At 51.1% G+C, this 51,177-nt stretch carries 44 protein-coding genes and 1 other annotated feature (1 of these 45 running past the window's edge); of the genes, 30 read left to right on the top strand and 14 right to left on the bottom strand.

The window, feature by feature from the left end; translation table 11 throughout:
• Positions 1 to 80: 80 nt before the first annotated feature.
• The 11 genes from GW590_RS18725 to idi all read left to right on the top strand — a co-directional run bounded on the left by GW590_RS18725 (position 81) and on the right by idi (position 13,930).
• Complete coding sequence (locus tag GW590_RS18725; RefSeq protein WP_169404596.1) at positions 81 to 341, top strand: PAAR domain-containing protein; 261 nt, start codon at positions 81 to 83, stop codon at positions 339 to 341.
• A 2-nt stretch (positions 342 to 343) separates the two neighbouring features.
• Complete coding sequence (locus tag GW590_RS18720; RefSeq protein WP_169404595.1) at positions 344 to 1,495, top strand: hypothetical protein; 1,152 nt, start codon at positions 344 to 346, stop codon at positions 1,493 to 1,495.
• Between the two features lie 185 nt (positions 1,496 to 1,680).
• Positions 1,681 to 4,656, top strand: coding sequence for an ImcF-related family protein (locus tag GW590_RS18715; protein WP_169404594.1), 2,976 nt, complete (start codon positions 1,681 to 1,683; stop codon positions 4,654 to 4,656).
• On the top strand, positions 4,653 to 6,455 hold the full coding sequence (tssF, locus tag GW590_RS18710; protein WP_169404593.1) for a type VI secretion system baseplate subunit TssF: 1,803 nt from the start codon (positions 4,653 to 4,655) through the stop codon (positions 6,453 to 6,455). Before GW590_RS18715 ends, tssF begins: the two co-directional genes overlap by 4 nt.
• Positions 6,455 to 7,471, top strand: a complete 1,017-nt coding sequence (tssG, locus tag GW590_RS18705) for a type VI secretion system baseplate subunit TssG (RefSeq protein ID WP_169404592.1) — start codon at positions 6,455 to 6,457, stop codon at positions 7,469 to 7,471. Before tssF ends, tssG begins: the two co-directional genes overlap by 1 nt.
• Before the next feature lie 154 nt (positions 7,472 to 7,625).
• The gene (locus GW590_RS18700) at positions 7,626 to 11,183 is read left to right on the top strand and encodes a papain-like cysteine protease family protein (protein ID WP_169404591.1); all 3,558 of its coding nucleotides are present in this window, start codon (positions 7,626 to 7,628) and stop codon (positions 11,181 to 11,183) included.
• 80 nt (positions 11,184 to 11,263) lie between these two features.
• Complete coding sequence (locus tag GW590_RS18695; RefSeq protein ID WP_169404590.1) at positions 11,264 to 11,689, top strand: DUF4186 domain-containing protein; 426 nt, start codon at positions 11,264 to 11,266, stop codon at positions 11,687 to 11,689.
• 351 nt (positions 11,690 to 12,040) lie between these two features.
• Positions 12,041 to 12,247 (top strand): hypothetical protein, encoded by a 207-nt coding sequence (locus GW590_RS18690; RefSeq protein WP_169404589.1) that lies wholly within the window; start codon positions 12,041 to 12,043, stop codon positions 12,245 to 12,247.
• Between the two features lie 263 nt (positions 12,248 to 12,510).
• Complete coding sequence (locus tag GW590_RS18685) at positions 12,511 to 12,780, top strand: hypothetical protein (RefSeq protein ID WP_169404588.1); 270 nt, start codon at positions 12,511 to 12,513, stop codon at positions 12,778 to 12,780.
• 199 nt (positions 12,781 to 12,979) lie between these two features.
• A complete protein-coding gene (locus GW590_RS18680; RefSeq protein ID WP_328803085.1) occupies positions 12,980 to 13,375 on the top strand; it encodes a hypothetical protein in 396 nt (131 codons plus the stop codon).
• 3 nt (positions 13,376 to 13,378) lie between these two features.
• Positions 13,379 to 13,930: an isopentenyl-diphosphate Delta-isomerase gene (gene idi / locus GW590_RS18675; protein WP_169404586.1), complete on the top strand. Its 552-nt coding sequence runs from the start codon at positions 13,379 to 13,381 to the stop codon at positions 13,928 to 13,930.
• Here idi and GW590_RS18670 read toward each other — a convergent pair.
• Positions 13,899 to 14,615, bottom strand: a complete 717-nt coding sequence (locus GW590_RS18670) for a Type 1 glutamine amidotransferase-like domain-containing protein (RefSeq protein ID WP_169404585.1) — start codon at positions 14,613 to 14,615, stop codon at positions 13,899 to 13,901. The genes idi and GW590_RS18670 overlap by 32 nt on opposite strands.
• Before the next feature lie 84 nt (positions 14,616 to 14,699).
• Between GW590_RS18670 and GW590_RS18665 the strand changes: the two genes are divergently transcribed.
• Positions 14,700 to 15,398 carry an extensin-like domain-containing protein gene (locus tag GW590_RS18665; RefSeq protein WP_169404584.1) on the top strand — a complete coding sequence of 233 codons (699 nt, stop codon included), beginning with the start codon at positions 14,700 to 14,702 and terminating at the stop codon, positions 15,396 to 15,398.
• 68 nt (positions 15,399 to 15,466) lie between these two features.
• Here the strand turns inward: GW590_RS18665 and GW590_RS18660 are convergent, their stop codons facing one another.
• Positions 15,467 to 16,651, bottom strand: a complete 1,185-nt coding sequence (locus tag GW590_RS18660) for a M20 aminoacylase family protein (RefSeq protein ID WP_169404583.1) — start codon at positions 16,649 to 16,651, stop codon at positions 15,467 to 15,469.
• 197 nt (positions 16,652 to 16,848) lie between these two features.
• Positions 16,849 to 17,106 (bottom strand): hypothetical protein, encoded by a 258-nt coding sequence (locus GW590_RS18655; protein ID WP_169404582.1) that lies wholly within the window; start codon positions 17,104 to 17,106, stop codon positions 16,849 to 16,851.
• 497 nt (positions 17,107 to 17,603) lie between these two features.
• Between GW590_RS18655 and GW590_RS18650 the strand changes: the two genes are divergently transcribed.
• From GW590_RS18650 to GW590_RS18635, 4 genes are all read left to right on the top strand, one after another.
• Positions 17,604 to 20,381, top strand: coding sequence for a WG repeat-containing protein (locus tag GW590_RS18650; protein WP_169404581.1), 2,778 nt, complete (start codon positions 17,604 to 17,606; stop codon positions 20,379 to 20,381).
• Entirely contained in the window at positions 20,378 to 23,266 is a 2,889-nt protein-coding gene (locus tag GW590_RS18645; protein WP_169404580.1) for a WG repeat-containing protein, read from the top strand. The genes GW590_RS18650 and GW590_RS18645 overlap by 4 nt, the downstream gene beginning before the upstream one ends.
• Positions 23,267 to 23,418: 152 nt before the next feature.
• Positions 23,419 to 23,811, top strand: coding sequence for an ASCH domain-containing protein (locus GW590_RS18640; protein ID WP_169404579.1), 393 nt, complete (start codon positions 23,419 to 23,421; stop codon positions 23,809 to 23,811).
• 79 nt (positions 23,812 to 23,890) lie between these two features.
• Complete coding sequence (locus tag GW590_RS18635; protein WP_169404578.1) at positions 23,891 to 24,577, top strand: hypothetical protein; 687 nt, start codon at positions 23,891 to 23,893, stop codon at positions 24,575 to 24,577.
• Positions 24,578 to 24,625: 48 nt separating this feature from the next.
• On the opposite strand, the gene GW590_RS18630 is transcribed toward GW590_RS18635, so the two are convergent.
• From GW590_RS18630 to yebS, 4 genes are all read right to left on the bottom strand, one after another.
• The gene (locus GW590_RS18630) at positions 24,626 to 24,868 is read right to left on the bottom strand and encodes a DUF1480 family protein (protein ID WP_169404577.1); all 243 of its coding nucleotides are present in this window, start codon (positions 24,866 to 24,868) and stop codon (positions 24,626 to 24,628) included.
• 120 nt (positions 24,869 to 24,988) lie between these two features.
• Complete coding sequence (locus GW590_RS18625; RefSeq protein WP_169404576.1) at positions 24,989 to 26,710, bottom strand: sensor domain-containing diguanylate cyclase; 1,722 nt, start codon at positions 26,708 to 26,710, stop codon at positions 24,989 to 24,991.
• 695 nt (positions 26,711 to 27,405) lie between these two features.
• Positions 27,406 to 30,036, bottom strand: a complete 2,631-nt coding sequence (locus tag GW590_RS18620) for a PqiB family protein (protein WP_169404575.1) — start codon at positions 30,034 to 30,036, stop codon at positions 27,406 to 27,408.
• On the bottom strand, positions 30,005 to 31,252 hold the full coding sequence (gene yebS, locus GW590_RS18615; protein ID WP_169404574.1) for a membrane integrity lipid transport subunit YebS: 1,248 nt from the start codon (positions 31,250 to 31,252) through the stop codon (positions 30,005 to 30,007). Before yebS ends, GW590_RS18620 begins: the two co-directional genes overlap by 32 nt.
• Before the next feature lie 268 nt (positions 31,253 to 31,520).
• Between yebS and GW590_RS18610 the strand changes: the two genes are divergently transcribed.
• The 4 genes from GW590_RS18610 (at position 31,521) to htpX (ending at position 36,022) form a co-directional block, all read left to right on the top strand.
• Positions 31,521 to 32,018 (top strand): GAF domain-containing protein, encoded by a 498-nt coding sequence (locus GW590_RS18610; RefSeq protein ID WP_169404604.1) that lies wholly within the window; start codon positions 31,521 to 31,523, stop codon positions 32,016 to 32,018.
• A 95-nt stretch (positions 32,019 to 32,113) separates the two neighbouring features.
• The gene (gene proQ, locus GW590_RS18605) at positions 32,114 to 32,803 is read left to right on the top strand and encodes an RNA chaperone ProQ (RefSeq protein ID WP_169404573.1); all 690 of its coding nucleotides are present in this window, start codon (positions 32,114 to 32,116) and stop codon (positions 32,801 to 32,803) included.
• Between the two features lie 19 nt (positions 32,804 to 32,822).
• On the top strand, positions 32,823 to 34,874 hold the full coding sequence (gene prc / locus GW590_RS18600) for a carboxy terminal-processing peptidase (RefSeq protein WP_169404572.1): 2,052 nt from the start codon (positions 32,823 to 32,825) through the stop codon (positions 34,872 to 34,874).
• 266 nt (positions 34,875 to 35,140) lie between these two features.
• Positions 35,141 to 36,022, top strand: a complete 882-nt coding sequence (gene htpX / locus GW590_RS18595; RefSeq protein ID WP_169404571.1) for a protease HtpX — start codon at positions 35,141 to 35,143, stop codon at positions 36,020 to 36,022.
• Between the two features lie 76 nt (positions 36,023 to 36,098).
• On the opposite strand, the gene GW590_RS18590 is transcribed toward htpX, so the two are convergent.
• Positions 36,099 to 37,499: an MFS transporter gene (locus GW590_RS18590; protein ID WP_169404570.1), complete on the bottom strand. Its 1,401-nt coding sequence runs from the start codon at positions 37,497 to 37,499 to the stop codon at positions 36,099 to 36,101.
• Between the two features lie 246 nt (positions 37,500 to 37,745).
• Between GW590_RS18590 and kdgR the strand changes: the two genes are divergently transcribed.
• Positions 37,746 to 38,537 carry a DNA-binding transcriptional regulator KdgR gene (gene kdgR, locus GW590_RS18585; RefSeq protein WP_169404569.1) on the top strand — a complete coding sequence of 264 codons (792 nt, stop codon included), beginning with the start codon at positions 37,746 to 37,748 and terminating at the stop codon, positions 38,535 to 38,537.
• Positions 38,538 to 38,618: 81 nt separating this feature from the next.
• Here kdgR and GW590_RS18580 read toward each other — a convergent pair whose 3' ends face one another.
• From GW590_RS18580 to hxpB, 5 genes are all read right to left on the bottom strand, one after another.
• Positions 38,619 to 40,010 carry an L-cystine transporter gene (locus GW590_RS18580; protein WP_169404568.1) on the bottom strand — a complete coding sequence of 464 codons (1,392 nt, stop codon included), beginning with the start codon at positions 40,008 to 40,010 and terminating at the stop codon, positions 38,619 to 38,621.
• Positions 40,011 to 40,198: 188 nt separating this feature from the next.
• Positions 40,199 to 40,756, bottom strand: coding sequence for a metal-dependent hydrolase (locus tag GW590_RS18575; protein WP_169404567.1), 558 nt, complete (start codon positions 40,754 to 40,756; stop codon positions 40,199 to 40,201).
• A 147-nt stretch (positions 40,757 to 40,903) separates the two neighbouring features.
• Positions 40,904 to 41,665 (bottom strand): 2-dehydro-3-deoxy-D-gluconate 5-dehydrogenase KduD, encoded by a 762-nt coding sequence (gene kduD, locus GW590_RS18570; RefSeq protein WP_169404603.1) that lies wholly within the window; start codon positions 41,663 to 41,665, stop codon positions 40,904 to 40,906.
• Between the two features lie 71 nt (positions 41,666 to 41,736).
• Positions 41,737 to 42,573 (bottom strand): 5-dehydro-4-deoxy-D-glucuronate isomerase, encoded by an 837-nt coding sequence (gene kduI, locus GW590_RS18565; protein ID WP_169404566.1) that lies wholly within the window; start codon positions 42,571 to 42,573, stop codon positions 41,737 to 41,739.
• A gap of 242 nt (positions 42,574 to 42,815) precedes the next feature.
• Positions 42,816 to 43,481, bottom strand: a complete 666-nt coding sequence (gene hxpB, locus GW590_RS18560) for a hexitol phosphatase HxpB (protein WP_169404565.1) — start codon at positions 43,479 to 43,481, stop codon at positions 42,816 to 42,818.
• 218 nt (positions 43,482 to 43,699) lie between these two features.
• Here hxpB and GW590_RS18555 point away from each other — a divergent pair, with 218 nt between their 5' ends.
• Complete coding sequence (locus tag GW590_RS18555) at positions 43,700 to 44,248, top strand: YniB family protein (RefSeq protein WP_169404564.1); 549 nt, start codon at positions 43,700 to 43,702, stop codon at positions 44,246 to 44,248.
• Between the two features lie 65 nt (positions 44,249 to 44,313).
• Here GW590_RS18555 and GW590_RS18550 read toward each other — a convergent pair whose 3' ends face one another.
• Positions 44,314 to 45,177: a fructosamine kinase family protein gene (locus GW590_RS18550; protein WP_169404563.1), complete on the bottom strand. Its 864-nt coding sequence runs from the start codon at positions 45,175 to 45,177 to the stop codon at positions 44,314 to 44,316.
• 322 nt (positions 45,178 to 45,499) lie between these two features.
• Here GW590_RS18550 and GW590_RS18545 point away from each other — a divergent pair, with 322 nt between their 5' ends.
• The 8 genes from GW590_RS18545 to pheT all read left to right on the top strand — a co-directional run.
• Positions 45,500 to 46,132 carry a transglycosylase SLT domain-containing protein gene (locus GW590_RS18545; RefSeq protein WP_408014949.1) on the top strand — a complete coding sequence of 211 codons (633 nt, stop codon included), beginning with the start codon at positions 45,500 to 45,502 and terminating at the stop codon, positions 46,130 to 46,132.
• Positions 46,133 to 46,485: 353 nt separating this feature from the next.
• Positions 46,486 to 48,414, top strand: a complete 1,929-nt coding sequence (thrS, locus tag GW590_RS18540; protein ID WP_169404562.1) for a threonine--tRNA ligase — start codon at positions 46,486 to 46,488, stop codon at positions 48,412 to 48,414.
• Positions 48,415 to 48,417: 3 nt separating this feature from the next.
• The gene (gene infC, locus GW590_RS18535; RefSeq protein ID WP_071882841.1) at positions 48,418 to 48,969 is read left to right on the top strand and encodes a translation initiation factor IF-3; all 552 of its coding nucleotides are present in this window, start codon (positions 48,418 to 48,420) and stop codon (positions 48,967 to 48,969) included.
• 96 nt (positions 48,970 to 49,065) lie between these two features.
• Positions 49,066 to 49,263, top strand: a complete 198-nt coding sequence (gene rpmI / locus GW590_RS18530) for a 50S ribosomal protein L35 (RefSeq protein ID WP_169404561.1) — start codon at positions 49,066 to 49,068, stop codon at positions 49,261 to 49,263.
• A 59-nt stretch (positions 49,264 to 49,322) separates the two neighbouring features.
• Positions 49,323 to 49,679, top strand: coding sequence for a 50S ribosomal protein L20 (gene rplT / locus GW590_RS18525; protein ID WP_169404560.1), 357 nt, complete (start codon positions 49,323 to 49,325; stop codon positions 49,677 to 49,679).
• A 114-nt stretch (positions 49,680 to 49,793) separates the two neighbouring features.
• Positions 49,794 to 49,918: a sequence feature (Phe leader region), on the top strand.
• Positions 49,799 to 49,843 carry a pheST operon leader peptide PheM gene (pheM, locus tag GW590_RS18520; RefSeq protein WP_106120997.1) on the top strand — a complete coding sequence of 15 codons (45 nt, stop codon included), beginning with the start codon at positions 49,799 to 49,801 and terminating at the stop codon, positions 49,841 to 49,843. Its footprint overlaps the feature before it by 45 nt.
• 146 nt (positions 49,919 to 50,064) lie before the next feature.
• Complete coding sequence (pheS, locus tag GW590_RS18515; protein ID WP_169404559.1) at positions 50,065 to 51,048, top strand: phenylalanine--tRNA ligase subunit alpha; 984 nt, start codon at positions 50,065 to 50,067, stop codon at positions 51,046 to 51,048.
• 14 nt (positions 51,049 to 51,062) lie between these two features.
• Positions 51,063 to 51,177, top strand: partial view of a phenylalanine--tRNA ligase subunit beta gene (gene pheT / locus GW590_RS18510; RefSeq protein ID WP_169404558.1) — the 5' end (the start) only. Its footprint extends 2,273 nt past the window's final position; the window shows 115 of its 2,388 coding nt (coding positions 1–115); its start codon is at positions 51,063 to 51,065; its stop codon lies beyond the right edge, outside the window.

Below are 51,177 nucleotides of genomic sequence, written 5' to 3'. Positions count from 1 at the left end.
GGGTGGCAGTGTATGTAGGAATTACTTTATATGCGGTTTGGGACCTCTTTTTTTAAACGCCAATAAGAAAAGGAAATTTAATGCGTGCATTCATTTGCCTCGGTGATAAAACGGACCATGGAGGGGAGGTGGTTACCGCTTCTGGACCGCAAGTCTACGGTAAAAAAGTGGCTTTGGTCGGTGACAAGGTGAAGTGTCCCAAGAGAGATCACGGTGTGAATGCTATTTTGCCAGGACAAACCCGTATTCAAATAAATGGCAAATTGGCGGCACTGGATGGATTTAACTCTGAGTGTGGTTGCACGCTTATTGCCAGCCTGCAAAATGCTGGTGAGGGTTAGCAATGAACTGGTCGATCCCCACTTTATTTATGGCTACTTATCCTTCCCGGCCACGCTGGTTGTGGTGGGGAGTCGCGTTACTGATAATGCTAGTTGGCGGTTTTTTCCTTGCCATTAGCTTGCTGCCAGATGACGAGTTGCAAGACAGAACACATCTGTTACTGGTGGCTGTTGCCGGCCCATTCCTGCTCTGGACTCTGGCCATTGGGGGGCGTCTAATGGCATATGACGTAATGGTAACCAGAATTGATGCACGTAATGAAACCGTGCTGGTACGGCAGCAACAATGGCATAACTGGGCGTGCCAATCGCTGGAATTACTGGCGTGGGGACGACAGACTGGGTTAGGTGAGTCTGAATTAGCCCAGATAGTGGGGGATAAACCACCTGTTAATTCTGGCAATTGCCTGCCTCTGCCTACCCTTAATGGTATAAGTGAATGGCAAGGTCGCGCTCAGCTTATCAACTCTCTCCTTCAGCCTGTTAGCCAATACTGGCAGACTCATTCACTCTCGGCATCGCTAACCTTGTTATGGCAGGTTTCGGCGGAGTCTCAAAATGCAGCTGACTGGCAAACTTTAATCACCCGCGCTGCGGAAACACTCTCTTTGCCGCTTAATAGCATTGAGTCTTTTCCCCATACTGATTTTAGTGAATGGCTATCTGCTGCCTGGACTTCACCTTTTGCCGGGGTGCAATGTCTGATTTTTATCGATACCGCAGACAATCCTGGTTCCAGCGAAGAAGCCGTTTCTTTATTACTTGCACCCGCTGATTTATGTAAGCAATGGAAATTGACTTCGAAAGCCAGTTTGTTACGACCACTACTGACTCCGGCAGCAACGTTATCGCAGGCGCTAAAATTACAGTGTGAACAACAAATATCCGCGGAAAAACTTACCACCGGTTGGTATTGCCGCCTGACAGAAGTGCAGGCTGAAAAAGTTCCATTGGCTTGTATTGAGCAGGAGACAGGTTTTACCAGCGGACAGCTTTACGCTACAGATAGTGTGCTGGGTTTGCCCGGACTTTCCCGACATGCCGTTATGATAACCCTGGCTGCAGAATGTCGCGGTGATCATTTACTGTTCACTCGGCATCAAGAGCAGTTCCTGTTACAACAGCTAAGTTGTAAATCAGAAGGAACAACCTGATGGGTATTCTTGTTGCTTTGTTCTCTGCCTGCCTGTTGTATTTTTTCGCCGGGTATTTATTGCCTCAGTCGTTGATAAATGAGATCGGCAAGCCTTCAGAACTGCTTTGCATGGTGGCTTTCGTACTTATACTGGTTATTTACTTCTGCTTACAAAGGTGGCAATACAGGCGTGCACCGGGGCTTTTGGATAAAGAAGGTATTCTCGCACCACCCTATATCAATACTGGCGATCTGCCGAAACCTGAACCCACCATCAATTTACCCGCTATACAACAAACACTAATGCAGCATTCCCGCTGGCGCTGGAAGCGCGCTATGCCCTGGTTGCTGGTGACCGGTGATGCCGCAGATATTGAACAGGTCGCGCCGGGACTGACTACGCAAGGTTGGCAACTGGTGGGGTCTGCTCTGTTATTAGCGGGGGGGAATGCCGTACACGGTGGTCATTTGCCGGACCTGTTGGCGCTCCGGCAGTTTCGTCGCCGTCGCCCCGTGGATGCGCTAATCCTGGTGGGACGGGGATCTTACTGGCTGCAGAATGATTATATCGATTCCCTGCGTCGTGGAGTGCAGCAGTTGCAGCGCAGCCTGAAGTGGTGCGCCCCCTGTTATTTGCTGGATATCAGTGAAGAGGGCGAGAAACCACAACTTAGCCCCGAGCATCTGGCGCTGGTGCTATCCGGCCAACCCTTTACGCCACAAACATTGACTGCCGCCCTGCAACAGTTGCGCGCAGAATTAACCCACCAGGCGATGCCGCAGGTGCTGGCCAACCCTCGGCATGATTTCCTGTTACGCCTGTCTGCCATGCTTATGCGCGGGGGCCGGACGGCGCTGACAGCAGCGGTGACGCCGCTGCTCACCGGCGGATTAAGCCTGCCGCTGCTCACCGGCGGATTAAGCCTGCCGCTGCACGGCCTGGTGTTTACCCCTCGGCAAGCGGGCGGTTTAACCTATGCCCCGCAGCAGTTCAGTGCCACGCCACTATGGGAAAAACTGGCGGATCATGCACACTCTCAGCCAGGTAAAGCCCGTGGCTTAACCATGGCGATGGCACTACGTGCCGGGCTAATGGCGCTTATGTTGTTCTGGTCGGTAGGTTCGTTGTATGCCTGGTTTGCCAACGTCCGCCTGTTGTCACACACTCAAACGGCCAGGCAACTGGCTCAACAGACGACCGGGAAGGATTTACTCCCTACGCTGCAGCAACAACTAATCGCTCTGCTGTATCAGCAACAGCAGGGTACGCCCTGGTATCATCGCTTTGGTATGGATATAACGCACTTGCTGCTCCCTGGCGTGCAGGCGACTTATGGGCAGGTGAACCAGGCTGAAATAGTGCTTCCGGCGCAACGTGCGCTGACTGCTCGCTTACAGGCTCTGACACAACCCAATGCTGCCATTGATAGCCGGCAAGGCTATAACCTGTTGAAAGCCTATCTGATGCTGGTGGTACCAGAGCGTACCAGGGGCACTGAGGCACAAACTTTTCTTAGCCAACAGCTGCAGCCACTGTTGCCGGGCGTTTCCGCGTCGGCCATTACCTTCTTTACCCGCGAGCTGGGATCTCACTCTGAATGGCGCATTGTCGCCGACAAGTCACTGGTAATCCAGGTGCGTCGCGCATTATTGCAGCAGATAAGCGGCCCGAATGCAGAGGAGCAGCTTTATCAGTCCCTGCTGGCTCGCGCCGACCGAAGCTATGGCAGCCTGTCGCTGGTTCAGTTACTTGATGGTCGTGATGCCGAGGGTGCGTTCCGTCTTGACGCCAGGATCCCTGCGCGTTTTACCCGTCAGGCGTATGACGGCGATATTCGTGCCCACATTGCGGCGCTGGTGGCGGAACGTCAGGAGCAGACCAGTTGGGTGCTGGCTGATGGCGACGAGCCGCTGGCTGGACCCCTCTCACCACAGGCGATGGGGGCACGGCTGACGGCGAGGTATTTGGCGGATTTTGGCCAGGCGTGGCAGAAGACGCTGAACCAAATACAGCCCATTCCTACCCAAGACCCTCTGCAACAATTACAGCTAATGGCCGATACCTACCGCTCCCCGCAGGCGGCGCTGATTAAACAACTGGCCTGGCAGGCTCTGGTCGCCAGCCCCAATGAATCTCTGCGTGAACTGAACCCGACACTGGTGCCTTTTTTTAATGGCATTGTCAGCCTGGTTTATGCCAGCGATAACAGCGATCTGTCGCTGTCCAGCTTGCAGATGCAGGTCAGAAGCTTGCGTGATCGGATACATGGTCTGTCATCCGTTAGTGGCGGTATCGCCGCATTATCTCAGTCCGTATTGCAGGGAACACAGATCGACAACCATATTACACAGTTGCCGCAGCGACTGACCTCTCAGTTGGGTCGCGGCTGGCAACCTATGACGCAGGCACTGTTTATTGCCCCCATCAGCCAGACCTGGCAAGGGATGATGCAACCCGCGATGGCCGGGATAAATAGTGCCTGGCAGCGGGAGATTGTTCAGCCGTGGCAGCAGGCATTTGCCAACAAGTTTCCGTTTACCAATAGCCGACAGGAAGCGTCATTTCCTGGCCTTGGTGATTTTATTGCCCCGGATACCGGCAAGATCCCGCGATTTATCTCGTCATATCTGCAGGGTGTGGTGACCTATCACAATGGCAGTTGGCAGGCTGTCGACCCACTGCCGCCGGGACTGGCAGTCAGTCCGCAGTTTTTACAGCAGCTTAATCATCTTGATCGCCTGGGGAGTACATTATTTGGTCGTTACTGGGGCCTGCGTTTTCAGTTGCAGCCCGAAACGGCAAAAGACGTTGTGCAGACTGAGCTGATTATTGACGGCCAACAACTGATCTACTTCAACCAGCAGCCCTTCTGGCAGGAAATTCAATGGCCTGCAGACACCTCTTACCACAACGCGACACTGATGTGGAGCAGCGTGCGGGCCAGCACCCGCACCTATTTAGATGCGCCAGGTACCTGGGGGTTTTATCGATTACTGGCGCAGGCAAAAATCACCCCGCTCGACGGCACACATTACCAACTCACCTGGATAGCTTCTGACGGTCTGCCCCTTAAATACCGACTGGCCTTCACTCCCGGTAATGACCCGGTAAGTGTGTTGAGTTTGCAGGGTTTTGTACTGCCATCTTTAATATTCGGTAAGCAAAGGAGCAGGCAATGACCGACGACGTTTTTATGCGTTATTTCGATGGTGAGATGCGTTATCTCAAAGAAGCCGGTAGCGAATTTGCCAGTCAATTCCAGGATATTGCCCGTGAACTTGGCCTCGACAGCAGTGCGGGACCGCGAGATGGATCCGTGGAGCGGCTGTTTCAGGGCTTTGCCTTTCTAATGGCGCGTATTCGCCAGAAAATTGATGACGATATTCCTGAGCTAACCGAACCGCTACTGGCCCATCTATTACCGATTGTGAACCGTACACTGCCATCCACTGCCGTTGTGGAAATGACCCCTGGCAATGCCAACCATCATACTCGCGATCAACGACTGGAAGCGGGCAGTGAAATTCTGACTACGCCGATTATCACCACGCAAGAGGGCCGGGGCGAGCGTTGCCCCTATCGCACTACGCGACCGCTGGTGATCCATCCCTTTACTCTGGACAATATTACCCATTTTACCCGCCGGCAGGGTCAGCATGCACTGCGGCTGCGTTTTGTTATTTCCCCCCTGGCCGATCGCCAGCAGATTGACTGGCAAAATCTGCCGCTGTTTATCAATGGTGATCGGGTTTTGCAGTCAGCCCTCTATCTGGCGCTAAGTCGCCAGGTGCACTCTATCTGGGTTCGCTATCAAGGTGATACTGAGCAGTATCCATTCAGTGGCAATATCAGCCCACAGTGGCACGCAACGGAAGCCTCAATCTGGCCGCACAGTGACAGTCCGCTAATGTGCGGTGAGGTGCGTCCGTGGCTGGAGTATTTCACCGGCCCGGCGCGTTATTTCTTTATCAATCTGCAGGGGTTGGAAACCCTGCACCTGGCAGCAGATTGTTATGGGTTTGAACTTGAAGTGGTACTGGACAAGCCACTGCCCCCTAACCTGGCTATACCCCCGGACGCGCTGCGTATGCACTGTGTGCCGCTAATTAACCTGTTTCACCATTTGGGGGAGCCGCTGAGTATTGATCCCGCCGTGCTTGACTACCGGCTGCGGCCGCATCGTTTACATGATGGCCATACGGAAATCTATTCGGTCGATAGTGTCAGTCAGAAGCTGGATAACCACCAGACGTACCAATATGTGCCCTACAGCCAGTTTCGGGGTAAAGGCGGGATGCTGAAATACCAGAATCAGTGGCCGGAACGTTTTTACCACACGCGCATGTGGCGCGGGCCGTCGGGATTGAACGAAACGCTGCTGATGCTCGGTGGCCGCAGCCATGAAAAGCAGCGGCAGATACAAGAAGAGGCGCGCCTGCGGTTGAATATGACCTGCACCAACGGTGCCTACCCACGAATGGCGCTGCAACAGGCAATATTTGATCAGCAGGTCGCCACCGGCAATTTGCTATTACAGGTGACAACGCGCGGCAGGGCGGAGTTACCGGCTTATCCTCCCAACACACCCCGCTACCAATGGCAGGTGATGTCGTTGTTGCATCCGCAAGCGCTGGATAATTTGCTGTCCCCGGCGGTGCTGAAAAAGGCACTCGCTTTGTTTGAATGGAGCCACACCGCCGAAAACCAGCGGCGTATTGCCGGCATAAGCGATCTGCAGGCGCAGGAAACGCAACGGGTGATCAACGGTCAGTATTGCCATGGCGTCAATATTCATATCACCCTCGATGAAAACTGCTATAGCGGGCCGGGGGATGCGCTGTTGTTCAGCGAAATTCTGGAGCAATTTTTTACCCAGTACGCCGACATTCGTTGTTTTACGCAATTTAATGTCACGCTAATGCCCTCTGCGACGCCACTGGCATGGCCGGAACGTCACCCGCAAAGGATACTGATGTAATGGATAAGCAAGCTGAAAATAAACTGTCATTCTGGCGTGATGCTCAGGGGGGCGATCAGACGCCAATGTTTAACTTTTATCGTTTCTGTCAATTAATTGAGCACTTCTCCGCTGGCGGCAAGGCACCTGGCAGCAGTTTCTCGCTAAGAGACGACGCTGTGCGCTTTCGCCCGCATCCGGGAATGGGGTTTCCGGTCAGCGAACTAAAATGTACGCAAGAGAATGCGCCACATCCCCCGACGGTAAGAACCACTTTCCTGGGACTGTACGGCACCGATTCTCCTTTGCCGACCAGCTATATTGACGATATTGCCCAGCATCGCGAAGGGCATGAGCATCTGGAAGCCTTTCTGGATATTTTTAATCACCGCATCATGACCCAGTACTATCGCATCTGGCGCAAATACTCCTATCCGGCCACCTTTAAAGCTGGCGGTACAGACAGTATTTCGCAAAACCTGATGGCGCTGACCGGTATTACTGCTTTCCCAGGGCTGCCAGCCTCTCGTTTGCTGGCGCTGTTGCAGCCACTGGTACGCACCACGCGCACCGCCGAAGGCATTGCCGGTGTGATACGTATCCAGGCACCGGCCACCAGAGTGACCGTGGAGCCTCATCTGCCGGTGTCTATCCCGGTGCGTGAAGCTGCGAGACTTTCAGCCAATACCCGAGTTACGCTCGGCGATCGTCCGATAATAGGACAGATGACTGGCATTAATCATCGCTGCATCGGTGTAACGCTGTACACGGAGGATGCACAAGAGGCCAAAGGCTGGTTACCGGGCGGTCAGCTGCGGGAAGATGTATTTGCGTTGTTACGAGTCTATCTGGGCAATAAATACGATGCCAGGCTGCAACTTACCCTGCCGATCGATCTTGTTCCCTTGCCGAAGATCGACAATAAAAGCGTACAACTGGGCTACAACGTTATTCTTGGACTGCGGGCAGATAACCGGCAGAAAATACCGCCAATTATCACCATTAATATTGGCAGGCTTAAAAGGGAGATCGACTAACGGTAGCTAAACAGGCAGGGAAATATTCTGCCGCAAAGCGTTGTGACTAAGCGAATAATGGAACTGTTTCTATTAAAATGTGACATAAGATAATGATAAATATAAATTTATAATAATTTATTATTAATGACACAGCAAATGTCGCTGGAGGATTATGTCTTTAATTTCTCGCCAATCTGAAAATCGCCCCTCATTTTTAAATGTTTCGCCAGGCAATAATGAGCCGCAGGTAAACAGCCCGCAATCACCTTCTGCTTCCTTGACGTCAGCATCTCAGCCGCTGCAGCACCGCCACGCCGACACCCGGCAGGATACTGTCACCCCTCACACCCTAACCCGTCAGGCCGATGGCCGTTTACATCTTGAGCATATCGATAATATCGTGCTGTCTGCATATGCCCTGCAGTCCGGGGAAAGGGAGTCGCGTGGGGTGCAGGATCGGCCGCTGGACAATAACCAGCGAGAGTCGGTGTTTAACGTTTCCAGTAAGAAGACCGATCCGGTGACCGGCCATCGGGTTGAGGCATCGCGGCGTTACCTGGTGCAGTGGCGCGAGTTTCCCATCCAGCAAACCTGGGAAAAGGCCTTAACGCAACCGGGATATCCGCCGCTGAAAGTCGTGGCTAACCCGCTGGACGGCGGCTGGACGGTAGAGCCTAACGATTTTCTGCGTACCATGGCGCAAAGCATCTACTTTTATCGCGCTGGGCCGGAGGCACCGCCTGTCGATAAAGAGACCGGCTTGCGTCGGAGAGATCAGTTGATTTGGGTGGATATCGATGGTCAGCTGTTTCCGGTTGCCGAACAGAAGAAAACAGTCCTGGTTCCGTTATCACCCAGTCTCGGCAGTTTTGCGCCGACCATTATTCCCCGGCAATCACCGGTAACCCGGGAGGTAACTGAATACTTTATTAAAACGCCGGCAGATAAACTTATCGCCGACTGGCCGCCATTGCCTGTCGTCAGGGACAAGGCTACCGGTAAATGGACACCGCGGCTGACCCCTACCCATATTAATAGTCTGCTCGGTTTGCTGGGCGACGCCGGGTTATATGGCATTGCCAAACATGCCATCACCGTTCAGCTCGGTCTCGCGCCGGGTTATACGCACCTGCAGGTGGGCAAAAATCACCTGCGGGTGGCCAATAATATTAGTGTCGATCTACCTGGTGTCACCCTGCCGGCGGTCGTTCATCATCGCGGACGACTGCCGCCGGTCCCACTGGCGTGGGATCCGCTACATAAAAGATATTATATCCTTTCAGACCCACAGGCTTTTACCCCGCCAACCTTTACTGAACGCGAGACTTGGGGAATACGCTTAATGGTGCTCGGTATTATGATGCGCGATCCGATCAACAGTTCCGTTGACCTGATCAAGGCCGCCGTGGGGGATGCGGCATCCCAGGAGAGGCTGGCACAACTGATCAACAGCGGGGTCTATAGCGGGGATAACAGCACCGGCGGAAAATTTGCCAAAATGGCTGATAGTGTCTTGAGCATGACTTTTTTTGCCCGCTCACCGAAAGCGACGGCGAATATGGATCTTATCAGCTGGATAGCCACTGCCATTGGCAAAGCTTTGCTAAAGCAGGAGTTTACCGTCGATGAAATACTGAGTGCCTATCAGTCACTGCTAAATTTGCGTTATAACGCGGAGATACCGCTACAGGGGCAAGGACAGGTAACAGCAGGCAAACAGCCGATCCCCGGCCTGCACTGGCTGGAGTCAAAAGTGGTGGCAGCACCGGCGCTGCAACAGGATCGGCGCTACAGTAATTTGTGGCGACATCCAGAGGGTAAAATCTACCTGAAAGAGCCCGAACAACAGTTACAGTATCTGCCGTTAATTGAAGAAAACAGCCAGACCTTTAGCGAGCTGCGTCCGGTTGATAAAGGTGACGGCCGACACTTCACCGCTGGCAGTGACGGACAGTTACGAGAAATGACACCCGCAGAACTACAGGCCTACCGGGCAGAACAGCCTACGGCGCAAGAGTTATCGCAGCGGAATTTTCAGGTAATTACCTTTACCCATCGTGACGGCAGTCTTGGTCGAGGCTACGTAGCCGCAGGCAATCACCCCATCAAAGAGGTATATCTGTTTGATGCCACGACGCGAAGTTTTCGGCCCAGCGGGAAATCAGTGGCTGCTGACGGGCGGGTTATTGGCCTGGCGGGAGGCGGTAAGACAGTGGCTGCCGGGAATGTAAAATCCGAAGAAAAAGGGGTAAAAAACCTGCTGAATATTTCTTCCGAGGTGAATATCAATTATATATTAACCCATGAAACGCAAGGAGAAATGGTGCCATTGAGTGATATGCCGGGACTCTATCTGGAGTCTCGCCGCAGCAGTGATGGGCAGATAATGAAACGTTATTTGCTGAAATGGGATCAAAATAGTGCCGGAGAAACAGTCTGGTTAAATTTGATACCAACGGCAACCAACGGGGTATATCGCTCTTTGCCTTTGTCTGTGCGGTCGCCAATGGAAGAACAGGCGGTAGCCGCTTCGCTTGAAACCTGGCCTCATATCTTGATCAGTCATGATGTTAAAAGCGGTAGATGGACTACCCATACCCTCAATTCAGACACTTTTATGACCTTGGATCCGTCGCGGTTTAAGGTGATCCTCCCGGCACCCGATCGTCATCGGGCACTAAAAAATAACGAGTACCTACTTTCTGGGATGTTTAGCGATAAACAGGGAAGGGTCAATAACGGACGTGATCTGGTCTGGGCCGAGGCAGGCAAACGCAACGGCGAAAAGGTCTATGTAGAGCTGGAAAGAGATGGTGCCGATAACCGCGTTTTTTGGCTGAAAACCGCCGAGGGTTACAACAAATACCGCTATAGCGCGGCGACAGGACGATTAGAGAACTGCCAACAGTCAGCTAAACCCAGAGCCAAAGGTTATCCCGCACAGCTCGATTTCCAGCAGCAAGGCCAGGCAGAGGTTTATTTTAATGACGGCAGTGTAGTAAAGATTGACGTCAGTGCAGATAAAACATTAACCGAAAATTTGCTGCAGCACTTTGATGCCATTGATGATGGTATCTATTTTGATCGTAAAAAATTCACCCCCGGCAAGCGGAATCTGTTTTCGATTAATAAAATAAATCTGCAGGAAGAGGGGGAAAGCAAAACGGTTTATTTCCCCAAAGAGAAGTACGGCAAATTTGATTACAATTCTATCTTATATGATTCAGTACCCATTAATTTTGACGAAAAAAGCACCATTCTGCTGACGCCGGATAAATTCAATGCCGAAGGCGTCGGTGTCACGCATAATATGCATGTTATGCGACAGGGAACCATGGACTCTTGCGGTCACACCAGTGGTGCCATGTTACTCCGGGATTTTAAGGTGTCGAAAGGCATCAGTGACAATGAAATCAAACATTTTATATTTCGCAGTGAAAATGTAAAACGATCAATGAGTTCAAAAATTCTTTCTGAAGAGTTAAGTGAAAGCGGTTTAACGAACAACTACCATATGATCAGCGGCTCACCTTATCAATATCTGCGAGAGCGTTTAAAATCGCCCTCCTGGAATGGCATCGTCAATATTAATGGCCATTTTGCGGTTATCACCTCGGCCGGAGAAGGTCATTACTACCTACGGGATCCCTATCAGGGTATATTATCGTTGGAAAAAGTCGAACGACTAAATGAATATATATTGGGTGATGATATTATTGAGGTTATATAATAAAGCTCTATTGCACCGCTCACGGTTGTGCGGTAGGGGGGCTTTGTCGACAGTTTTACGATCAATAAGTCAGGAACGCCATGTTTTCAATTGATGAAGTTTTTGTACGTCTGGCGGGTTCGCCTTTTCGCCAGCGTTTTCATTTAGGTCATGATGAGTATCTCTATTGTCAAAACCGCAGTAGCGAAGTGGTCAGTCAGCATGCTGTGGATTTTATCGCCCGGCGTCTTGCGCCAGCGGAGCCGGAAAATGACGGTAAACAAACACCAATGCGTGGCCATCCGGTGTTTATTGCCCAACATGCTACCGCAACCTGTTGTCGCGGCTGTCTGGAGAAATGGCATGGCATTGCTCAACATATACCGATCTCCCAGGAACAGCAGGAGTATATTGTGGCGGTGATACTACAGTGGATTAATCAGGAAATGCAGCGCTCGCTGCCACCGGTATCACGGCGAGCGACCAAAAAGAAAGCCGATGGTCGTCAACAGCTAGACTTATTTTAACCCCCTTAAGTTGTGTTAATTTATTGTAATTTAATGCGGTGGTATTTGTTAAGGCGAGGGTGTTTAATAAGATTTGTCCGAATGTAAATAAATGAGAATCAAGGGTTGTTTAAATTAATTAACTAAATGATAATTAGGCGTTTTCTGTTATCTTCGTTCGCCGAGTTAATCACCCCATATTTTATGGTTATACCTGGTGTCAGCGCTAATAACGCACAGTCTTGCTCCAAAAGAATGCCAGGATATTTTAAATTTTACGTTAATAATGCGTAAATTACGCTCAAAAAGCAGGCGTATTAATTAACTTGCTGCTAAATATTCAAACCAATCCAGTGACAGTGGGAGGATAAAATGGCAGATAAAGAAGCACTCACAATTTTACTCAATGCATCCCGCGGACGGCTTGATTCCAACGATACTTACCGTGGCAAAAAAATTGGATCGCTTATCGAGATTGCAATAGATGAGATACAGTTTTTACAGGTGGAAGTAAAAAGACTTAACTACCTGATTAAATATGGAAAAACGGATAGAAAAAAAATCCCCAGACTGGGGTGATCCCCGCAGTGTTATCTCTTAAAGAATCTCTCTCCCATGCCGATAATTACAGTAACAGCAGGTATGGGAGATTATTAACCGCCTCCCTTCGTTATACTTTTTTAGCTGTAAGCTGCGATTTTTTTCAGATTGTGGCCGTCTTCGCAAAAAAAAGTCAATTCCTGCTCTATTCTAGGATTATTCCTAGTGACAATTTCTGAGTGATTTTTTTCAAAAAGTTAACGTATTCAGGCAACATTCTCATACACAAATGGAGCAGAAAAATGAGCCAAGTCATGTTTGAGCAAGCACCATTACCTTTGTTCCGGCGTTTTACACCGGGTGATAATGTAACACTGAAAACTTTTCCTGTTGGTAATCCGCCAGTTAGTTATCGCCTTGAAGCAAAAATTATCGATATGGGCGATGATAACTTTGAAGCAGAGATCATCAGGGTACTGCCTTTGGGCCGTGAAAATTTTACCCAGCAGCACTTTCATCCTGGCGGTCACGTCGAGTTTCAGAAAGGAAATATTTTAGGAAACGCACCTTAAGAATATATTAAGGTTTTAACTTCCGTTAGATTACAGGGCTGCTATGCACTGGGCTAAGCCTTCGCTTCCCTGCGTGGTCAGGAATCAGATATCGCCGATTCAAGCGTCATAAGTGCTCTGTCATGGTTTAGCTCAGTGAAACTTTATGTCGTGTTATCGGCGACAGGATTTTTCTTTGTAAACTCGCGGAGACTTAATCGTGCGGAAGTTAACTATGCTTGCTGTGGCCCTGGTGTTGGCGGCATGCTCAAGTGGCCCTTATGCGCCAAGCCAGCAGATCCTTCAGGCGTATACCGTCAATAAGCCTGGTACCACCAAAATTCGTGTCCATCGTCTGCCGCAGCTTTCCGGCTCTCTTTTGGATGAAAGTTGTCCGTTGATTGTTTATATCGACAATAAAGAAGCTGCTGGATTGCAGAAAAACCAATATGCCGATCTGTATGTGCCTAACGGCATACACAGTCTTAAAGTGAAGTTCTCCTGTGCTATCACACCGATGGACAAAGCCTTGACCATCAATCTGGAGGGGACTGCGCAAAGTTATGAAACGGCGTTGAATACCACCGAGCGCTACAGTCTGACCAGAGTGAAGTAATCTATGTCCCTGATGATGCAAGAAGAACGTCTGATCCTGGTTGATGAACAGGATAATAAAGTCGGTATTGGCGAAAAAATGCAGGTTCACCGGCAGGGGGCGCTGCATCGCGCTTTCTCGATCTTTATTTTTGACCGTCAGGGACGTCTGATGCTACAGCAGCGTGCTGCTGAAAAGTATCATTCCGGCAGCTTATGGACCAACTCATGCTGTGGCCATCCGCGGCCAGAAGAGAGCAATCTTGCTGCCGCTACCCGCAGGCTGCATGAAGAGATGGGCTTTAACTGCCCGCTGACTGAAGTGGATCAAATCCTCTATCGGGTCGATGTGTCCAACAGCCTGGTGGAGAATGAGTTTAATCACACCTTTGTTGGCGTATTTGATCAGCCACCGGCCATTAACCCCGATGAAGCGGAAGGATGGCAGTGGATGACGGTGCCAGCGATTTTTGCCGCCATTGAGCAGCAACCGGCACAGTTTACCGAGTGGTTCAAAGTGATCCTCGGCCATTTTGGCCAAGGGGTTATTCAGCAGTGGGCCGATGGCTTGCGCTAAGGGAGATTAAGGTTTTTCCTTCCTGTGCGGCCTCTGTTCTGACCACATTATGCAGTTTGCCCTCGCGAAAATGCAGGGCAACGCCATCTTCTGCCGCATAGGCAGGGAAGATATTTTGTTCTGCCAACAGCGCAGTGAATGACGCTTCCCGTCCTGGCTCTGAGCCAAAATGCGGGCACATCACCCCGGTAAGCAATCCCAGCCCAGGGATCAGCGAAAATCCGCCGTCCGAGTCAGAATGTCCCAGGTCAAACCAGCAAATGGCCCCTGCACTGACGCCGCAAAGCACGGTGCCGTGGCGCAGCGCCGTTTTAAGCAATTTATCGACAGAAAATTCACGCCATACGGCCAACATCGCCCGGGTGTTCCCTCCGGCGACAAATATAATATTGGCCTGTGAGATTAGCGCTTCACACTGCTTTGCCGTTGAGTAGGGCGGATGAAAAAATGCCAGGCTATCGACCTGATAACCGGCGCTGCGAAATTTATGGGTAAACTGTTGCATCCGCTCCGGGCTGTCGCCGTTGGCGGTGGGCAGAAAAAGTATCTTTGGGGCGTCGCTGGCACTGAGCGACAAGATATAACGGTCGATGGCCGTCAAGGTCTGCCTGTCAGCCTCGGTCTCGCCGCCGATGGCGACAATGTTGGCCTGTATTGCAACAACGCTTTCAGTACTGGCTTCCATTTTTGACCTCTTTGTGAAAAAAACACCCATCCTTCACTATAATCGAAAAGTCACCTTATCACGTTTATCCGCGGAGCACCGGTTATGCGTTACATCCTCTCGGCGTTGATTTTACTGGTGGCTATCTTGGCGATTTCCCCGTGGTTACAGCGTCAGCTTCCTGCGCAATACAACCCCTTTATCCCGCTGGCGGTAACCGATCCCCCCAGTCTGATTACCCAATATAAGCTCAGAAGATTAAGCAAAAATGATACCGCCTGTCTGGCAGTGCTGGAGGCGGCGAAAAGCGCCGGGCTGATCAATTTTCATCGTCTGGGCAATATTACCGGTCAGTGTCCGTTAACTGCCGCCGTGCGTGTAGAAAACTTTGGTGCGGTTTCTCTGAGTTCGAGTTTTCTTGCCAGTTGTCCGCTGGCGGTCAGTAGCCTGATGTTTGTAACGCAGACTGCTGCGCCCGTAGCCCGGCAACAGCTAGGAAAAAAACTGCTGCGTATCGATCATCTTGGCAGCTATGCCTGTCGCAACGTTTATAACCGTGCGCAGGGCCGCTTGAGCGAACACGCCAGCGCCGATGCGCTGGATATCGCTGGTTTCACCATGACGGGGGGCGAGACTGTTACCGTGGCGGCAGGCTGGAGAAAAGCAGGCAAGGAAAGCGACTATTTACATCGGCTGTTCAGTGAAGGTTGCCCTTTTTTCGGCAATATCATTGGGCCGGACTACAATGCTGCCCATGCCAATCATTTCCATCTCGGTATGCATTGGTTCGGCTTTTGCCGCTAGGCGCAGCGGCAACCCGGAAAGAGGATCGGACGTCTATTATGTCCGCCCGATCGGTGCGTTAAGCGAGACTAAGCCTGGTCGACCAGGTAACGTTCCACCAGACGAGTCCAGTAGGCCACGCCAAAGGGCAGACTGGCATCATTAAAGTTATAGCCTGGATTATGCAATACCGCGCTATTGCCATTGCCCAGACGCAGGAAGCACCCCGGTTTGTGTTGCAGGAAATAGGCAAAGTCTTCGCTGCCGGAAATAGGTGCCAAATCGGCAACCACATTGTCGATCCCAAGCAGTTCCTGCGCCACCTGAGTGGCAAATGCCGTTTCATGTTGATGATTAACCAGCACCGGATAACCTGGCACATAGTCAATCTCGGCGCGAGCGCCATATCCTTCGGCATGGTGACTAACCAGGGTGCGAATGCGCTGCTCCAGGGTTTTGCGTACACCGTCATCAAACGAGCGAACACTCATCTCCAGACGCGCAGTATCGGGGATCACGTTAGCGGCATGGCCGGAATGCAGTGAGCCAATGGTGATAACGGCGGTTTCGTTGGGATCGATATTGCGTGAAATAATGGTTTGTAATGCGACAACCAGACTGCTGGCGACTAAAATCGGATCGACAGTCATATGCGGACGGGCGGCATGACCCCCTTTACCGTGGATAGTGATATTCACGGTATCGCAGGCGGCCATAAAGGGGCCAGGTCGAAACATCATTTTACCCACCGGATAGCCAGGATGGTTGTGCAGACCGTAAACTGCATCACAGGGGAAGCGATCGAACAGACCTTCCGCCAGCATGCGTTCTGCACCACTGTTAAAGCCAATCTCTTCTGCCGGCTGGAAGATTAAGTGCACGGTTCCGGAAAAATTGCGGCTGCGTGCCAACTGGGCGGCAGCGCCCAGCAACATGGCGGTATGGCCATCGTGGCCACAGGCGTGCATTTTACCGCTTTGCTGACTGGCATAGGCAACGCCGGTTTGTTCGTGGATCGGCAGGGCATCCATATCGGCACGAATGCCGATGCTGCGGGTGCCATTGCCAATTTTAAGAGAACCGACCACGCCATAACCGCCAATGCCGGTGGCCACCTCAAAACCCAGGTCGTGGAGTTTTTGAGCCACCAGTTCGGCCGTTTTGCTTTCTTCGTTGGAGAGTTCGGGATGTTGATGCAGGTGTTGGCGAATCTGACGCAGGCCCGCTTCCAGGTCGGCGACGTCGGCGATAGTGCAAAGGTTTTTGTTATTCATAGCAGATATTCTGTCTCTTCTTGGCGGGAGAGCCCGGTTGAAACCGAGTCATAACGTGATACAGAACACAGAATGCAGTGTCTGTCTGCCGTTGGCAATGCCTGAGAGAGAGCCGCAATGCAGGACGGATTATCGCCCTGCATCTGCCAGAAAATTAAGAAGAGAATTTTGCGAAACGGCCTGCAAAGCGCAGCCTGTTATGCGGCGTGATAAGTGATGGAGTGCTCAAGCGAGTCTGATGGTGAGTTAATCAGAACGTTCCACACGCCCTTGTAAGGGATACCGACATAGGCGGTTTTTTGGTCTTCAATACTCAAAATATCGGCAAAGCCAATGGTTGAGGTTTTTCTGGCTGCCGGGGTTTCACAGGTCAAAAGGATCTGACAAATTTCTGAGCAGCGAATAACAACAGTATCTCCACCAAAAAGGCTTAGACGAGCTCGAACACTGGGCATGACATTCTCCTTAAAGAATAAAAAACATGAAATGCGTGACGACCCGCCAAAGCGGGGGGAGGGCGCTTATCGACTTTTGTTTCGCAAAAAGTGCTGCGCTCTTTCCTTATAAAAGCACTGTCCGACTGCGCAGATAATGACCTTAATCAAAAGTTGAATGATCTAAACAAATATTATTGCGTCTGGGGTGCCTGCAGAAAATCGTGGGCAAAGAACGTAGAATAGGATCGCAGCGCGGAGTCGTAGCCATTTTCGGGCATAACTCCGTGTAAAATGTCCGTTTTTTAACGGCCGATACCGTTATAACCTGTATTGATTGGCTATCAGCTAATAAAATAGCTGCTTTTTCTTGCACAAGCTGACACCCTAGGGGCAATTGTGGACAGTAATGCATTGAATCTGATTACGCTAAACTTTTCGCTACCTGATGTGCTTTGCGAACCGCCAGTGGGTCCAGCGCTAAACCTTTCATCATTTTTCAGTCATAAGGGAATCGGATGATTTATTCCGAAACACTAAAACATGTCATGAATGTCAGTGCCTTAGCACTTGTCCTCGGGGCGACATTCACCGCACCAGTTCGTGCCGATGAGGCCTGGCTACGCGCCTGTGCCAATCCTAAAACCGCCGAAGGGTGTCAGTTACCTTTCCAGCAGGGGTTGGCGGCCGTGCAAATGGGTTCCAGCCGCGAAGCGCAGGGCCTGTGGGGTTATATCGATACTTCGGGCCATATGGCGATTGAACCGGCCTATCGTCAGGCGCGTGGCTTTGCCAATGACCTGGCAGCGGTCAAAAAAGATGATCTGTTTGGCTATATAGATGCAAAGGGCAATATGGCGATCCCGCCACGCTTTACCCAGGCCAGCGATTTTAACGCTCAGGGTACCGCGCTGGTGGTTACCGATAACCGTCTGGCGCTGATTGACCGTCAGGGCGCGGTGATCAAGACCCTGCCTTTTGCCGCTGCCCTTGATTCTGCCGGTTTTCTGCCAGGGCAGCCATTGGCCAGTGTGCAAATGCAAATTTCTCCGGCGCTATGGAATGCCGACAGCGGACGTTCGCTGGCGCTGCCAGATGATGTAATGAACCTTGATGAGCCTCAATCGGGGCTGATCCCGGCGCAACAGCGCGATACAGCACAAAGCGGCTTTTGGGGATATCTCGACGACAGTGGCCAATGGGCGATTGATCCGATCAAGCTGAAAACGCGCAACGAACCGCTGCTTAATGGCGATGTGCTGGCGGTAAAAGGCAAAAGTGGCTGGGGCTTCCTCGATCGCGACGGGGTGAGCCTGAGCAAAGAACAGTATAAATCGGTAAAAGCATTAAGTTCAGGCAGTTGGCTGGTGGTCGATGCCAATAATGTGCAGCAACTGCTGAACAACAAGCTGGAAAAACTCCAGGATATTCCCGCTGAGCAGGCGGATAATTTCCACCCCTGGGGAACGGGTGTGGTGGGCAGTGGCGATAAAGGCGTAGTGATCATCACCGCCGACAATCGAGTGATTGATATTAAGGTCAACAAGCCACAATTATTAAAACAGAACGATCATTTATGGATAGCCCAGACGCATAGCGCAGAAGATAAAAGCGCACAGCTGGTGCAAATTTATGACCATAACGGTGTCGCGCTGTTAACCCAGGCTACCCTGGCCGCGCTGAATGACTATAAAGTGCAGCCTCTTGATGTGCGTAATCTCGATGACAATACCCCGTCCGCGCAACCTGCGGGCCTGCCGTGGGCGCTGCTAACCCCTGGCGACAGCAAAAAAATGCCGTCTGTTTTAACTGACCAGGGGACGATTTTTTCCGATCCACAATGGTCGGCTATCGTGGCACCGACGCGTCGTGGTCCGCTATTGGTAAAAACCCAAAATGGCCTGATGGGGGCGGTAGACGCCAGCGGCCAGTGGTTGATCCAGCCAAAATTCAAACAAATTACCCCGTTCGACGGTCCTTATACCTGGGCCAGCGTGGTCGACGACAAAAACGTTGAAAGCCGCAAGCTGATTGATACTCAGGGTAATATTGTCGATGTGCCGACGCGTATTCTGCAAACCACCCAGGCATTTTCCGGTTCCAGCCTGCTGTACACCACCGGCGAGGGGGATGCTCGTCGCTGGGGCGTGTGGAATATCGAAACCAACAGTGCTCAGGTAGCCGCGCAGTTTACTCAGCTTGAATCCTTCCGCGACGGTTTTGCGCTGGCAAAAGTTGATGCCGGCTGGGGGGTTATCGACGACAAAGGACGATGGGCGATCGTGCCGGACGCCGGACGTAGCGGCAAACCGCAATACGTGGGCGAGAATATTTATGTCATTGCCGACAGCGATCAGCCTGGTGAGCGTGGTGAGGGTAACAACCGCTATAGCTTGTTCAGCGCAGAAACCGGCCAGCCTCTGGCCAGTGACCTGCTGAATAATCCGCAAAAAGTCGGCGACCGCCATTGGCTGATCCAGCCTGCCGACGGTGGCGTTGCGTTGATCGATGACGCCGGGCGCGCAGTGGTTGGCAAGGATATCGTTCCGGAATCGATAGCCATTGATGGCAGTTGGGTATTGCTGCATTTTGGCCCGCACTTTGGTGCCATCAACAGCCAGGGTGACTGGCAGATTGCGCCAGTTTATTCTGCCGCATTGAATTTTATCGCCCCGCAAAACTGGGCCAGCGCGGTCAGCGACAAACATATCACGCTGATTGACGAAAATGGCCTGGTGCCCTTGCCGGATAAAGCGGCGGCACAACCCTTGGCCTCACTGGATCGTGTGGTGATGAATGATGACCATACCGGCGAAACTGTTCTTTATGATACCCAGGGCAATGAAGTTCAGCGTTATGCCGGTCTTAACAGCATTGCTGCAGAGCAGTCGAGTGAAGGCCAGGTGCCTTTACGCGGCAGCAACGGTCTGTATGGCTTTATTGATGCCAATGGCAAGCCATTGACCGGCAGCTATTTTACCCAGTTGGGCGCGATGAAAAACAGTCGGGCGAAAGCGGTCAAAATGGATACTTACGGTGCGCAAATCGGGTATATCAACAATGAGGGCAGCTTTACACTGTTGCCTAAATTCGATTGGGCGACGGATTTCAGTGAGCAGCGTGCCTGGGTAGCGGCAAAAGGGCTGGTCCAGATGATCACGCCAACTGGAGACGTTCAGGCACAAATACCGCTCAGGTGTAACCAGCGGGTGATCCTGGATGGCAAAGGAAAACAACTGTGGCCAGCCAAGACGGTGAGCTGTGGCAATTCTGCCCAGAATGGAGGTGCACAATGAAACGGCTGACCACCACCCGCCTTAGTTATGCCATTCGCCAGGTGATTACCGCCAGCGCGGCTTGCAGCCTGCTGTCTCTGGCGCTGCCGGTACAAGCGGAAAGCAGCACAGCCTGTTTTACTGCCTCTTCCGTTAGCGATGCCGGCCAGCGGGCGCTGCTGGCCTTGCCGGCGACCCAGAACCTGTGTATCCGTGCGGTACATGAAGGTCGTGCCGCCGTATTGTTACCCGATGCCCGCCAGGCGATCGATGATGTTGCTTTGGCTCCGGCAATGAGTGGCCACCGCTGGGGTTTTCTCGATAACCATGGACAACTGGTGATCAAACCGGTGTTTGAGCAGGTAGGGGATTATCACTATGGCTTGGCTGCGGCAAAACAGCAGGGCAAATGGGGATATATCGATACTACCGGCAACTGGGCAATCCCGCCGACGTTTGACAAGGCCGGTTCCTTTACCCTGGCTGAGCTGGCGGTGGTCACGACCGCCGGTAAAGCCGAAATCATCAACCGCAAAGGCCAGACAGTCGGCAAGCCGCTTGATGAACTGGTTGATGATGTCAGCCTGAGTGACGGTAATCCCGCTCGTCTGGCGCTGAGTTACAAGACAGTGCTGCTGTCTCCCGACGATCATCGTCATGTCGCCAGCGACAAGATGGAAGTGGTACAGCCTTTCGGCCAAAGCGATATGTTTATTGCTCGTGATGTCGATAAAGGATTTGGTATCGCCGATCAAAACCTGGCCTGGCGTTTGACGCCGCAGTTTAGCGCCATCACTCTCAGCGATCGTAATGAGATGCTGGCCATGGCCAAGAGTCAGGACGGGATTCAGCTTATCCGCGCGGATGGTACTCTGGTTGAGCAGATTTACCCGTCGGTCAAGGCACTCAATGGTCAGTTCTGGCTGGCGAAAACGGCGGATAAAAACAGTCTGCTGGACAACAGCGGCAGTGAAGTGGCGTCATTAAGCGAAGCCGCCGTTGCCGGGTTGACGGTTCAGGGCGATTTCTTGCTCGATAACAGCGGCAAAGAGAGTCTAACTGTTTATATCCCCGGTAAAAAACAACCCCAGTCGCTGCCTAAAGACAGCGTGCCTTTCGATCAGCCCACCGGCGGTTTTCTGTTAACCACCAAAGGTGATCAGCATAAGGTCAACGCCATTATCACCCCTGGCGGTAATGTATTGGGGGGATATCAACCGGCAAGTTGGTTGGCACAGGTGAATAACGCCGAGGTGATCAATGGCCGTTTGTGGTTGCATGATGACCAGGGCCAACTGATTAATATCCTCGATAACAGCGGCAAGCTGTTGTTGAGTAATAAAAATGCCTCGCTGCTCAATGATTACCGTATCCAGCCGCTGGCGTCACAGCAGCAGGACAACAGCGCACCGCTGGCGCTGGTGCGCCCGGATCCCGATCAGGCTAAACCTGGTGCCGGATTTATTCGCGCCGATGGCAGCGTGCAACTGGAAAACAAATGGCAGGATATCCAGCCCGCCGACAGCAGTGAAGCGGCGCAAGGCGGGAATGCCCAGCAGTTTATTGTCAAAACTATCCAGGGCACCGGGGTGATAGATGCTCAGGGCAAGATCCTTATCCCACTGACGGAAGATAATATCGCGCCTTTTGTGCATGGCTACGCGTTTGATTATCTCGACGGCAAGCTGACTGTCATTGATGCCAACGGCAAGCACTATGCTTTACCCGATGTATTTACCATGCAGTCGCTGGGCAACGGTTGGTTCCGTTTCCGCGAGACGGCCAAAGAGGGGGCGCTGTGGGGGATCTACGACGTTATCAATCAAAAAGTGATAGCGCCGCCGAGTTATCTCGCGGTGGGGACCTATGCTAACGGCCTGGCCAATGTGCAACTGCCAAACAGCCTGTGGGGCATTATCAATGCCGACGGCAAGCCGCTGGTGGAAGCCAAATATGCCAACGTGCGTCGCATCAACAATGCCCTTTGGCAGCTCGGTATGCCAGTGGCATCGGCAGATCAACCGGCTTCGTCAGCAGCCTCTGAAATTATTGCCAATGACGGCAAGGTGCGTATCGAATTAACGCCGGACCTGAATGTGAACCAGTTTAACGACGGACGTATTCTGGCCACCTCAGGTGAGGGGCAGTCATGGCTGTTGAACGTGCAGGGTGATATCGAGCTGCATGAACAGCAAACCAAAATCAGCGCCGTCGGTGACTGGGTCAAACTGTCCCGCCAGCCGCAGATTGGATACCTGAATGCGCAAGGCAACTGGCAGATTGCCCCGCAGGTATTGCCAGGCACTGCTTTTGTCAATGGACGGGCGTTGCGCATTCAGCCACAGGGCACCGAACTTATCGATGACAAGGGCGTACGTGTTGCCGCAATGCCTGATGGAAACTGGTTATTGCCTGCCAACAGCGATATGTCAGTCTCCTATGATGCGCAGGACGGTAACCCGACTACGCGCTATGTGGATAACAGCGGCAAACTGGCGATCACCTTGCCAGGGGTTGGCAGCCGTATGCTGGCCGGTCAGGCGGTAATGGCGCTGGCCGATGGCAATAAAACCTGGATTGACGCTCAGGGACACCCAACGCCAGAGGTCAACTATCGCGACTTGGGCCTGGTTGTCGGCGGGCTGGCATTTGCCCGCATTGGTCAGGAGTATGGCTATATCGACGCCAAGGGCAGCTTTGTGATACCGCCGGTCTACAATGCGGTTTCTGCTTTTGACAGCGGCGTAGCCATTGTCTCTACAACACAGATGTCGATGATGCTCGACAGCAGCGGCAAACCTTTGGCTCGCGTAGGTCGCGAATGTGGCATCCAGGTGTTGTACGGCAGTGGCAATATACGTCAGTGGCCGCAAACCATGCCGGTAAAATGTACTGCGCAACCTTAGTCGAATTGGCGTTGCAGTTAAAGTCAGCAGAGGGGCGTTTTTAGCGCCTCTTTTTTTTATTTTTGGGCTCTGCTTTTCATAAAATACTTAAGATTTCATGCTAATGTTTATTCAGTAGGCATTGGATCTCGATCAAATAAAAAGGATAAATTATGATTCCTCAAGTCCCGCTAAAATACAGAGCTGCAGAGCGTTGGTCTTTTGGTGACAACGAGGCTCAGGCTGACGATTTGGCGCAAAAGGTTATCGACGGCACTAAAACGGCAACCTGCGCGAATATCGATGATGAAGGTACACCGGTAGTGGGTGAAGTTTATGTTGTGGTAGATGGGAGGAATAATCCGGTTTGCGCAGTACAGCTCACAGAAGTGAAACAGGTACCTTTTGATCTGGTTACCGAACAGCATGCATGGGATGAAGGGGAAGGCGACCGGTCACTCAAATTCTGGCGCGAAGAACATCAACGTTTTTTTGAAGAGTACGAGATGTTTGCCCCGGATATGCCATTATTATTGATAAAATTCATTATGGTTGAAGCATTCTGATAGTTACCGCCGGGCCTGTCTCTCGCGACAGGCCCGCTATCTCTTATTGTTTGCTCTGATGTTGACGAGAAGAAGACCCATGCAGTCAGCTGCCCGTAAAGCGCCTTTGTTATCCCCTCTCGATATTCCGTATTACAGCCAATGGGAATCCCCCGCTTTAGCCGCCAGCATCCTTAGCGGAGAAACTGCGTTGCAGGATATAGCTGACTGGCCTGCATCGGGCGCGGCTAGCCAAGCCGAGTTTATCACCTGGGCCAATCATGTCTGCGGCATGTGCTGCCTTAAAATGGCGTTGGCGGCCACCCGTAATGACGTTATTCCTATACTCACGCTGACCCGACGCAGTTTGCCTTATGGGGCGTATGTACAAGAAGGGGAGTCTATTCGCGGGCTGATCTATGCGCCCTTTGTTGAATTCTTAAAACAGGAGCTGGATATTGCGGCACAGGTCAGAGTGGAACTGACGGCGGCGGATCTTGCTACCGAGCTTGCGCAGCACCAATTTTTTATTGCTTCGGTCCATCCTGGCATTCGCCAGCCGGAGATTTTGCCGCCACGCACCGGTGGACATCTGGTGCTGGTAAGCGCCAGCGAACAGGGGATCATCACCTTTCATAACCCTTCGGGCGACAACACGTCCACGCAGTCCTATGTTCAGTTGCCTGTGGCACAGTTTGAGCGTTTTTTTGCCGGGCGCGGTATCGCGCTAATGCCCTATGGCGAGATGGCGAGTGAAGGCATAAAAAAACCTGCGCGCCTCGGATAGCGGCAGGTTAATTGCGCAGCCAATAATGGCCGCAAAGCGATGCGCCTGCTACTCAAGACGCATAATCCACTCATCCTCCTGAGAGTCATATTTTTCCTTGTATAACACGGAGTGTCTGCCATCCAACACGGCCGGGACACTGACATTTTCATCCCAGGCATCTAGCTGCATACATAAGTCGGGATCGGATTTACAAGGTATGTGCACTTTGCCACCCCCCTTGGCTTCCGGTGAAGACAGCTGGGCATCATCAATTTCAAAACTGCCAATGCGAATACTGGATTTCCCCATAAAAGACTCCTTTGCTAAGTAAATCGGGAGGTATGACCAGTCAGGCCATTTTATGAGGATAGTCGATAGCACAAAAAGTGCCAATTGATGGCGCCGACCAGCGGTCGGCGCGCCGGGGAGTCAATCGTTGTGCAGTCGCGGTGAGACTGGCATGGTATTGATTTGATTACGGCCATTATTTTTAGACAGATAGAGCGCTTCGTCCGCTGCGCTGACAATATCTGAATGATCTTCAATTTCCGGGTCTTCCAGAGGGCAATAGGTTGCCAGCCCCATACTGATAGTGACTTTGTTAAACTCACTAAAATTATGCTTGATGCCCAGCGTCTCAATCGCCCGCATAATATGTTCTGCCACTACCCAGGCACCTGGCTGATCGGTATCGGGCAAAATGGCAGCGAATTCTTCGCCGCCAAAGCGGGTGACAACGTCGGTGTTGCGCTTCAGCGCCTTGCGCAGCGTTCTGGCGACCAGACGCAGACAGGCGTCACCGGATAAATGTCCGTAGTGGTCGTTAAAATTCTTGAAGTAATCGATATCAATCATCACCACCGTCAGCGGCGTCATATTGCGCCGGGAGCGCATAAACTCATGATTGAGCACTTTTTTGAATTCGCGACGGTTGGGCAATTTGGTCAGGGAGTCGGTGCGCGCCTGAATTTCCAGACGACGGTTGGCCTTGAGTAGTTTTAACTCCAGCAATTTACGCTCATGCACGTCTTCGGCGGTGCCGTACCAACGCTGGATGCTGCCTTCCGGGGAATAGCTGGCGGCAGCACGAATACGCATCCAGTTCCACCCGCGGTCAACGTGGCAGAAACGCACCTCAATATCCAGCGGAGCACCGGTTTTCAGACACTGTTCCCAGACTTCAATGGCGCCGCGGCGATCTTCGGCATGAATGCTTTGGATCCATTTATCCGCCAAAATATCCTGACGCGTCATGCCGGTAATACGCTGAAAGCGTGAGCTGACGTCGTTGAGCATCCCCTTGGGATCTGCTGTCCACGGGATCTGCGGATTGAGCTCAACCATATTACGGTAGTGCTCCTGGCTTTCCCGCAGGGCGCGCTCCATGCGTTTCATACTGGTGATATCAATCATGGCCACCGAAAGGCCGCTTACCTGACCCTGGACATCATAGGCAGCTTTAATACGTATAAAGAAAATCTGGCTATGGCCGGGCATATTAAATTCTTTGTCCGGCGTAAGTTCATGCCGCTGCGCCAATTCCAGAGCATTATTTAACAATGGTGACAGGCCGGGAATAAATACTGCAACTTTACGGCCTATCGCCTCATAAGCCTGCAGGCCGATAATCGCCGCCATGGCATCATTGACCGTAACAAAGCGCATATGCAGGTCAATAAAACACAACCCCACGGGCGCGTTGGAATAAATGGTTTCAAGCTGGAACAAACGCTGACCAGGTGCCTGGTCGAGGGTGGTCAAATTCCGATCGATGCCGCGATAACCGCGGAATTCGCCCTCACTGTCAAACAGGGGGACGCCGCTGGTTTCAAGGATCACTTCGCTGCCGTCAGCACGGACATTGCGATTGAGTAAACCACCAAAAGGTGCGCGACGTGCAACAATGGCAGCAAATTGCTCGCCTACACGTTTTGCCTCATCAGGGGGCATAAAATCGAACGGGGTTTTGCCAATCACTTCTTCAGGCGGCACGCCCAGAAATTCTATGCATTTATTGGATGAGAAAACATAGCGGCCTTGTGTATCTACTTCCCAGATCCAGTCTGAATTATTGTCGATAATATCGCGCAGACTGGCCATTTCTCGAAGGAGGTTACCATCCGCTGATTGGGACTTCATTTCATCCGACATGATATTTCTCCAACTGGCAAGACTTTACTCAAAATCACGGGTTAATGTTTCTTATCAGGACAGGATCCATCACCAGCTTGTCACTGATACCCGTCGTACTTAAAGCTGCAGCCATATTTGCTACGCTCGCTCTTCCGAATCATTGACTTGAGAACTGCTATTTGCTGCACACTTGCAGCGCCCATGCACGGGTTTTGTAATGCGCCTCATGATACATGGGCACCTAAGAATATTCCTACTTATAATTTGATGATTTCATCCGGATAATATAAATAAATATCACCTTTTGCTGACCGCCAATTTTTTTTCAGTTCTTTGAGGTTAACACTGACTTCCCGCACGAAAAAACAAACTTTTCAAGCTGATAGATGTACACAACCGGGCCTGTGCAGCAAAACAGGCTAATTAACGCATGAAACTCATCTTTTTGCTCAATAATTTCGCATAATTTTTTGAACCCTTTGGTGTAAATTTTTTAAGTATTCTGCAGGGTAAAGCATTAACACGATGATTATTGGCTAAAATTGATAAGTTTTGCTACTTGGTTGTGTATTTTTTTACCAAACTATTGCCGGAAATATAAACAAAATTTAAACGAAAACTAAAAAAATGGCGAGCCTGCAAGCCAGACTCACCACCGAGTATTGCTGGTCTGGTGCCAACTGCCGCGTGGGCATGGTCACCAGAGCAGACGATTAGTTTTTAGGGATCGCGGTTCCCCAGTCCTGCCAGTTTTTCGGCTCTTCCGACATCAGCAAGAAGTGTCGTCCGCTGGCGGCTTTTGGTGCCACCGGGATGGTTGGCGGCGTGGCAAAGGCAATGCCGCCACGAATAAATTGCTGGAAGGTGCCGCTCTTAAAGCTGCCACCGGTCAGACCAAATTGCAGGTTATAACCGGACGCCAGCCAGAATACCGTATTGTCACGCACCAGATATTGATACTTTTTACTGATACGCAGCGAGACATTGACCCGATCGGCCATCTCACCCAGACGGAAGGCGGTAACGGTACCCACTTCAATCCCGCGGAACAACACCGGTGTGCCTATTTGCAATGAGCCGACTTCCGAGGCATCGACCATAATCGCCAGGCCATCGGTATAGCGTGAATCGGTGATGGTGGCGGTTTGCAAATCGAAGATGCGATTTTCTGGTCCTTTACCCGCCTCAACGTTGATATACGGCTGGAGCAGGGTATCGAGATTTTGCACCCCTGCGGCCGAAATCTCCGGCGAAACTATCGAGAATCGCGTACCTTGACGGGCAAAGGTAACGACATACTCGGGATAGAGCACCGCTTTGGCCGCCACTTGATTAAGCTGCGGATCCAGTTTCAGCGATTCGACCTGCCCAATGGTGATCCCCAGATAGCGGATAGGCATACCCGGCGAAATTTTACTGGCGTCGTAGGTATTGAGTGTGATCTGACTGCCTACGGCGCGAGCGGCGGTTTCGTTATTGTAGAGTACGCGTTTGCTGCCTTTGATATATGACACGCCCTCGATATTGTCGAAACTGATAGCGCCTTTTAATGCCCGATCGAGGGGGGAGGCCTGAACGGTAAGCCCGCTGCCATTGAGCTGTACTTTTGCGCCGCCTTCGGCCCAGAAAATGGTTTTTGGCGTCAGCAGATTGCGATATTCAGGACTGATATAAACATCGACCTCAAACTCATTGGCTTTGGGACGCACATTGACAATCTGTCCCACCTGGAATTTGCGGTACAGCACAATCGAACCGCTCTGTATATCTGGCAGGCTTTTGGCCACCAGCGTCAGGGTCGAAGTGGGCTTGTCGCCTTTAATCCCTTCCGCCGCCTTGTCCGCATTGCTATACAGCGGGTATTGGCCGGAAGCCTCGCCTTTATTGCCAGGCAAGACCTTAATGCCGCCGTCGATCCACTCCTGCGCACTAGCACCCAGCACTTCCATACCGTCGATGCCCAGTTTGACATCAACGCGGCTGTTGACCACAAACTTGCTGTCTTGATGCAGCAGCTGTTTGTACTGCGACTTGACGGCAATGTTAAAGACAATCCCCTGTTCGGTGAGGGTACGATCCAGCACCTGGCCAATAACCATGCCGTTAAGCAGCACCGGTTGACCGGCATCAATGCCATAGCTTTGCGGTGCCATCAGTTGCAGCTTCAGCACCCCGGGGTCCTGTAACAGGCGCAGATTGCTGTCGAGCACGATAAAGTGCTTCTCCGGTGTGCCATCGCCCGGTAACAACTCCAGCGTATTACCGGTTAACAGTTGACTGATTTTGGCATTGTTAAGGCTGATTTTCGGACTGTTCATTTCGATGCGCGTACCGCTGCGCATCATATCGAGCACCGAAGGGTCGACGGTCAATTTGCCGGTAACCTTATTATCGGGTTGTAAAGTAATACGGGTCAGGGTACCGACCTGCAGGCCCTGATACATCAGGGGGGTATGCCCCTCGCTCAGGCCATCGCCGTTTGGTAAATCGAGATCGATTTCCACTCCGCGCTGACTTTGTGCCAAATCGGGATAGAGCTCATAGGATTGCTCGGCGGCGGCCGGGTTGCCATCTTTTGGCGAGTCGATGGCAATGGCACCGTTGACCAGGGCGGCCAGGCTTTCCATCTCGACTTTGACGCCACTAAGGCTAAAGTCGCCTTTAAAGCCGGAGACGTTCCAGAAACGACTATTGTCTTTCACCAGGTGGGCGAAGCGCTTGTCGATCAGTACATCAATGGTCACGCCATTGTTACCGGCTTCAATATCATAGTCATACACTTTGCCGATGGGTATTTTGCGATAATAGACCACCGATCCGGTACTCAGTGAGCCCAAATCGCGGGCATGTAAATGCACCATCAATTCACCGGTGTTCAGCCGGTATTTAGGCTGGGTGTCGAGGGCGGTGAAATGGTCTTTCTCTTTACCGGTGCCTGGCATCATACCGATATAGTTACCGCCAACCAGCGCATCCAGCCCGGAAATCCCCGCCAGTGAGGCTTTGGGCGTCACCAGCCAGAATTGTGTGCCTTCGCGCAACGAATCCTTGAGATCGCTTTTGATGCTGATCTTGACCATGATGGTGCGCAGATCCTGACTGAGGTTTATCGACTGCACGGTGCCAACCTCAACCCCCTGGTAACGTACCGGGGTTCTGCCCGCGACTATGCCGGCCGCCGACTGGAAGTCAATGGTGACGGTGGTGCCGCGCTCCTGATAGTTGCTGTAGATAAGCCAGCCGGCAATCAGCAGGGCGATAAACGGCAAAAGCCAAAAGGGAGAAATCCGACGGCGGTGCTTCACCCGCGCTTCAGTCGGTATATTCGATGTGTCCTGTTGCATGTGCATCCCAAATCAAGCGGCTGTCCAGCCATTCAACGGCCAGAATAGTCAGTATCACGGCAGAGCCAAAGTAAAAAGCGGCCGGACCCATGGTAAAAGAAAGCAATTGGTCGCGATTGACCAATGACATCATTAACGAAATCACAAATAAATCCAGCATCGACCAGCGACCAATCCAGGTGACCAGGCGCAGCAGGCGAATACGGGTTTTCAAGCCCTGATTGGCTTTGAAATGAATGCTTAATAGCAGCGTGAGTAACACCACGACTTTGGTAAAAGGCACCAGCACGCTGGCGACAAAGACCACGCCGGCAATCGGCAGGTTGCCGGAGGTGGCCAGTGATACCACCCCGGAAAAAATGGTGTCGTTCAGTCGTTGTCCATTGGCGTAGATAATGGATATTGGCAGTAAATTGGCCGGGATCAGCAAAATAATGGCCGAAATCAATGCCGCCCAGGTTTTTTGCAAACTGTATTTATAACGGTAGGTCATGGGAACATGGCAACGCGGGCAGCGCCCGTGAGGGTCGGCGTTGCCGGTATATTTGCATGACAGACAGAGCACCAGCGACGACGGCGCGCCTTTCGGCGGGCGCTGCGGGTAGAACTCTTCCCACAGTTGTTCAATATTGAGATTGATTAAGGTCAGCGTGACAAGGATAGTCATGGTGATATAGGCAATCAGTGCGATGCCGACGTCAATATCGGCATACTCCTTGACCTTGATGCAGGCCACGGCCATGCCGATCAGATAAATATCCAGCATCACCCAATCTTTCAGGCGATCGAGCATTAGCAGCACCGGTTTGAGGTTCATCCCCAGCTTGCTGCCAAAATGCAGATAAAGAATTGAGCAGACCAGGGTCAAGGGGGCGCCAATGGTGCAAAAGGCCACCATGCTGGCGGTCAGCGGCGACCCCTGACTCGACATCTGCAAAATACCCTCAAACAGGCTGGCATCAATGCGGGTACCCAACAAACGGATACTGATAAGTGGTTCCGAATAGGCGAACGGCATCAACACCAAAATACTGATGGCGATAACAATCAGACGCGGCAAAGAACAGACCCGACCTTTCTCAACCTTGCTATTGCATCTTGGGCAATGCGCAGTCTGGGTCCTGAGCAATGGCGGCAGGATGAAAAGGTAGTCGCATTCGCTACAGCGCTGGTAGCGCTTTTGCGGCAGCGGGCCTGATAGTGTGCGTATTTTCATAGGACCTGTAAGCAAAATGACCTGCAATAAAAACGGTGGCTGTTTATCTTAAATAGCAGACATTTTTTTTATCTGACACGGTTAGCGCCAAGAAGGTCAGGATTTTTAGTTAAAATAACGTATCATGCGAACGGCAGAACATACATTGTAGGCCAGTCTTTTTGAAGTCACATAGGAATAACCTTGTCGAGATAGGCATTTAATGCTTATTTTATAGTGGCTAAGCATGCAAAATATCGGTCTACCCTTGGGTTTTAATGGTTACAACATGACGAAAGAAGCATTCTACACGGAATTAAAACGTGACCTGAACGCGTTAATCGCTGGGGAAAACAATTTTATTGCCACACTGTCCAACGTCAGTGCCCTGCTGTATGAGCGTCTTGAGGGCGTGAACTGGGCAGGTTTTTACCTGATGGATGGCACCTCGCTGGTTCTGGGTCCGTTCCAGGGCAAAATTGCCTGTGTGCGTATTCCGGTAGGTAAAGGCGTCTGCGGAACAGCGGTGGCTGAGAACGCGGTACAGCGCATTGGCGATGTACATGCGTTTCCCGGACATATTGCCTGCGATGCGTCCAGTAACGCGGAAATTGTCTTGCCGATTACTGTGTCAGGTCAGGTGATAGGTGTTTTAGATATCGATAGCACTATTTATCAACGCTTCGATGAAGCGGATGAAAAAGGGCTAACAGAATTAGTAGCCGGGCTTTGCCAGCACCTGGAAAACAGTGAAGCTGCAAAATATGTCAAGACGATCGCAAGTTGATCGACGGATAACGTAGCATTTACGGACGGGGTCATTATAATGACGCCTGTTCATGCCTGCGCCGGTTGGCAAACCCGTTGTAATCAGGAAATTTCATGGAAAATCAACCTAAGTTGAACAGCAGTAAAGAAGTCATCGCCTTTTTGGCAGAGCGTTTCCCGCTTTGCTTTAGCGCCGAAGGTGAAGCGCGCCCATTAAAGATCGGTATCTTTCAGGATCTGGTAGAGCGCGTTCAAGGCGAAGAGAATTTGAGCAAAACCCAGTTGCGCTCGGCTCTGCGTCTGTATACCTCAAGTTGGCGTTATCTGTATGGCGTTAAAGTTGGCGCTCAGCGCGTTGACCTTGACGGTAATGCTTGTGGTGTTCTCGAAGAACAACACGTTGAGCACGCCCGTAAACAATTGGAAGAAGCGAAAGCCCGAGTTCAGGCACAACGTGCAGAACAACAGGCCAAGCGTCGCGAAGCTAACGGTGAAACTGCCGAGCCGCGTCGCCCACGTCCGGCAGCAAAAAAACCTGCTCCGCGTCGTGAAAATGCGCCTGCCGCTGTTACTGGTCAAGAAAATCGCAAACCGCGCACACCTCGTCCAGTACGTGAGGTGAGCCAACCGCGTCAGGTGCCAGTTACAGATATCACCAAACTGCAAATTGGCCAGGAAATCAAAGTCAGAGCAGGGAAAAGTGCTATGGACGCTACCGTTTTGGAAATTGCAAAAGACGGCGTTCGTGTGCAACTCTCTTCGGGTCTGGCGATGATCGTACGCGCAGAACACTTGCAGTTCTGATACGGAGGCCAACTCAGGCATGAACAAATTTGTCAGATTAAGCGTAATTGCGGGTCTGCTTTTAACGGGAACGGGTCTGGTTAACACCGGCTTTGCGAATGAAAGTGCACCGGTCACTCTCAGTCAACTCCCGCAATTGGCACAAGAACCGCAAGACGCAACGGTAAGTGAGCGTGTTACCGCACGCTTTACCCGTTCTCATTATCGTCAATTCGATCTTAATGCGGATTTTTCAGGGAAGATCTTCGATCGCTACCTGAATATGCTCGATAATAGCCATAACGTGTTTATGGCTGCCGACGTTGCCCAGTTCGCCGACAAACGCGCGACGCTGGGAGAAGAGCTGAAATCCGGCCAATTGGTCACGCCTTATGCCTTGTACAACCTGGCGCAAAAGCGTCGCTTTGAGCGCTATCAATATGCTCTGAGCGTGCTTGAACGTCCGATGGATTTTAACGGCAACGATTCAATCAATCTCAATCGCACCAAGGCGCCATGGCCGAAAGATGCCACGGAGTTGGATCAACTCTGGGATCAGAAAGTCAAATATGACGAGCTGAACCTGAAACTGACCGGTAAAAACGATCAGGAGATCCGCGATATTCTCGGTAAACGTTATCGCTTTGCCATGAAGCGTCTTACGCAAAGTAACAGCGAAGATGTTTTCCAGCAGGTGATGAATGCGTTTGCGCATGAAATTGACCCGCATACCAATTATCTGTCTCCGCGTAATACCGAGCAGTTCAATACCGAAATGAGCCTTTCTCTGGAAGGTATCGGTGCAGTATTGCAAGGTGATGATGACTATACGGTGATCAACTCAATGGTAGCGGGTGGCCCGGCGGCCAAAAGCAAATCCATTGCGGTGGGCGATCGTATTGTCGGCGTTGGTCAGACCGGTAAACCTGTGGTGGATGTTATAGGTTGGCGTCTGGATGACGTTGTTGCGCTGATTAAAGGACCGAAAGGCAGTAAAGTTCGCCTGGAAGTTTTGCCAGCGGGCAAGGGAACCAAAACCCGGACCGTGACGCTGACGCGCGAGAAAATTCGTCTGGAAGATCGTGCTGTCAAGATGACCATCAAAAAAGTCGGCAATGACAAAGTTGCCGTGATGGATATTCCCGGCTTCTACGTTGGCCTGACTGATGATGTAAAAGTTCAGCTGCAAAAAATGGCTAAACAGAACGTCAATAGTCTGGTGATCGATCTGCGTACCAACGGCGGGGGCGCGCTCACTGAGGCGGTTTCTCTGTCGGGACTGTTCTTCCCAAGTGGTCCGGTGGTGCAGGTGCGTGATAACAATGGCCGCATTCGTCAGGATAGCGATACCGATGGCGTTGTCTATTACAAAGGTCCGCTGGTGGTGTTGGTTGACCGCTATAGCGCCTCGGCTTCCGAGATCTTTGCTGCTGCCATGCAGGATTATGGCCGTGCGCTGATTGTTGGTGAACCGACCTTTGGTAAAGGCACTGTTCAGCAATATCGCTCACTGAATCGTATTTACGATCAGATGCTGCGTCCTGAATGGCCGGCTTTGGGTTCTGTGCAATATACCATCCAGAAATTCTATCGAATTAACGGTGGCAGCACGCAGCGCAAAGGCGTAACACCGGATATCGTGATGCCAACCGGGGTCATTGATAATCAGGTCGGTGAAAGGTTTGAAGACAATGCCATGCCTTGGGACAGTATTAATGCTGCCACTTATACCAAGACCGGCGATATCAAACCCTTCCTTCCCGAGCTGCTTAAAGCCCATGAAGAGCGGATTGCCAAGGATCCTGAGTTCCAGTATATCAATCAGGATATTGCCAAGTTTAATGCCAACAAGGACAAGCGCGACATCGTTTCTCTCAATTACGCCCAGCGTGATAAAGAAGACAAAACCGACGATGCCACTCGCTTGACCCGTCTCAATGAGCGCTTTAAACGTGAAGGCAAAAAGCCGATCAAATCTCTCGATGATTTAGCGAAAGATTATGTGGCGCCGGATCCTTATCTTGATGAAGCCGATAACATTGCTATTGATCTGTCCCGACTTGATAAAAGCCAGGATGCTCCTGCCAAATAAGGTTGGCGCGCAATAGTCGTGTAAGCAAAATAAAATAGCGTACTTCGGTGCGCTATTTTTTTTGCCTGACTTAAGCAGGCTGCAGCAGAGCGCAGCAATATTTGCCAGGCTAATGTGAAATAAAACGCGTCAAAATGTAAAGTATTGTGAATTACGCGCTTCGGCCGGCTTGATCACTTGAATCCTGACGGGAAGCCCATAGGATCTAAATGTCCTGCCGTGCTATGACGGTATTATTTTAACAACAATGAGGAAGTAGAAAGTTTATGATGCGTATCGCGTTGTTCCTGTTAACCAACCTGGCCGTTATGGTGGTTTTTGGACTGGTGCTCAGTCTGACAGGCATCCGTTCAAGTAGCGCAATGGGGTTGATGATTATGGCCGGGCTGTTCGGCTTTGGTGGCGCCTTTGTCTCGTTGCTGATGTCTAAATGGATGGCATTACGCTCGGTGGGTGGTGAGGTGATTGAGCAGCCGCGTAATGAGACCGAACGCTGGCTGGTTAATGTGGTGAGCCGCCAGGCGCAGCAGGCAGGTATTGCCATGCCGCAGGTGGCCATTTATCACGCCCCGGATATCAATGCCTTTGCCACCGGTGCCCGTCGTAATGCCTCGCTGGTCGCGGTAAGTACCGGCCTGTTGCAGAGCATGAGCCAGGATGAAGCAGAAGCCGTTATTGCCCATGAAATCAGTCATATTGCCAATGGTGATATGGTCACCATGACGCTGATCCAGGGGATTGTGAACACCTTTGTTATTTTTGTCTCCCGTCTGTTGGCACAAATTGCCGCCGGATTTATGTCCGGTGACCGCGAAGATGGCGAGAGCAGCAATGGCAACCCAATGATCTACTTTTTGGTTTCTATGGTCCTGGAACTGGTATTTGGTATTCTGGCCAGCATCATCACCATGTGGTTCTCGCGTCACCGCGAATTTTATGCCGACGCCGGTTCAGCCAAACTGGTTGGCCGCGAGAAGATGATCGCCGCATTGCAGCGTTTAAAAACCAGCCATGAGCCTCAGGAAGCGGGCAGCATGATGGCGTTTTGTATCAACGGCAAGTCCAAAACCTTTAGCGAACTTTTTATGTCGCATCCGCCGCTGGACAAACGTATTGAAGCCTTACGCACCGGTGAATATCTGAAATAATCTTTTAGTTCATCAAAAAAAGCCCGGCAATCTCTGCAGATGCCGGGCTTTTTTGTTTGTGGCGTTTGGTAAAAACCTAATGCTTAACGGTGGTTTTTGCTGCCGCCTGACTGGCGGTTTTTTGCGTCATACGCAGCAGGCTGATAATGGCACCGCCCACCGCCAGCGTACCTGCGAGGATCAGTGAAGCATGGGTACCGTGGCTGGCAAACAGGTTAAACATCAGGGCGACCATCGCCGCGCCGGTGGTTTGCCCCAAGAGCCGTGCAGTACCCAGCAAACCGCTGGCACCCCCGCTGCGACTGCGCGGTGCCGATGACACTATTGTATGGTTGTTCGGCGACTGGAACAGACCAAAACCGGCACCGCATAACAGCATGCGCCAGATAATATTTAAGTGTGAAGGCTCCGTGGGCAACAGCGCCAGGGAATAGAGGCCACAGGCAAAGATCGCCAGGCCAATACCCCCGAGCATCCCGGCGTGATAACGCTCAACCAGACGTCCGGAGATCGGTGCCATCACCATGGTCGCCAGCGGCCAAGGCGTTAGCAGCAGACCGGTAGAGACGGCATCAAGACCCAGGGTGTTTTGTAAAAAGAACGGCAGTGAGACAAAGGCCAGCATCTGCGCGGCAAACGAACACATTGAAGTGCATAGCGACAGGGTAAAAATAGGAATACGCAGCAAGTCTACCGGCAAAAGTGGGGAAGGGCGCGACAGTTGACGGCGAATAAAGAACCAGCCCACCACCACCATCACCAGCACTTCCAGCAGGATCAGCCGGTGATCCTGCCCTTGCGCATAGCCGCTAATTGCGCTGATCAACAGACCAAAGGTCAGGGCATTCATCAGGCTACTGACGATATCAAAACGCTGACCCGGGACTTTATTGGTGTTAGCAGGCAAAAATTTTAAACCGAGAATAAAAGCCATCATGCCAATGGGCAAATTGATAGCAAACAGCCATTGCCACGAGGCTACCGACAGCACGGCTGCCGCTACAGTCGGTCCGGCAGCGGAAGAGACCGCCACAATAAGGGCATTAATGCCCATTCCTCGCCCCAAAAAACGTTGTGGGTAAATAATGCGCACCATCGCCACGTTGACACTCATGATTGCCGCCGCACCAAAGCCTTGCAACACACGGGCAGTGGTCAGCGTCAGCAGCGAGTCGGAGAGGGCACAAGCCAGAGAGGTGATGCTAAACACCAGCAAACCGATCTGGTAGATACGGCGATAACCAAAGATTTCCCCCAGTGAGGCCAGCGAGAGCAACGAGATGGTAATAGCAAGCTGGTAAGCGTTGACCACCCACACCGATGCCGCAGGGCTGGCATGCAGGTCGGCAGCAATGGTTGGTAAGGCGACGTTGGCAATGGCACCGTCTAAAACAGCAACGGTGATCCCCAGGGCAATGGTCAGGATGGCGCCATAACGTTGTGGTATTGGCAGGCCGTCATTAATTGTGGTTGTCATATCTGATAGTCAGCATTGAGCTAATAAGTTTGGGGAATATTATCATGCTAACTACCGGGGTCAGAATGTACAGCTAATACCACAAGCGCTTTAATTGTAAGCAGAGTTAACAATTTCCTGACGGCAAGGCCTGCGAACAGGTTCAAATCCTCAGAAATGCCGTTCCATTTTTTATGAAACAAACAAAGTATCCGTTGATTAATTATGAAATAATAGTCAAAACAAAATACAAACAGGTAAGAGACTATGGCTATCGCAGATCTTGATAAGCAACCGGATTCCGTTTCCTCAGTATTGAAAGTGTTTGGTATTTTACAGGCTTTGGGTGATGAGCGAGAGATCGGCATCACTGAGCTTTCACAGCGTGTGATGATGTCCAAAAGCACGGTATATCGTTTTTTACAGACGATGAAATCTCTCGGCTATGTTGACCAGGAAGGCGATTCGGAGAAATATTCTTTGACGCTGAAACTGTTTGAGCTGGGGGCCAAGGCGCTGCAAAACGTCGATCTGATCCGCAGCGCGGATATCCAGATGCGTGAGCTGTCCCGTCTGACGCGGGAAACCATTCATTTGGGGGCGCTGGATGAAGACGGTATTGTTTACATCCATAAAATTGACTCGATGTATAACCTGCGCATGCATTCGCGTATTGGTCGTCGTAATCCGTTGCATAGCACGGCGATTGGTAAAGTGCTGCTGGCCTGGAGCGAGTCTAATGAAGTTGAGGCGCTGCTGGCCGAGATGCAGTTTACCCGCAGTACCGAAAACACCTTGCTGGATGCCGCTTCTTTGCGCAAGGCGCTGCAGCAGGTTCATGAGCAGGGTTATGGTGAAGATAACGAAGAGCAGGAACAGGGATTACGCTGTATTGCCGTCCCGGTTTTTGATCGTTTTGGCGTGGTTGTCGCCGGTTTGAGTATCTCTTTTCCGACTATCCGTTTTTCCGAAGAGGCCAAACAAGACTACGTAGCGATGCTGCATACTGCGGCGCGTAATATCTCGCTGCAGCTGGGCTTCCATCAATACCCGTTCTAGAACGCTATCTCGGCCATACAGACCACTCTGTTATCAAAGACAGGCGAAGCCCAAAGCTTCGCCTGTCTTATTGCTGCGCCGTTAGCGGTGTGCCAACTCGGCATGCTGTGCTTCATTCATCACTTGTTTGTCGGTAAGGCCCAGCAATTGGCTGGTAATGGTACCGGCAGTCATTGAGCCACTGACGTTAAGCGCGGTGCGCCCCATATCGATCAAGGGTTCAATCGAGATCAGCAGCGCCACCAGCGTGACGGGCAGGCCCATGGCCGGCAGCACAATCAGTGCAGCAAAGGTCGCGCCACCGCCAACACCGGCGACGCCCGCCGAGCTTAGCGTCACAATACCCACCAGCGTGGCGATCCACATAGGATCAAACGGGTTAATACCGACGGTGGGTGCCACCATTACTGCCAGCATGGTCGGATAAAGACCGGCGCAGCCATTTTGGCCAATCGTGGCCCCAAATGAAGCGGCAAAACTGGCAATTGACTCGGGAATGCCCAAACGAAGGGTTTGTGCCTCGACGCTCAGCGGAATAGTGGCGGCGCTGGAACGGCTGGTAAAGGCAAAAGTCAGCACCGGCCATACCTTGCGGAAGAAGCGGGCAGGATTGACCCCGGTAAATGACAGCAACAACGCGTGGACGGCGAACATAATAGCCAGTCCCAGGTAGGACGCCACCACAAAACTGCCGAGGTTGATGATGTCATGGATATTGGAACCGGCCACCACTTTGGTCATCAGCGCCAACACACCATAGGGGGTCAGTTTCATCACCAGACGTACCAGCTTCATTACCCAGGACTGCAGGATATCGATAAAAGCCAGCACTTTCGGGCCTTTTTCGGCGTCATCTTTTACCAGTTGCAGCGCAGCGACGCCCACAAAGGCGGCAAAAATCACCACGCTGATAATAGAGGTCGGGCTGGCACCGGTCAGATCGGCAAAGGGGTTTTTCGGAATAAATGACAGCAACATCTGCGGGACCGTCAGGTCGGCGACTTTACCGACATAATTGCTCTGAATGGCGGCCAGGCGTGCGGTCTCTTGTGTTCCCTGCACCAACCCAGCGGCGGTCAGGCCAAAGAGTTTGGTAACAAAGACACCAACCAGTGCGGCAATCAAAGTGGTAAACAGCAGGGTGCCGATGGTCAGGAAACTGATTTTACCCAATGACGAGGCATTGTGCAGACGGGCGACCGCGCTGAGAATAGACACAAATACCAGCGGCATAACAATCATTTGCAGTAGCTGGACGTAGCCATTGCCGACAATATTAAACCAGGTGATAGAGGTCTTGAGTACGGCGCTGTCCGGGCCATAAATAAATTGCAAAATCAGACCAAATACCACGCCGACAATTAAGCCAGCCAAAACCTTTTTTGCCAGACTCCATTTTGTATGACGGGTTTGCGCCAATAGCAAAAGGAGAGCAACGAAGACCACTACGTTGAGGACGAGCGGAAGATTCATAGCCAAAACTCCAGAAATAACTCGAAATTAGAGGAAAATGCTACCTTAAACGGGGGGCACCAATGTATTACGCTGCACATAGATTATCAGATCATATCAGCGGGTTATTATAACCAAAAAGAATTGTTTATTACTTTATGCCGCTTAGTGGTGGTGTTTTGTGCGATTCGTCTGATCTTCCAGCATCTTCAAGTTAAATATTTCAAAATAAGGCTTAGGCGGTGCGGATTAATCGCGTCGATGATTGGCGTCCAGTTGGGCCAAAATAGCGTCAGACCAACCAGTAGCAGGCAGAATGTTCTTTCCAACTGATTGCCTTTCTGGCTATTGAGCAGCGGCAGGCGGAAACGCCAGCGGCAGGGCCACAGCAGGGGAACGCCAGCAGGTGTCAGCATATCGGCCAAGATATGGCTAAGATAGCCGATTACCATTCCGTGCAGCGCGTCAACCGGGATCACCCAGTCTGGAGGGATACGGCTACGCAACAGAAACACACCAGCGGCAACCGCCAGTAAACTGTGGGTAAAACCGCGGTGTCCACAAAGACGGGCAATGGGCTGGGAGATCCACTTTAATCGTTGCCCAAGAATAGATTTGGGATGGTCAATATCGGGCAGCAGCGAAGTCAGCAGCGACGCCGGGATAATATGCCACCAGTCGCCGTGAGCCAGCTCAGGTGAAAGTTGTGCTTTTTTGGCAAAGACTGCGCAAGCAATAGAAAAAATGAGGTGACCTTCCGCAGTCATAATGCATCCGAACCGAATAACTGTTATTTTATCCAGTATAGATGAAAGGGCCTTTTTGCGGAAGGTGTTACCCTGTAACTATTTGTCAATGACTTGATAAATAAGTTAATAATTGTATTTTTGTGACAGTGTCATGTCTGTTTTGCCTCAACGGGCTAGCCATCCGCCGTCTACGGCAAGAGTATAGCCATTGACATAATCGGAGGCGGCCGAGGCGAGAAAAACCACCGGCCCCATAATATCTTGCTGTTCGCCCCAGCGACCGGCGGGAATACGGTCCAGAATTTGCTGGCTGCGGTCTTCATCTGCACGCAGTTGTTCAGTATTGTTGGTTACCATATAGCCGGGGGCAATGGCGTTGACGTTGATATTATATTTTGCCCATTCGTTTGCCAACAGGCGAGTCAGACCCATTACAGCGCTTTTCGACGCGGTATAAGAGGGGACGCGGATCCCGCCCTGATAGGAGAGCATGGAGGCGATGTTAATAATCTTGCCACCGGCACCCTGTTTGATAAATTGTTTGGCAACCGCCTGCGCCAGAAAGAACAAGGACTTGCTATTGAGATCCATTACCTCGTCCCAGTCTTTTTCGCTAAAGTTCAGCGCGTCTTCGCGGCGAATAATCCCGGCATTGTTCACCAGAATATCAATATGCCCCAGCTCGCTGACTGCGCTGGCAATCAGTTGCGGGATTGGCTCAATACTGGTCAGATCGGCGCGTAAATCAAGAAAACGACGCCCAAGTGCCTGTATGCGATCGGCGGTTTCATGTGGTGCCGAGCGGTTAACGCCGACAATATCGCAGCCCGCCTGCGCCAACCCGATAGCCATACCTTGACCCAATCCGGTATTACAGCCGGTGACCAGTGCGACTTTCCCTTTTAAATCAAAACTATTCAGCACCATCATTGACTCTCTTATCACCGGCACAACGCCATTGTGGTCGGCGTTGCGCCTGGGTGTATGCAAAAAAACGACTATCTCAGTGCGCTGACGGCCACATGATCCATATCATCGAATACCTGGTTTTCGCCCACCATGCCCCAGATAAAGGTATAGCGTTTGGTACCCACGCCAGCGTGGATTGACCAACTGGGAGAAATCACCGCCTGCTCGTTGTGTACCAGCAGATGGCGGGTTTCCTGCGGTTGCCCCATCATATGAAACACGGCGGTTTCATCATCCATATCAAAATAGAAATAAACCTCCATACGACGTTCGTGGGTATGGCAGGGCATGGTGTTCCACAGGCTACCGGCGTCAAGCTTGGTCAGCCCCATGGTTAACTGGCAGGTTTCCAACACGGCAGGTACGATAAACTTGTTAATGGTGCGACGGTTACTGGTTGCCGCATCACCCAGGGTTTGCGGAGAGGCTTCTGCCAGGGTGATTTTTTTATCCGGGAAGCGCGTGTGTGCCGGCGCACTGTTGTAATAAAACTTGGCCGGGTGTTGACTATCCACGCTGCTAAAGGCCACTTGGCGGGCACCTTTGCCGACATAAAGCGCCTCTTCATTGCCGATTTCATGGGTTTTGCCATCAACGACAATTAACCCTGGTCCGCCAATATTAATGACGCCCAGCTCACGGCGTTCAAGAAAATAACTGACCCCCAACTGCTTGCCGACTTCATCGCCTATGGTAATCACCTGGTTAATCGGCATCACACCGCCGACGATAATACGGTCGATATGGCTGTAGGTCAGGGTATAGGTATCTTCTGCAAAGATTTTTTCGATTAGAAATTCGCGGCGCAGGCCAGCGGTATCAAGTTGTTTGGCGTGATCGCTATGAATACTTTGACGGACTTGCATGTCGTTGCCTCTTTTACATAAACAGCATGGTCGGGGAAATGCCGGGGGGAGGGGGTCATCGCTGGCCGCTGTCAGTTGCTGCTGCCATCCCGGTTTATCCTGTGTGTTATGCAGCATAGAAGCATTGGTCTATGAATTCAATAAAAATGAAATGATGTTTTAATTATTTGTGGCGAGGGTCATGGTTCGCAAAATTGGCAGCAAAAAAAGCGTATATGCTCACTGCTGCCGCTAAATTTATTTTAACCCAGATGCTGTGCTGTTAACTCGCAAAGGGATGCCAGCTTGACGTCGGCCAGCGACCACCTTGGGTCATCGCTATAATGCCGGTCGGGTACCACAATCGAGCGCATACGTGCCGCCTTGGTGGCGATCATGCCGTTAAAAGAGTCTTCCAGCGTGACGCAGTCGAGGGGATCAATACCCAGCTCGGCGGCGGCTTGCAAATAGACTTCAGGATGCGGTTTGCTGTGCGGCAGTGACTCCGCCGACACCCGAACCTGAAAATAGGATTGCAGGTTAAACATCTCTAATACGCTATCAAGCATATGCAACGGGGAAGCCGAAGCGAGGCCGATTTTTAGCCCTTGTTGCTGACAAAGTTTTAACGCATCTTCGACGCCGGGCAGCAGGGGACGGCTGGCTTCGACCCGTTCAATGGTGCGGGCAATGATCCGCGCCGTCACTTCGGCTTCGCTGGCCCCTTTCCACGGCAGGATGCGAGCCCAGAGTCGAACGGTCTGATCGATACGCAGCCCAAGGGTGGATGGCAAACGATCTTTTTGCGAAATATCGACGCCCAGGCTGGCAAATACTTCCAGTTCCGACTGTGACCACAAAGGTTCTGAGTCAATCAGCAGGCCATCCATATCAAAAATCGCCGCTTGAATGGGTTTTACATCATGCATAGTTGTCACTCCCGATTACACTGAATTGTCTTGATCATAGCAGGCGCGGTTAAGCGCACGGGGCTGGGGGCAGGGCAGTACCGGTATCTTAGCGGGAAAATCGTCGTCTGGACGCGAAAAAATGAGCTGTTAAAAGATGTTAAACAAAATTTTGGGCGTCTTTCAGCAACTACAGGTAAACTGACGCTTCTAATGAGACGTCCTAACAAGGGGAATTCATGAAGTATCAACAGGCTGGGCGCGTCGCCGTGTTAAAACGGATTGTCGGCTGGATAATCTTTATTCCGGCGCTGCTTTCGACTTTGATTTCATTGCTTAATTTTGTCTATGAGCACAGTAAGACCAAGCAGGGTATTAATGCGGTGATGATGGATTTTGTTCACGTCATGGTCGATATGGTGAAATTTAACACCCCATTTCTCAATGTGTTCTGGTACAACGCGCCGCTACCGGTTTTGGGGCAGGGAGTGACCAGCGCCAATATCATGTTTATTGTTATTTTCTGGCTGATTTTCGTCGGCCTGGCATTGCAGACCAGCGGTGCCCGTATGTCACGTCAGGTGAGACACATTCGTGAAAGCGTCCAGGATCAATTGATTATGGAGCAGACCAAAGAGGGTGAGGCAAGAACTCAAGAACAGATTGAACAGCGAATTGTTATTCCTCGCCACAGCATTTTTATGCAATATTTTCCGCTATATATTCTGCCGATCATTATTGCCGTTATCGCCTATTTTGTTCTCAAGTTAATCGGACTCCTCGCCTGATTTTGCGCTCTGATTTTGATAATAATAAAGCCTGAAAAACCTAAGGTTCACAGGCTTTATTTCTTTTATTTTTCTTCTAATAATCTATCCACCGCCCGCTGTGCCACCACCATATGCTGGCCGCCAAACAGGTTGCTGCGATTTAATAAATAGTAAAGTTGATAGATGGATTGCCGGTCAATAAAATCGGCGGGCAGGGGCATAACGCTTTGGTAGCCGGTAAGTAATTGGCCTGGAATATTCGGGTACAGCGGAAGCATAGCCAAATCGCATTCGCGATCGCCCCAATAGCAGGCTGGGTCGAATATTACCGGGCCCTGCGCTGACGAACCGCAGTTATGGGGCCACAGGTCACCGTGCAACAGAGAAGGCTGTGGCTGATGGTTTTGCAGCCTGAGCCGTACCAGTTCGCAAATTTGCTCGATATCACCAAAATTCATGCCTTTTTCCAGCGCCAGTTGCAGTTGCCAACCGATGCGCTGTTGCGAAAAAAAGGTCGACCAGCGTCGCTGCCAGGTGTTGGGCTGAGGTAGCGTTGCCAGCTCGTTGTCAAAATCGAGGCCAAACTGTAATTGCTCGCTCCACTGATGCAATGCCGCCAACTGCTGACCCAGTACTAGCGCACTGTCGGCATCCAGCGCGGTGAGGGGCAGATACTCCAGCAGCAGGAAACTATAATCCCGATCGCTCCCTACGCCATAGACCTGTGGAACCCGCACCGTATTGCTTTTTGCCAGCAGCGCCAACTGGTCGGCTTCGGCGGTAAACAGCGGCAGTAACTCTCGGCTATTACACTTTACAAAAACGTCTCGGTCGCCATAGCTAAGTCGCCATGCAGCGTGGATTTCACCGCCTGGCAGCTCGACGCGTTCACGAATTTCTGCATTGCCCAGATGTTCACTCAACAGACGATTAACGGCTTGCCACATGGTATCACCCCTTCTGACTGGCCTGATAATTCATTAAGTTAGCGCTTTTTTTGTACAAAAACCCCGATCGAGCGCACAGCCTGACTGCATCGTTCTGATTATTTATATCAGATAGCGTACAACAGTCATTAATATTGCTTGGCGTGAGAAGTAAAAAAAATGAGATATAACGCATGATTGACAATAATACAGGATAAATCTGATCGACTAATTCGCCATTTCCTTGTTTCATCAAGCATTATTTATTATAGATGAAAAATATATTTTGATATTGGGAAAATATGTATATGCTGGCCTTCGTCCTGGCTGCGAGAGAGCTCAAGTGAAACGCAAATTTCTTTATTTGATGACTGCGCTATTACTGGCGGGGTGCGCAAAAGAAACCCCAATGCAAACAAGTCGAGTGACGAGTCGTCCGGTAATTCAGGATACTCCTTCGTTAATGCACCAGGGGCCTTATGGCAGTGTTATTCATCAGGCGGCCAATACTTATGGCGTTGATGAAACACTGGTTAAAGCGATAATTCAGGTCGAGTCCGGGTTTAATCCTGGCGTAGTGAGCAAGTCGAATGCCGTGGGGTTAATGCAGCTTAAAGCCTCCACTGCCGGGCGGGATGCCTACCGACTTAAAGGGCGTTATGGTCAGCCCACCTCCTTTGAATTAAAAGATCCGCAAGTAAATATTGATTTGGGTACCGCTTACCTAAGCATGTTGCAGCAGCAGCTGGCCGGGATAAATAATCCGCAAACCCTGCGCTATGCCACTACGGTTGCTTATGTAAACGGAGCTGGAGCACTGTTGAGAACCTTTTCGAAAGACCGGGTTTATGCCGTGGCAAAGATCAATCAAATGACGCCTGAACAGTTCTATCAGCATGTACAGAAAAATCATCCGGCCCCACAGGCACCGCGTTATCTGTGGAAGGTCAACAATGCTTATCTGGCTATGCGTTAAGTCTGATAATACGGGTCCCCCGCGGGTTTACTCCCCGGGGCGAATCCTCACTGCCCGGTATTTTCCCTTCCTGCTGTCCTGTCATCATCTTGTTGCCGCCACTGCTCTGTGTCGTTAAGTCCGCACAAAATATCCTGCTATTTCCTCGTAAGTTGCTGGAAAAGTGCGCTTTACGGGTGCTACACTCTGTGCCTGCTTACGTCACATCCTAGGTACAGCCGTTTTTGTACTTATGCGTGTATATATTTGGCAAGGTAAAGCTAAATAGCGTAATCAAACGGATGAAGTTTTTTATACCCATTTTTCTATATGTGCTCTGTCGTGTGGGGCACCACTGTAGATGAGGAATGCACATGCCCGTTATTACTCTCCCTGATGGCAGTCAGCGTCAGTTTGATCATCCCGTTTCTCCTTTGGACGTCGCACTGGATATCGGCCCGGGTCTGGCGAAAGCCTGTATCGCTGGTCGGGTAAACGGTGAGTTGGTTGATGCCAACGACCTGATTGAGAACGATGCTCAATTAGCCATTATTACTGCAAAAGACGATGCCGGTTTGGAAATTCTCCGTCACTCTTGCGCACACCTGTTAGGTCATGCCATCAAGCAACTGTGGCCCGACACCAAGATGGCCATTGGTCCAACTATCGATAACGGTTTTTATTACGATGTCGATCTGGATCGCACGTTGACTCAGGAAGATATCGATCTGCTTGAAAAACGCATGCATGAACTGGCTGAAAAAAATTACGACGTAATTAAAAAGAAAGTCAGCTGGCAGGAAGCGCGCGACACCTTTGAACGTCGCGGCGAACAGTACAAAATTGCCATTCTTGATGAAAATATCAGCCATGACGATCGTCCTGGTCTGTACCATCATGAAGAATATATTGATATGTGCCGCGGTCCGCACGTACCCAATATGCGTTTCTGTCATCACTTCAAACTGCAGAAGACCTCTGGGGCTTACTGGCGTGGCGACAGCAACAACAAAATGTTGCAACGTATCTACGGTACTGCCTGGGGCGACAAAAAGCAGCTGAATGCCTATCTGCAGCGTCTGGAAGAAGCCGGCAAGCGCGATCACCGTAAAATCGGCAAGCAGCTTGACCTGTACCATATGCAGGAAGAAGCACCAGGTATGGTGTTCTGGCACAACGATGGCTGGACCATTTTCCGTGAGCTGGAAGCCTTCGTGCGCATGAAGCTGAAGTCTTATCAGTATCAGGAAGTCAAAGGTCCGTTTATGATGGACCGAGTGCTGTGGGAAAAAACCGGGCACTGGGACAACTACAAAGAAGCCATGTTCACCACCTCTTCCGAGAATCGTGAATATTGCATCAAGCCAATGAACTGCCCGGGTCACGTGCAGATTTTCAACCAGGGGTTGAAGTCTTACCGCGATCTGCCGCTGCGCATGGCCGAGTTTGGTAGCTGTCACCGTAATGAACCATCAGGTGCCTTGCATGGCCTGATGCGCGTTCGTGGTTTCACTCAGGATGATGCCCATATCTTCTGTACCGAAGAGCAGGTTCGTCAGGAAGTGAACAGCTGTATCAAAATGGTCTACGATATGTACAGCACCTTTGGCTTTGAAAAGATTGTGGTCAAGTTGTCGACCCGTCCAGTCAAACGCATCGGTAGCGATGAGATGTGGGACCGTGCTGAACAGGATCTGGCTGCGGCATTAGTCGAAAATAACATCGCTTTTGAGTACCAGCCGGGCGAAGGTGCCTTCTACGGCCCAAAAATTGAATTTACCTTGCATGATTGTTTGGATCGTGCGTGGCAGTGTGGTACCGTGCAGCTCGACTTTTCATTACCTGATCGTTTGGACGCTACATATATCGGCGAAAATAACGATCGTAAAGTACCGGTAATGATTCATCGGGCAATTTTGGGTTCAATGGAACGCTTCATTGGTATTCTTACTGAAGAATACGCGGGCTTCTTCCCAACCTGGATTGCACCGGTACAGGTGGTGGTAATGAATATTACCGATTCACAAGCTGCCTACGTCGAAGAATTAACCAAAAAACTGCAAGATGCAGGTATTCGCGTTAAAGCCGACTTGAGAAATGAGAAGATTGGCTTTAAAATTCGCGAGCACACGCTGCGTCGTGTTCCCTATATGTTGGTTTGTGGCGATAAAGAGGTCGAATCAGGCAAAGTTGCCGTTCGTACTCGTCGTGGTAAAGACCTGGGAAGCATGGACGTTAGCGAAGTCGTTGACAAACTGCTGGCGGAAATCCGCAGCAGAAGTCTTCATCAACTGGAGGAATAAAGTATTAAAGGCGGAAAACGAGTTCAACCGGCGCGTCCTAATCGCATTAACAGAGAGATTCGCGCGCAAGAAGTTCGCCTAACTGGCGTCGATGGCGAGCAGATTGGTATAGTCAGTCTGAATGAAGCTCTTGAAAAAGCTGAGGAAGCTGGTGTTGATTTAGTAGAAATCAGTCCGAATGCCGAGCCGCCGGTTTGCCGAATCATGGATTACGGCAAGTTCCTCTACGAGAAGAGCAAATCGACTAAAGAACAGAAAAAGAAACAAAAAGTTATTCAGGTTAAGGAAATCAAATTCCGACCTGGTACAGATGATGGCGACTATCAGGTCAAACTACGCAACCTGATTCGCTTTCTGGAAGATGGCGATAAAGCCAAAATCACTCTGCGGTTCCGTGGACGTGAAATGGCGCACCAGCAGATCGGTATGGAAGTGCTTAACCGCGTCCGTAAAGACCTGTGTGAAGATATTGATCTGGCAGTGGTCGAATCCTTCCCTACGAAGATCGAAGGCCGTCAGATGATTATGGTGCTCGCACCCAAGAAGAAACAATAAGGCTATCAAGTAGCCTGATCCGGGGTGTGCTTGCATACCCTGGGTCATGTTCGCCTTACTGATTCATGTAATTAACAATGCGAAGTGGAATATAAAATGCCAAAGATTAAAACTGTACGTGGCGCCGCTAAACGCTTTAAAAAGACTGCCAATGGCGGTTTCAAGCGTAAGCACGCTAACCTGCGTCATATTCTGACCAAAAAATCGACTAAGCGTAAACGTCACCTGCGTCCAAAAGGCCTTGTATCCAAGAACGATTTGGGTCTGGTCGCTGCATGCTTGCCGTACGCTTAAAAATATACCCTTTCGGTATATCACTTTTTTTTAATCAAGAATAAAACTCAGGAGAGCATATGGCTCGCGTTAAACGTGGTGTGGTAGCACGTGCACGTCACAAAAAGATTTTAAAACAGGCGAAAGGTTACTACGGTGCCCGTTCGCGCGTATATCGTGTTGCATTCCAGGCTGTTATCAAAGCTGGTCAATACGCCTACCGTGACCGTCGTCAAAAGAAACGTCAGTTCCGTCAGCTGTGGATTGCGCGTATCAACGCAGCAGCTCGTCAGAACGACATGTCTTACAGCAAATTCATTAACGGCTTGAAAAAAGCTTCTATTGAAATTGACCGTAAGATTTTGGCTGATATCGCAGTATTCGACAAAGTGGCATTCTCTGCACTGGTCGAAAAAGCGAAAGCAGCTCTGGCGTAAGTCAGGTGAAAGAGGGAGCTTGCTCCCTCTTTTATATTTACCCCCATTGGTGCAGAAACGCTTTGCCAATGCGGTGCAAGGTTAACCGGTAAGCCCAAACTTATTAAGGTAACGCAAGCATGAATGCTGCTATTTTCCGCTTCTTTTTTTACTTTAGCGCCTGATTCAGGAAGGCTTTCGCGCGTAAGAGAAGAAACGGAAAGTAGCGCTAAAGCCTCCCTCGTGGAGGCTTTTTTTTTGCTGTGGTGGCGCTGACAGTTAGGTTTTGCTGACGTTAAGGCATTGATACAGAAACGCGAAATCAGGCCTGGCGCGTCATTAAAATAGGTTTTACTCATACTTTTATTTCACATCGGGTCAAATCGGCCAGAAGAAGAGGAAAGCAATGTCACATCTCGCAGAACTGGTTGCCAATGCCAAGGCCGCCGTAGAGAGTGCCCAGGATGTCGCCGCGCTGGATTTAGTGCGCGTCGAATATTTAGGCAAAAAGGGGCATTTGACCCTACAGATGACTTCACTGCGCGAACTGCCTGCTGAAGATCGTCCCGCTGCCGGTGCCGTGATCAACCAGGCCAAGCAGGAAGTGCAGGATGCGCTGAATGCCCGTAAAAATGGGCTGGAATCCTCCGCGATGAATGCGCGTCTGGCAGAAGAAACTATTGATGTTTCTTTGCCTGGCCGCCGCATTGAGAACGGCGGACTGCATCCGGTGACCCGCACCATTGACCGCATCGAGACCTTCTTCGGTGAACTGGGCTTTTCTGTGGAAACCGGACCTGAAATCGAAGATGACTACCACAACTTTGATGCCCTGAATATTCCGGCCCATCATCCGGCCCGCGCTGACCACGATACCTTCTGGTTTGATGCCACTCGTCTGCTGCGCACCCAGACCTCCGGTGTGCAGATCCGTACCATGAAAGAACAGCAGCCGCCGATCCGCATCATTGCCCCGGGCCGTGTTTATCGTAATGACTACGATCAGACCCACACCCCGATGTTCCATCAGATGGAAGGGCTGATCGTCGATAAAGGCATCAGCTTCAGTAACCTGAAAGGCACACTGCACGATTTCCTGAACAACTTCTTTGAAGCTGATTTGCAGATCCGTTTCCGTCCTTCTTATTTCCCGTTTACCGAACCTTCTGCGGAAGTGGATGTAATGGGTAAAAATGGCAAATGGCTCGAAGTTCTGGGCTGCGGTATGGTCCATCCCAATGTGTTACGCAATGTCGGCATCGATCCTGAGGTCTACTCCGGTTTTGCCTTCGGCATGGGCATGGAGCGACTGACCATGTTGCGCTATGGCGTGACCGATTTGCGTGCATTCTTCGAAAACGATCTGCGTTTCCTCAAACAGTTTAAGTAAGGCGGGAATATCACATGAAATTCAGTGAACTCTGGTTGCGTGAATGGGTAAACCCAGCCATCAGCAGCGAAGCATTATCAGAACAAATTACCATGGCCGGTCTGGAAGTTGACGGCGTTGAAGCCGTAG

The sequence above is a fragment of the Rouxiella aceris genome (assembly GCF_012933545.1).
Taxonomy (GTDB): Bacteria; Pseudomonadota; Gammaproteobacteria; order Enterobacterales; family Enterobacteriaceae; genus Rouxiella; species Rouxiella aceris.
The sequence above is the reverse complement of the archived record's forward strand: the minus strand, read 5'-3'. Positions and strand labels throughout refer to the sequence as shown.

Coding starts and splice junctions, on each gene's coding strand:
- GW590_RS18725 (WP_169404596.1), top strand. CDS start 81: ATGCGTGCATTCATTTGCCTCGGTGATAAAACGGACCATGGAGGGGAG.
- GW590_RS18720 (WP_169404595.1), top strand. CDS start 344: ATGAACTGGTCGATCCCCACTTTATTTATGGCTACTTATCCTTCCCGG.
- tssF (WP_169404593.1), top strand. CDS start 4,653: ATGACCGACGACGTTTTTATGCGTTATTTCGATGGTGAGATGCGTTAT.
- tssG (WP_169404592.1), top strand. CDS start 6,455: ATGGATAAGCAAGCTGAAAATAAACTGTCATTCTGGCGTGATGCTCAG.
- GW590_RS18700 (WP_169404591.1), top strand. CDS start 7,626: ATGTCTTTAATTTCTCGCCAATCTGAAAATCGCCCCTCATTTTTAAAT.
- GW590_RS18695 (WP_169404590.1), top strand. CDS start 11,264: ATGTTTTCAATTGATGAAGTTTTTGTACGTCTGGCGGGTTCGCCTTTT.
- GW590_RS18690 (WP_169404589.1), top strand. CDS start 12,041: ATGGCAGATAAAGAAGCACTCACAATTTTACTCAATGCATCCCGCGGA.
- GW590_RS18685 (WP_169404588.1), top strand. CDS start 12,511: ATGAGCCAAGTCATGTTTGAGCAAGCACCATTACCTTTGTTCCGGCGT.
- idi (WP_169404586.1), top strand. CDS start 13,379: ATGTCCCTGATGATGCAAGAAGAACGTCTGATCCTGGTTGATGAACAG.
- GW590_RS18670 (WP_169404585.1), bottom strand. CDS start 14,615: ATGGAAGCCAGTACTGAAAGCGTTGTTGCAATACAGGCCAACATTGTC.
- GW590_RS18665 (WP_169404584.1), top strand. CDS start 14,700: ATGCGTTACATCCTCTCGGCGTTGATTTTACTGGTGGCTATCTTGGCG.
- GW590_RS18660 (WP_169404583.1), bottom strand. CDS start 16,651: ATGAATAACAAAAACCTTTGCACTATCGCCGACGTCGCCGACCTGGAA.
- GW590_RS18655 (WP_169404582.1), bottom strand. CDS start 17,106: ATGCCCAGTGTTCGAGCTCGTCTAAGCCTTTTTGGTGGAGATACTGTT.
- GW590_RS18650 (WP_169404581.1), top strand. CDS start 17,604: ATGATTTATTCCGAAACACTAAAACATGTCATGAATGTCAGTGCCTTA.
- GW590_RS18645 (WP_169404580.1), top strand. CDS start 20,378: ATGAAACGGCTGACCACCACCCGCCTTAGTTATGCCATTCGCCAGGTG.
- GW590_RS18640 (WP_169404579.1), top strand. CDS start 23,419: ATGATTCCTCAAGTCCCGCTAAAATACAGAGCTGCAGAGCGTTGGTCT.
- GW590_RS18635 (WP_169404578.1), top strand. CDS start 23,891: ATGCAGTCAGCTGCCCGTAAAGCGCCTTTGTTATCCCCTCTCGATATT.
- GW590_RS18630 (WP_169404577.1), bottom strand. CDS start 24,868: ATGGGGAAATCCAGTATTCGCATTGGCAGTTTTGAAATTGATGATGCC.
- GW590_RS18625 (WP_169404576.1), bottom strand. CDS start 26,710: ATGTCGGATGAAATGAAGTCCCAATCAGCGGATGGTAACCTCCTTCGA.
- GW590_RS18620 (WP_169404575.1), bottom strand. CDS start 30,036: ATGCAACAGGACACATCGAATATACCGACTGAAGCGCGGGTGAAGCAC.
- yebS (WP_169404574.1), bottom strand. CDS start 31,252: ATGAAAATACGCACACTATCAGGCCCGCTGCCGCAAAAGCGCTACCAG.
- GW590_RS18610 (WP_169404604.1), top strand. CDS start 31,521: ATGACGAAAGAAGCATTCTACACGGAATTAAAACGTGACCTGAACGCG.
- proQ (WP_169404573.1), top strand. CDS start 32,114: ATGGAAAATCAACCTAAGTTGAACAGCAGTAAAGAAGTCATCGCCTTT.
- prc (WP_169404572.1), top strand. CDS start 32,823: ATGAACAAATTTGTCAGATTAAGCGTAATTGCGGGTCTGCTTTTAACG.
- htpX (WP_169404571.1), top strand. CDS start 35,141: ATGATGCGTATCGCGTTGTTCCTGTTAACCAACCTGGCCGTTATGGTG.
- GW590_RS18590 (WP_169404570.1), bottom strand. CDS start 37,499: ATGACAACCACAATTAATGACGGCCTGCCAATACCACAACGTTATGGC.
- kdgR (WP_169404569.1), top strand. CDS start 37,746: ATGGCTATCGCAGATCTTGATAAGCAACCGGATTCCGTTTCCTCAGTA.
- GW590_RS18580 (WP_169404568.1), bottom strand. CDS start 40,010: ATGAATCTTCCGCTCGTCCTCAACGTAGTGGTCTTCGTTGCTCTCCTT.
- GW590_RS18575 (WP_169404567.1), bottom strand. CDS start 40,756: ATGACTGCGGAAGGTCACCTCATTTTTTCTATTGCTTGCGCAGTCTTT.
- kduD (WP_169404603.1), bottom strand. CDS start 41,665: ATGGTGCTGAATAGTTTTGATTTAAAAGGGAAAGTCGCACTGGTCACC.
- kduI (WP_169404566.1), bottom strand. CDS start 42,573: ATGCAAGTCCGTCAAAGTATTCATAGCGATCACGCCAAACAACTTGAT.
- hxpB (WP_169404565.1), bottom strand. CDS start 43,481: ATGCATGATGTAAAACCCATTCAAGCGGCGATTTTTGATATGGATGGC.
- GW590_RS18555 (WP_169404564.1), top strand. CDS start 43,700: ATGAAGTATCAACAGGCTGGGCGCGTCGCCGTGTTAAAACGGATTGTC.
- GW590_RS18550 (WP_169404563.1), bottom strand. CDS start 45,177: ATGTGGCAAGCCGTTAATCGTCTGTTGAGTGAACATCTGGGCAATGCA.
- thrS (WP_169404562.1), top strand. CDS start 46,486: ATGCCCGTTATTACTCTCCCTGATGGCAGTCAGCGTCAGTTTGATCAT.
- rpmI (WP_169404561.1), top strand. CDS start 49,066: ATGCCAAAGATTAAAACTGTACGTGGCGCCGCTAAACGCTTTAAAAAG.
- rplT (WP_169404560.1), top strand. CDS start 49,323: ATGGCTCGCGTTAAACGTGGTGTGGTAGCACGTGCACGTCACAAAAAG.
- pheS (WP_169404559.1), top strand. CDS start 50,065: ATGTCACATCTCGCAGAACTGGTTGCCAATGCCAAGGCCGCCGTAGAG.